Genomic DNA, 41,676 nt, shown 5'->3' with positions numbered 1-41,676 from the left:
CGCTCGTTCTTTCACCTTTAACTTCCGTTGGTTTGGTTTTTTGTTTATCTTTTTTGGGGGCGGTCGGTCTTTTGGGCGGCGGGGGGGGGGGGGGGGCCCCCCCCCCCCCCCCCCCGTCGGGTCAGCCGGCCGACGTCACCAGACGGCTGTCGCGCTCGGCCACCAGCGCCCGGATGTGCTCGTTGACGGCGTACCTGCGCAGGACGTCGGCGGAGACCGCCGCCGCGCCGCTGATCCTGCCGATGCAGCCGTCGTGGCCGCACGAGCAGTCGAACGGGGTGGTCATCTCCCACTCGGTGGACGGGTAGAAGAAGGTCAGGTCCTCACCGGCGGCGAGCGGACGCAGCGCCACGACGTTGCCCGTGCTCGCGTCGACGAAGACACTCGGCACGCACGAGTGGTTGAGGAAGCGGACCGCGTCCGCGTCCACGTGCCGGTCCTGGCCCACCTGGATGGTGAACTTCGTGGCCTCGCAGACGACGGCGGTCTCCTCCCAGGAGGCGACGACCGCTCCCGCGGGGAGCGCCACGGAGGCGGCGTAGCCCTTCTCGCCGGACGCGGTGATGACGACGTCCATCAGTTCCTTACGCGACATCTGCTGCTTCCTCTTCCTGGAGTTTGCGAACGATGAGTACGGCGTTGTGGCCGCCGAATCCGAAGGAGTTGCTCATGGCCACGTCGGTCTGCCACTCCTGGGCGACGCCCTGCACGAAGTTCATGTCGGGGTCTTCGGGGTCGTCGCAGTTCACCGTGGGCGGCACGACGCCGTGGCGGATCGCCTGGAGGCAGGCGATGAGCTCCACCGCACCGGTGCCCGAGATCAGGTGGCCCGTCATCGACTTGGTGGAGCTGACCGGGATCCGGGTGGCGTGGTCGCCGAACACCCCGCGGATGGCGCTGACCTCGGTGACGTCGTTGAGCTGGGTGCTGGTCCCGTGCGCGTTGATGTAGTCGACGTCCTCCGGCTGGAGACCGGCCGACTCCAGGGCGATGCGCATGGCCGTCTTGGTTCCGAGCGCGTCCGGGTGCGGTGCCGTGAGGTGGTACGCGTCGGTGGTCGCTCCGTAGCCCGCGAGTTCGCCCAGGATCTGCGCGCCGCGGGCCAGCGCGTGCTCGTACTCCTCCAGTACGACGATGCCCGCGCCGGCGCCCATCACGAAGCCGTCCCGGGCCCGGTCGAAGGGCCGGCAGGCGTGGTCCGGGTCGTCGTTGTTGGTGGACAGCGCCTGGCAGGCCGCCGCGGCGGCGATGTTCAGCGGGGTGACCGGCGCCTCCGCGCCGCCCGCCACCATCACGTCGGCGACCCCGAACTGGATCAGCCGGGCGGCCTCTCCGATGCAGGTGGCGCCGGAGGCACAGGCGGTGCTGAGGCTGGAGGAGGGGCCGCGCGCGCCGAGCCACATCGCGACCTCGCCGGCCGTGCTCTCCGAACCGCTGGTGGCGAAGAAGAACGGGCTGACCGCCCGTGGGCCGCGCTCGTGCAGCTTGATGGTGGTGTCGTAGGTCAGCTGGGCGGCACCCGCGGAGGAGCCGACGTAGACGCCGGTCCTGGGCGCGGTCTCCTCGTCCATCTCCAGTTTGGCCTCGCGCACCGCCTGCATGGCGGCGGCCAGGCCGTACTGGGCGCTGGGGTCCATCCGGCGGCTGACCTTGTGCGGCATGTAGTCGGCCGGCACGAACCCCTTGACCTCGGCGCCGATACGGACCGGCAGGTGGGAGGCGTCCCACCCCTCGATGGCGGAGATTCCGCTGCGGCCCGCCATCAGGGAGGCCCAGAACTCCTCCACCGTGTTGCCGACCGGAGTGATGACGCCGGTCCCGGTGACGACCACGCGCCGTAGGGGCCGGGTTGTGTGTGCGCGCACTAGAGTGAACTCCGATCTTCGAGGGCTTCGTTGCTGCTCAGCGCCAGCCGCTTGAGCTCGCGGGCGTCCGGCTTTCCGTTGCGGTTGAGCGGGAAGTGCGCGCGGACCAGCACGCGGTTGGGGTATTCGAAGGGCGAGAGCTCGGCGCAGATGCGTTCCCGCCAGAACAGCGGGGAGCGGAGCTCCGGGTCCGCGACGACGAAGACCAGGCGGCTGCCGAGCCGGTCGTCGGGCAGCGGGACGATCTTGACCGGCGCCCCGCAGGCCCCTGCCGTCCGCTCGATGACCTCCGGGTACAGCGTGTAACCCATGCGGTGCACGGCGAGCTTGCGGCCGAGTACGAAAAGGTTGCCGTGCGCGTCGAGCCGGCCGAGGTCACCCGTGCGGTACCACTCGTCGGTCACGGGGACCACGGTGCCGTCGTCGGCGAGGTAGCCGGAGAAGAGGTCGGGTGTGCGTACGGTGACCTCACCGATCCCGGAGTCCGGCGCGCCCCCGCCCTCGCCGGCCTCCACCTCCTCGTCGATGGTGAACTCCACGTCCAGGCCCGGGAGTACGGGTCCGCAGCCCACCGGGTTGCCGGGGGTGGCGAAGGCCACGTTGCCCAGCTCCGTACTGCCGTAGCCGTCGAGCAGCGGGAGTCCGAGGACCTGGGTGAAGCGCCGGCCGGCGGACTGGTCGAGAGGCGCGCCCCCCGTGCAGTACATCCGGACCTTGCGCAGGTCGGAGACCATCTCCGGGCGGCGTTCCACCAGGTTGAGGATGCTCAGGTGGACGGCCGGGGTGGCGTCGACGACGGTGGCCCCGAACGAGCCGGCCATCCGCACCGCGTGGTCGAGCCGCCAGTACGGCGCGACCAGCAGCGAGGCCCGCGCGAGCCAGGCGGTGAGCACCATCGACAGCCCGTACTGGTGCGAGAAGGGGAGCAGCGGGAGCAGCACGTCCTCGGGGCGGTGCCCCATCCGCTCGATCGAGCGGTCGAGGTTGCGCAGCATCGCCTCGCCGGACTTCGCTATGCCCTTGGGCTCTCCGGTCGATCCGGAGGACCAGGTGATCAGGGCGTCCGGCAGCGCGCGCCAGGCGGTGAAGGACAGCCCGGCCGGTTCGGTGGTGGTGAGGGGACCGGCCGCCGCGGTCAGCTCCTCGACGGTGACGCTGCCCAGCTCCGGCGTGGCGGAGCCGGCGGTCTCGGCGTCGGTGATCTCCAGGCGGGAGCGGGACTGAGCGGCGATGCGGCGGCTCACCGACTCCTGCTGCTGGTGGTCGAGGAGCACGATCGAGGCGCCGGCGTGCATCAGGGCGAGCAGTACGGTGACGTAGCCGGCCGAGTTGGCCGCCTTGAACGTGACCCGGTCGCCGGTGACCAGGCCGCGTCGGCGTAATTCCGCCGCGACGCCCAGTGCCCGGCGTTCGACGTCTTCATAGGTTTCTTCCGAATGTGACGTGAAGAGTTTTGGCATCACGGCATTCCAATTTTTCGAGTGGCGAAAACGGCCCATAGGGCTGTGAGGAGATGCGTGGCACATGGTGCGGGGCGTTACCGGCGCTCCCAGGAGTGCCATAGCGTCCGGCAGATCCAGACGAGGTCGCTCACGATGCCGAAGAACACGGTGATGATCTTTGCCATCCGACCCTCCGGTGATCGTTACCATCAAACCCGCAGGTGAAGGCGCTGTAGAACGATCCGACTCGTTCAGGTTAAAGTACGGTGTGGTGACTGTCAAGAAAATTGATTGACGCTGCACCGGTTACCGCGGGAAATCAAAGGGAAGTGGTGGTGGGCTCGTGGAAGGGAACAGTGAGGACCGTCGCGAAGGCGCCTCGCAAGGCAAGGGAGGCGGGGGCGGGAGCGTCGGTCCGGGGGAATTGCGGAAATTCCAGGAGACCGAGGAGGGCGGAATTTGGACTTCCGGTGAAAGGGACGGAAAGCCTCTGGTACTGGTCCATGGAATCCGGGTGTCCGCCAGCATGTGGCTGCCGCACGCCCGCCGGATCGGGCCGGGCTACCGGATCGTCGCCTGCGACCTCCCGGGGCACGGCGCCCTGCGTGGGCAGCGCTTCACCCTTCGGGGCGCGGTCGACCGGATCGGCGCGGCGGTCTCCTTCGCGGCGTCGGGCGGCCGGCCCGTCGTGCTCGCCGGGATGTCGCTCGGCGGCTATGTGTCGCTCGCGTACGCCGCCGAACACCCCGGCACCCTGGGCGGGTTGGTGCTGAACAACTGCACCGCGCAGCCGCGCGGCAGCACGGTCACCCTGTACCGGGCGGCCGGACGGCTGGCCGGGTGGGCGGGGGAGCGCTGGTCGGACCGGGTCGGCGCCGCTCTCCTGCGCAAGGCGCTGCCGCCGGAGAGCGCCGAGGCGGTGATCTCCGGCGGGCTGTCGATGGCCGGCTTCTCCGACTCGGCCCGGGAGATCCCCCGGCACGACTTCCTGGCCATGGCCGGGAGGCTGACCCTGCCGCTGCTGATCTCCAACGGGGTGGACGACCGGCTGTTCCGCTCCGACGAGGACGCGTTCCTGGCCGCCGCCCGCGCGGCGGGCGCACGGGCCGCGCTCGAACACCTGCCGGGCTCCCACCTTCAGTCCCTGACGGACCCGGACCGCTTCACCGACCTGCTGCGCAGGTCCTACCGCGAACTGGTCGGCTGAGGCGCGGGCCGCGGCGCCCGGCGGCGCCGCGGCCCGCCACCGCTCACTTGGCGTGCAGCACGATGTAGTCGGCCGCGTCCTGCACGGTCTTGAAGGTCTTGGCCTCGGCCTCGGGGATGCGGATGTCGAACCGCTCCTCGGTGGAGACGATGACCTCGACCATCGACAGCGAGTCCACGTCCAGTTCGTCGACGAAGGACTTGCCCGGCTGGATGTCCTCCAGCGGCGTGCCGGTCACCTCGTTGACTATCTCGGCGAGTCCGGTGAGCGCGTCGTTCAGGGAGATTGCCATGGTGGTGAACCTTTCTGACGGGATGGGGCAACTGATCTGCCGTGAGGTCCGGCGGGTGCCGGTTTCGGCATGCGGTGGTTCAGGGGCGGTACAGGGTGGTCTGTTCGCAGGTGCAGGCGATCACGCCGTCACCGAGCTCGAAGGTGACCTTCACCGTCACCTCGACGAAACCGTGCGGCCTGGACCGCGACGAGACGAGAGCCACGGAGGCGCGGATGCGCGAGCCGGCGGGCACCGGCGAGCGGAACCGCACCTTGTCGACGCGGTGGTTGATCGCCGCCGCCATGCCGGTGACCTCGTAGACCTCGGAGGTCAGCAGCGGCAGCAGCGAGAGCGTGAGGAAGCCGTGCGCCACGGTCGTGCCGAACGGGCCCTCGCGCGCGGCCTCCGGATCGGTGTGGATCCACTGGTGGTCGCCGGTGGCCTCGGCGAAGAGGTCGATACGGTCCTGGTTGACGGCGTGCCAGGGGCTGTGGCCGAGCAACTGTCCGGTGAGGCCCTCCAGTTCGCCGACGGCGATCTCGCGCACGGTCGCGATCACAGCGCCGTACCCGACAGGGCGGCCGCCCGCGCGGGCCGGTCACCGATGGCGTGCGCGCCGCCGTCGACGTGCAGGATCTCCCCGGTGGTCGCCGGCAGGAGGTCGGACAGGAGCGTGACACAGGCTCGGGCGACCGGCTCGAAGTCGGCCGGGTCCCAGCCCAGCGGTGCGCGCTCGCCCCACTCCGCGCCGAACGGCGCGTCGCCGGCTTCCAGGTCGGGGGAGATGTTCCGGGCGGCCAGGGTCAGCAGCGGACCGGCCGCCACCAGGTTGACCCGGATGCCCTGCGCGCCCAGGTGCGAGGCCAGGTAGCGGGTGCAGGACTCGAGTCCGGCCTTGGCGACGCCCATCCAGTCGTAGCCGGACCAGGCGGAGGTGGCGTCGAAGTCGAGTCCGACGACCGAGCCGCCCCGGCCCATCAGCGGGAGGGTGGCGACGGTGAGGGCCTGCAGGGAGTACGCCGAGACCTGGAAGGTGGTGGCGGCCTCCTGCCAGCTGGTGGTGAGGAAGTTGCCGTCGAGCGCGCCGGGCGGGGCGAAGGCGACCGAGTGCAGCACGCCGTCGATGTGATCGGTGTGTTCCGCCAGCCGGTCGCTGAGCGAGGCGAGTTGCTCCTCGTTCGTGACGTCGAGCTCGACGACGGCCGGGGTCTGGGGGAGCCGTCGGGCGATGCGCTGGACCAGGCTGAGCCTTCCGTATCCGGTGAGAATCACCCGCGCGCCGTGCTCCTGGGCCAGGCGGGCCGTGTGGAAGGCGATCGAGGAGTCGGTGATGACCCCGGTGATCAGCAGGGTCTTGCCGGTGAGCAGTCCCATCAGTTCCCCATTCCGATACCGCCGTCGACGGGTATGACGGCTCCAGTGATGTAGCCCGCTTCCCGGCTGGTCAGGAACCGGACCGCGTGGGCGATGTCCTCGGGTGTGCCGAGCCGTCCCAGGGGCACGGTCCGCTGGGCCTCCTCGCGCATCTCCTTGGTGAGGAAGCCCGTCATGTCGGTCTCCACCCAGCCGGGGGCGACCACGTTCACGGTGATGTCCCGTTTGCCGAGCTCTCTGGTCAGCGAGCGGGCGAAGCCGATCATCCCGGCCTTCGCGGCGGCGTAGTTGGTCTGGCCGGCCGAGCCGGTGAGGGCGGAGCTGGAGGAGATCAGGACGATCCGTCCGTGCCGCCGCCGGATCATGCCGCGCAGGGTGCGGCGCACCAGCCGGACCGCACCGATCAGATTGGTGTCGACCACGTCCAGGAAGTCCGGCTCGGTCATCTGCACCAGCAGGGCATCCCGGGTGATCCCGGCGTTGGCGACGAGGATCTCGACCGGCCCGAGGGCCTCCTCGACCTCGCCGACGGCGCGGTCCACCTCCTCGGTCGAGGTGACGTCGCACTTCACCGCCAGCAGCCGGTCGTCGGGCGGCGCGGAGTTCCGGCAGGTCACGGCGACCGGGTTGCCGGCGTCGGCGAGCGCCGTGGCCACCGCGAGACCGATGCCCCGGTTGCCGCCGCTCACGAGAGTGGTGCGTCCAGACATGGCGTAACAGACCTCCGAGTTGCTGAACAGAAGGCAAGCGCTTGCGAGGCGGTCCGTCGTGCGAGGTGAACGGACCGACATGTGCGGCCGACGGGAAACCGAAATCTGGGCGCCGAGGAGAGCGGCGGGATAAGTGGGGCGCCCGGCAATTCGAGGGCCCAGCAAAGCCGAGCCGGGGGGAGTGTGTCAAATGGCGTCTCTGGATTGATTGGTTCCGCCCCTGGATTGATCAATTCCGTTTATTCGCGGCGGGTGCGCCGGCCGTCCGAAGGATCTTCGGGGATAAGTCGGCCGATTCGGAACCTCTCTTCGGTGATGCTTGACTGGTTGCAGTCGTCCGCTCTAGATTGAACGAGCCGGATCGTTCTGAGGCCTGGCACGGGGGATAGGGGTGAAGTTTCACTGCCTTTAGGGCGATTTGAGCGCATCGTGGCGAGCGCACCTCCCGGCGGCATCCGCCGTTTTGGGTGATTAGCTGGCATATGCCCGATGCGTGAGTCGGGGGCTTTATGGAGCCTTCTCCCGCTTTGTTTAGGCCACCGCCTCTCGTGACAACCTTCCTTATCCCTTCTCGCACTCATCCCAGGCCTGGCCTCATTCCGGCGTCCTGGGTTTCCCTTTTCGTGCCATCGGTGAACTCCTTGAAGGGTGAATTATGAGCGTAGTCAGGAAGTGCTCGTCCTATACTCGGTCCAGGGAGGGGAAAGAGGCCGGCTACTACCCGTACTTCGTGAATTTCGGGGGCCGGAGCGACGGCGCGGCTCGCCTTGCCGACGGCAGCGAAGTAGTCATGTGCGGATCAAATGACTATCTCGGTCTGAGTACTGACCCCCGAGTAACCGCTGCCGCCGCCGAGGCCGCCTCGCAATACGGCGCGGGCTGCACCGGATCCCGCCTGCTCAACGGCAACCTCGACCTGCACGAGGAGCTGGAGCGGGAGCTCGCCGACTTCTTCGGCAAGGAAGCCGCCCTGCTGCTCACCACCGGCTACCAGGCCAACCTCGGTGCCATCGGCGGACTCTGCGGCCCCGCCGACACCGTGTACGTCGACAAGGAGGCGCACGCCTCCCTCATCGACGCCGCCCGGCTCAGCCGCGCCAAGCTCCAGTGGTTCCACCACAACGACACCGAGGACCTCGCGGCGAAGCTGGCCCAGCACTCCGGGCCCGGCGGCAAGCTGGTCGCCGTCGACGGCGTGTACAGCATGGAGGGCGACCTCTGCCCGCTGCCCGAACTCCTCGACGTCTGCGACCGGTTCGACGCCACCCTGCTGCTGGACGACGCACACGGCGCCGGTGTGCTGGCGGCCGGCCGCGGCACCGCCGAGCACTTCGGGCTCACCGACCGGGTGCCGCTGATCACCCTCACCTTCTCCAAGGCGTTCGGCTCCATCGGCGGTGTGGTGCTCGGTGACGAGGACGTCGTCGAGTACCTGCGCCACCACTCGCGCAGCCTGCTGTTCTCCGCCAGCGCCAGCCCCGCCAACACCGCTGCCGCGCTCGCCTCCCTGCGCATCGTGCGCGACGAGCCGTGGCGCTGCGAGGCGGTGCTGAAGAAGGCCGACCACATGCGCAGCGAGCTGCTGGCCCTCGGCTACCGGACCGGTGAGCCCGGTACCCCCGTGGTCTCCCTGGACACCCAGGACGAGATCCACACCCTGCTCGGCTGGCGACGGCTGATGGACACGGGCGTCTACGTCAACGCGGTCCTGCCCCCGGCCGCGTCGCCGAGGCTGCGCACCAGCTACACGGCCGTGCAGACCGAGGAACAACTCGACCGCGCGCTGGCCGGGTTCGCCCTCGCCCGGGACGTCCTCGGACCGGTCCTCACCCGCGGCGCGTGACCCGGGGCGCGACGCGCGACGCGCCTGCCCGGCCCCGTTGCTCCGGTGCCGTACCCCCCGCACCTCGTACCACCCAGTGACATCCAGTGAGGGAAACATGCCCACCGCACTCATCACCGGAGCGACCGCCGGACTAGGCAAGGCGTTCGCTCAGACCCTGGCCGCGGAAGGCACCGGCCTCGTCCTGGTCGCCCGGTCCGACCGCGACCTGAAGGAACTGGCCGGGGCGTTACGAGAGGAGCACGGGGTCGCCGTGGAGGTGCTCCCGGCGGACCTGTCCACCGACGACGGCTGCGCCGCGGTCGCCGCCCGGCTGGCGGTCGGGCCCGTCGCGGAGCGCACCGACCCGCCCCCCGTGGACCTGCTGGTCAACAACGCCGGCATCGGCCACGAACGCCCCTTCCTGGCCAACGGGATCGCGGCCGAGGAGCGGCTGCTCGACCTCAACGTACGGGCGGTGCTCAGGCTCACCGACGCGGCGCTGGGGACGATGACCGGGCGCGGGCACGGCTCGATCCTCAACGTCGCCAGCGTCGCCGGAGTCGGCCCCTCCTGGCTCAGCTCCACCTACCCGGCGAGCAAGGCCTGGGTCATCTCCTTCACCGAATCGCTGGCCTACTCCCGGCAGGTCCGTGACGCGGGCGTGCGGATGACCGCACTGCTGCCCGGCTACACCCGCACCGAGTTCCACCAGAGGGCCGGCATTCCCACGACGTTCCCGCCGTCCTACCTCTGGCTGAACTCGGCCGACGTGGTCCGCACCGGCCTCGCCGACCTGCGCCGCGGCCGGGTCGTCAGCATCCCCAGCCTCCGCTACAAGGCGGCGGCCTGGGCACTGCGGCACCTGCCGCGCGGACTCAGCCGCCAGGGCGCCTGGGACATCAGCGCCGACGCCCGGTCGTGAAGCAGGTCCTGGACGTGCATCCGGACACACCGTTCACAGGGGGAACCATGGGAAGTCAGGAGAGCGTCGTGCCGGCCACCCCGGCACAGCTGAAGCTCTACACACACGCGCGGGTGTTTCCCGGGGACGCCTCGTTCAACCTCGGCGGCACCTTCCACATCCAGGGAGAGGTCGACGTCCCCCGGCTGCGCCGGGTCATCGGCCGCCTGGGCATGGGGATCAAAGCGCTCAACACCTCGTTCGAGCGGCGTGCGGGCACGGTGTACGCGGTGCACCGGCCGCCCAACGTCACCGACCCGGCCGACCTGGTACGGGTGACCACCGTCGAGGGCGAGGCCAGAGGGGTGGCCACCCGCTCGCTCGCCGCCCGCGCCGACCGGCCGATCCCGCCGGAGGCGCCCCGCCAGTACGAGTTCGAGATCTTCTGCGGCGACGACGGGCTCTTCGTCGTGCTGTCCTACTCGCACCTGGTCTGCGACGCCTACAGCTTCTACATGTTCGTCGCGGAACTGGAGCGGCTGTACGTCGACCCCGACGCCGAACTGAACCCCGCCGCCCTGGACGACCCCGGCGCCCTGGTCCAGGGGCCGCCGCCCGCCTCGGCCGCGGCCCTGGAGTTCTTCCGCGGCCAGCTCGGCCACCTCACCACCTTCACCGACGACCGGATGCTCGGCCGCCGCACCCCGACCGGCGCGATGCCCGGCCACCAGCTGCACATCGTGCTCACCGACGAGCAGGGGGCCAGGGTCACCGACCGGATCGACGCGCTGGACTGCGGCGCGTTCGCCTTCTTCCTCAGCGCCTACCTGGTCACCCTCGCCCGGATCACCGGCCGCCGCCAGGTCATCACCGGTCTGCCGCTGGCCAACCGGCGCGGCATCCGGCAGCGCCAGGCGTCCGGCTACTTCGTCAACACCCTCCCGCTGGCCGTGGACCTCACCGCCTACGAGACCTTCGGCGACCTGTGCCGGGCCATGCAGGAGACCACCCACAGCATGCTCCGCCACCAGTCCTTCGACCTGACCGCGCACCTGGCCGAGGTGTGCCCCGGCGCGGTCGGCTCCTCGCTCAACTTCAGCAGCGCCTTCACCTACTACAAGATGCCGCTGGAGATACGTATCCCCGGCTGCCACGTCGAGTCGAAGGAGCTGCCGCGCAAGCTGGCCAAGTACCCGCTGATGATGAGCGTCGAGCACTTCGGCAACCGGTTCAACGTCAACGTCGAATGCTCCGAGGAGCAGTGGCAGACCGATCCGCGAGCCGTCATGGAGCACGTCCTGGAGACGGTCTCCCGCCGCAACGAGGACGTCGCGCTGCGGGACATCCCCGGCCTCTCGCCGGAGCGTGAGAAGGCCCTCTCCCAGCTCGTCAACGGCTCGCCCGAGAGCGTCGACCACCCGGCCCACCCCTCCCTCACCAGCTGGTTCGACGAAGTGGCCCGGACCCACCCGGACCGGGTGGCCGTCCAGGACACCGCGGAGGAGGTCACCTACGCCGAACTGGCCGACCGCTCCGACCGGGTGGCCCTCGAACTGCTGCACTCGGTCCAGGGCGAACGGGTCGGCGTCGCGATGCGGCGCGGCGCCGACCTGATCGCGGTGATCCTGGGCGTGCTCAAGGCGGGCAAGTCGTACGTCCCGCTGGACCCCGGCTCCCCGTCGGCCAGGATCGGCCTGATCCTCGACTCCTTCCCCGACGGGCTGCCCCTGGTCTGCGACGAGGACCGCTGGCCCGAGCTGGAGGCCCCGCGCCTGCACGCCGACCGGCTGCTGGCCGCCCGCCCGCCGGGCCCCGCGCCGGAACCCGTCAAGGACCCGGAGACCAGCGCGTACACCATCTTCACCTCGGGCTCCACCGGCCGCCCCAAGGGCGTCACCGTCACCCACCACAACGTCATCCGGCTGCTGCGCTCCACCGAGGAGCACTTCGACTTCGGCCCCGACGACGTGTGGAGCCTCTTCCACTCGTACGCCTTCGACTTCGCGGTGTGGGAGATGTTCGGGGCCCTGCTGTACGGCGGCCGGCTGGCCGTGGTGCCCACCGACGTCGCCCGCTCGCCCGAGCAGTTCCGCGACTTCCTCACCGACCACGCGGTCACCGTCCTCAACCAGACGCCGTCCGCCTTCGGCCAGTTGCTCAAGGTCCTGCGGCCCGCCGACGCCGTCTCGCTCAACGTGCGGTACGTCGTCCTGGGCGGCGAGGCGGTGCGGTACGCCGCCCTGCGGCCCTGGTACGAGACGATGGGCGAGCAGGCCCGGCTGGTGAACATGTACGGGATCACCGAGACCACCGTGCACGTCACCCACCACGCCATCACCCCCGCCGACGTCCTCATGGAACGGGCCTCGGTGATCGGCCGCCCGCTCGCCGACCTCTCGGTGGCGGTCGTCGACGAGGACGGCCACCACTGCCCACCGGGCGTACCCGGCGAACTCGTGGTCTCGGGGCCCGGCGTGAGCCGCGGCTACCTCGGCCTGCCCGGCCCCACCGCCGAGCGGTTCGTACGCCGGGACGGCCGGCCCGCCTACCGCACCGGCGACCTCGGCTCGGTGCGCCCCGACGGCACCCTGGTGCACCTGGGCCGGATCGACCGGCAGGTCCAGCTGCGCGGCTTCCGCATCGAACTCGGCGAGATCGACAGCGCGTTGCTGTCCCTGGCCGGAGTGCGCGAATGCACCGTACTGGCCGACCAGCGGGACCCGGCACGGCCCGCGCTGACCGCCTTCGTCACCGGCACCGGCATCCACGAGGCGGAGCTCAAGCGGAGCCTGCACGGCCGGCTGCCCGCCTACATGGTGCCGGGCCGGATCGTCGTCCTGGAACAGCTGCCGCTGACCGTCAACGGCAAGGTCGACGAGCAGGCACTGCCCTGGCCGCCGACGTTGGCCGAGGCCGCCGAGGCCGCCGAGGCCGCCGTCCCGCCGGGCGGGCAGGACGCTCCCCCCGGTGACGAGGGGGCCGCCCCGACCGCCCTCGAGCGGGTGCGGGCCGTGTGGCGGACGGTGCTGCCCGGTGTGGAGTTCGGCTCCGACGACAACTTCTTCGACATCGGCGGCTCCTCCATGCACGTGGCGGACGTCCACAGCCGGCTGTCCGCCCAACTGCCCGGTGCGGAACTCGAAATGATCGATCTCTTCACCTACACCACCGTGCGCAGGCTCGCCGCGCACCTCGACGGGCTCCTGGCCGCCGGACAGGACGCCGAGAAGGGAAGCTCCTCGTGAGTGAGTTCACTGCGGCGCCCCCCGGCGCCCCCGGGCCGGACCGCGCCGCACGCCGGGGCGCGGCCACCCCGATCGCGGTGATCGGCATGGCCGGCCGCTTCCCCGGCGCCACGGGCATCGCCGAGTTCTGGAACAACATCGTCAACGGAGTGGAGTCGGTACGGGAGCTGAGCCCCGCCGAACTGCGCGCGGCCGGCCTGGACGAGACCGCCGTCGCCGACCCCGCCCGGGTGGCCGTCGCCGCCGACCTGGCCGACGCGGACCTCTTCGACGCCCGCTTCTTCGGCATCACCGCACGGGACGCGGCCCTGACGGACCCGCAGCACCGGCTGCTCCTGACCTGCGCCTGGGAGGCCATGGAGGACGCCGGCCTGGTGCCGGGGCGCACCGGCGGCCGTACCGGTGTCTACGCGGCGGGCAGCATCAGCACCTACCTGCTCAGCCAGGTGCTCCAGTCCTCCGCGCACACCGGCGAGGAGCTGACCTACCCCGCGCTCCTGGGCAACGACAAGGACTTCCTCGCCACCCGCGTCTCCTACCGTCTCGACCTCACCGGCCCGAGCATGAGCGTGGGCACCGCCTGCTCGGGATCGCTGACCGCACTGCACCTGGCCTGTGCCGCCCTGGACCGCGGCGAGTGCGAGACGGCCCTGGTCGGCGGGGTCAGCATCACCTTCCCGCAGACGGCGGGCCACCTCCACCAGGAGGGCGGGATCCTCTCCCAGGAGGGCCACTGCCGCCCCTTCGACGCCCGCTCGGACGGCACCGTCAAGGGCAACGGCTGCGGTGTCGTCGTCCTCAAACCGCTGGCCGACGCCCTCGCCGACGGCGACCGCGTCTACGCCGTGGTGCGCGGCACCGCCGCCAACAACGACGGCTCCGACAAGATCGGCTACACCGCCCCCGGCCCGGCCGGACAGCAGGCGGTCGTCCGGCAGGCCCTGGCCGCCTCCGGGGTGCCGGCCGACACCATCGGTTACGTCGAGACGCACGGCACCGGCACCGCCCTCGGCGACCCGCTGGAGCTGCGCGCCCTCGCCGCCGCCCACCGGGCGGCGGACGGCCCGGCCCCCGGCTGCGCGATCGGCAGCGTCAAGGCCAACATCGGCCACCTCGACGCGGCGGCGGGCGTCGCCGGACTGATCAAGACGGCCCTGGCGCTCCACCACGGGGTCGTTCCGCCGCTGGTCGGCTACGAGAGCCCCAACCCGCACCTCGGGCTCGCCTCGTTGCCCTACGACGTGCCGACCGGAGAGGCGGTGCGCCGCCCGCTGCGGGCGGCGGCGGTCAGCTCCTTCGGCATCGGCGGCACCAACGTCCACTGCGTGCTCGAAGCCCCGCCGGAGCAGGCCCCCTCGGTGCGGCCGGACCCGGGCACGCCGCTTCCGGTGGTGCTCTCGGCGCTGGACCAGGAGGACCTGCGGGACGTGGCCCGCGCGCTCCGCGCCCACCTGGACGAGGCGGAGCCCGCCCTGCCCGACCTCGCGCGCACCCTGTTCGCCGGACGGCGCGCGATGCCCGCGCGGCACGCCTTCACCGCCTCCTCGACGGCGGACGTACGGGCCGGACTCGACGCCTTCCTCGGCACCGGCCCCGCGCTGCCCGCGGGCGAGGGCGCCGGGGAGGCGGAGAAGGCGGTGCGGGCCTGGAACGGGGGCGAGGAGCCCGGCGCATGGGCCTTCGGACCGGCCCGTACGGTCTCCCTGCCCGCCTACCCCTTCCGCCGCACCCGGCACTGGATCGAGGCCGACCGGCCCGCCACGGGGGACGCCGTCGCCGCCGGCCCGGAGCCGGTCCGGGGGCCGGACGAGATACGGGCCCAGGTCATCGCCCTCCTCGAACAGCGCCTCGGAGTCGCCGGGATCACTCCGGAGGACGACTTCTTCGAGCTGGGCGGCGACTCGCTGCTGGCCGTCGAGATCGGATCGGTGATGCGCAAGTCGCTCGGGGGCGACTTCGACTTCGAGCGGTTCGCCGGACTGAGCGTCATCGGGGAGATGACCGAGTACGCCGTCGCCACCGCGGCACCGCTCCCGTCCGCCCCGGCCGCCCCGCGGGTCCAGGACCTGGCGGCCCCCGCCGTCCCGGCCGGCACTCCGGTGGGCCGCGTGCTGCGGGTACGCGAAGGCGAGGGGCGCACCCTCTTCCTGGTGCACCCGGCGGGCGGCACCAACTTCGTGTACTTCCGCCTCGCCCTCCACTCGGGCACCTCCCGCCCCCTCGCCGCCGCCTCCTTCCCCGACCGCGAGGCCGGGCGGCCCGACACCCTGCGGGAACTGGCCGCGCTGTACGTGGCCCAGGTCCGCGCCGAACAGCCGCACGGGCCCTACCTGCTGGGCGGCTACTCCTTCGGCGGCAACGTGCTGTTCGAGATGGCCCTCCAGCTGCGCGCGGCGGGCGAGGAGGTCGGCCCGCTGCTGATGATCGACAGCCACCCGCCCGAGGCCTACGTCGGCGGACACGTCACCGAAACCGAGTTCGACGCGGCCGTACCGCTGCTGCTGGAGTCGGCGACCGAGAACGAGGAGCAGGCCGAACTCCTCGTCAAGGAAGGCTTCGTGGACGCCTGGCGGCACAACCACGACCTGCTCAAGGGCTACTACCCCGACCGCCGGTTCGACGGCGACGCCGTACTGATCCTGGCCCGCGACGAGGAGGACGGCGCGCTCCTGGACACCATGCGCATCCGCCGTGCCGACAAGGTCCGGTCATGGGGCGTGCACATCGCGGGGCGCATCGAGGTGCTCACCACGCCGGGCGACCACTTCACGATCTTCGAGGAGGGCACCCGGCTCAAGGAACTGGCCGTGGTCTTCGACGCGGCCCTGGACCGGCTGGCCGAGACCGCGGCGGCGAAGGACGGCACCCATGCGTGACTACGGTGTGTACGTCGCCGGCCAGGACCGGCCCTCCGAACAGCGCGTGTACCAGGTGCGCGCCTCGGAGATGCTCCGCGACCCGCTCGGAGCCGTCCGCCTCAAGCGCGGCCTGGAACGCGGCCGGCTCCCCGAGGAGGCGGCCCGTGCCGCCGCCGCGGACGGCCGGCTGATCGGCAGCACGGCGGTGGGCGACGCCCACGACATGGAGGCCGCGCTCAACGCCGCCGCCGGTGCCGTGGACGACTGGGCGGCGACCCCCCTCGCCACCCGGATCGCGCTGGTCGCCGCCTTCCACGACCTCGTACGGGAGAACGAGGACGCCCTCGTCGAGCTGCTGATCACCGAGGGCCACCCGCGGCGGCTCGCCCGCTGGGAGGTGGCCGGCATGCTCGCCACCACCAGCTCCCGCACCCGCGACTGGATCGCCGGGAACCTGGAGCACCACGCGTCCGTCGACGGACGCCGGATGACGCTGCGCCGGGTGGCGGACGGTGTGGTGTGCCTCAACCCGCCGCAGAACGCCGCGGTCGCCAACACCCTCCTCGGCGTCTGGGTGCTGGCCGCCGGCAACTCCCTGGTGGTGCGGGCCCCGCGCAGCGCCGCGTACGGGGTCATGCACGCCCTGCACACCCTGGTGGTGCCCGCTCTGGAGCGGGTGGGCGCCCCCGTCGGAGTGCTCAACGCGGTCTGTGTCCCGGCGGGACCCGCCCTGGAACAGTGGCTGGAGAGCCCCCTGGTCGACGACATCATGCACTTCGGGGACAGCGTCAAGGGCGTCGAGTTCGGCGCCCGCTGCGTGGCCGCGGGCAAGAAGCCGGTGCTGGAACTGGCCGGCAACGACACCGTGGTCGTATGGCGCGACGCCGACCTGGACCGGGCGGCGGAGGCGCTCGCCGAGGCGTTCTACGGCTCCGGCCAGATCTGCATGGTGCCCAACTGCGTGGTGGTGCACCCCGCCGTCGCGGACGAACTGCTGGAACGGCTGGCCGCCCGCGCCCGGACCATCCGTCCCGGATACCCCGAGCAGGACGACGCCCTGCTCTCCCCGGTGCTGCGCACCGACGCGTTCTTCGAGGCGCTCGAGGAGTCGCTGGCCTCCGGTGCCCGCCTGGTCTGCGGCGGCCGGCGGCTCGGCGTCGACGGCGAGCCGGACGACACGGCCGGCACCTTCCTGGAACCCACCGTGCTGCGCGTCGACGGGCTCAAAGGGGCCCGCGGCCTGCGGACCGTGCGCCACGAGACGTTCTTCCCGCTGCTGCCGGTCGTCGTGCCCGAACCGCCCCGGGCCGGGACCGACCCGGAGCCGGCGGACCGCGAACTCCTGGACGAGATCACCTCGTTCGTCAACACCAACGAGTACGGACTGCGCAACTCCCTGTGGGCGCGGGACCCCGCGGTGGTCGACCGGTTCGTCGCCCGGGTCCGCAACGGCGGCCTGCTCAAGGTCAACGACTCGCACATCGGCTTCCTGCCCCTGCTGCCCTCGCACGGCGGCACCGGCCTGACCGGCGGCCCCGGCGGCGAGGCCAACTACCCGGCGCTGCGCACCTCCCACCTCCAGGGCGTCAGCGTGGCCGTCGACGCACGGCCCGGCGACGCCGTCTCCACCGCCCCGGACCGCCCCCGAGACCTGGACGAAAGGCGCACCCCGTGATGCGATCCATGAACTCCGCGCGCGAAGCGTGCGAGAAACACCTCCCCGGCCTCACCGAAGCGCTCGCCGACGTGCCCCTGTCGACCCTGGAGGCCCCCGGCGGCCCCGGCCTCGACGCCTTCCGGCGCAGCGGCGGCCCGGGGCTGCTGATCCCCACGACGAGCGGCGGGGCCGGTGCGACGGCACTCGAAGCGGTCCGGGTCACCCGGGCGCTCGGCGCGCTCTCGCCGTCCCTCGGGGTGGCCAGTGCCATGCACCACTTCTCCACCGCGGGCCTGGTCGCCCTGGTCTCCTCCGCCCAGGCCCAGGGCCCGGAGTGGCTGCTCATCGAGGGCATCGCCAGGGACCGGCTGCTCGTGGCCTCGGGCTTCGCCGAGGGGCGCACCGGGTCGGGCATCCTCGACGCCTCGGTGACCGCACGTAAGGTCGACGACGGCTACCTGGTGAACGGAACGAAGAAGCCGTGCAGCCTGTCCCGTTCGATGGACCTCCTCACCGCGAGCGTCGCCCTGCGGCACGAGGACGGCAGTACGGCCCTCGGGGTCGCCCTGGTCCCGGCCGCCTCGCCCGGCATCACCCGGGAACCGTTCTGGGGAGCGCCGTTCCTGGCGGGCGCCGAGAGCGACCAGGTCATCCTGGAGGACGTCCACGTACCGCCGGAGCTGATGCTGCTGCCCCAGGTGGAGCTGGGCGCAGGCCTGGACACCCTGCAGACCGTCGGCTTCGTCTGGTTCGAGCTGCTGGTGGCGTCCGTGTACACCGGCGCGGTCGCCCGGCTGGCCGAGGCGGCGCTGCGCTCGGGCCGCGGCCCCGCCGCCGAACGGGCGACGCTGCTCACCGGCGCGGAGTCGGCCGCGGCCCTCGTCGAGAACGTGGCGCGCACGGTGGACGAGGGCCCCGTCGGCAACGAGGAGCTGGGCGCGGCGCTGACCGCCCGGTACGCGGTGCAGGAACTGCTGGTCGAGACCGCCGACCGGGCGGCCGAACTGCTCGGCGGCCTCGCCTTCGCGACCTCCCCGGACGTCGGCCAGCTCCTCGCGGTGAGCCGCGCGCTCGCCTTCCACCCGCCGTCCCGGATCTCCGCGGCGCAGGCGCTGCTGGACCACCACGCCGGCGAACCGCTGCGGATCGGGTGACGCGATGACCGCGAGCAGCACCGCCCTCGGCGCGACGGTCCAGGCGCCCGCCGGGGAAGCCCCGCTCCCCCTGGCCGAGCGCTACCGGGCCCACCTCAGCACCGGACGCGCCACCCTGGGCGAACTCCTGGGCGGCGACGCGGAGGTGTCGTCCTCCGGGGCCCGCCTGCGCACGGCCGCCGGCCGTGACTACCTCAACTGCGGCGGCTACGGGGTCTTCCTGACGGGGGCCTGCCACCCCCGCGTGGTCGCCGCCGTCGAGCACCAGATCCGCACCCTCCCGCTCTCCTCCCGGATGCTGCTGGAGCCCAGGGCCGCCGACGCCGCCGAGGCACTGGCCCGGGTCACGCCGCCCGGACTGGAGCGCGTCCACTTCACCAACTCCGGTGCGGAGGCGGTCGAGTGCGCCCTCAAACTGGCCCGCGCACACGGCCACCGCCGGATCGTCTCCGCCCGGGGCGGGTACCACGGCAAGACCCTGGGCGCGCTGTCGGCCACCGGACAGCCGCTGTACCAGGACCCGTTCCTGCCGCTGCTGGACCGCGTGCACATCCCGTACGGGGACGCCGAAGCCCTCGCCGAGGTGCTCGGGGACGACGGCTCCGACGCGGTGGTGCTGCTGGAGCCGGTGCAGAGCGAGGCGGGCGTGATCCTGCCGCCGGACGGCTACCTCACCGAGGTGGCCGCACTCTGCGCCCGGACCGGAGCCTTCTTCGTCCTGGACGAGGTGATGACCGGACTCGGCAGGACCGGCCTGTGGTGGGGCGCCCAACGCGAGGGCGTGGTGCCCGACGTACTGCTGGTCGGCAAGGCGCTCAGCGGGGGAGTGGTCCCCGTGGCGGCGGCCGTCGCCACCGAACGCGCCTACCGGCCCTTCGACCGCGACCCCTTCCTGCACACCTCGACCTACTCGGCCGCCCCGATCGCGATGGCCGCCGCCGAGGCGGCCGTCACCGTGATCGAACAGGAGGGGCTGGTGGACCGTGCCGCCGCACTCGGCACGGAACTGCTGGCCCTGGTGCGCACGGCTCTTCACACGAACTGCCCGCACCTGGTACGCGAGGTGCGCGGCCGGGGGCTGCTCATCGGCGTGGAGTTCCGGGACGCGGGCCTGGCGGGGGAGTTCCTGCTGGAGATGCTCGACCGGGGCGTGCTGCTGAACCACTCCCTCAACGCCCACGCGGTGGTCCGCCTCACCCCGCCCGCCGTGCTCACGGCGGCGGAGGTGCGGCAGCTGGGCACGGCGGTCGAGGGAGCCGCCCGTGCCCTGGCCGACCGTTTCAACGAGAACCCGGGAGGACCCGAATGCGCGCGGTAGAGATGGAGATCGGATCGGAGACGGTCGGACCGCGGGAGGCCTACGCCCTGGTCCGGGACTTCGCCCGGTACCCGGAGCTGGTCGAGTCCGTACGGTCGGTCACCGTGCACCCGCCGGCCCCCGGCGGGGAGACGCACAGCGACTGGGAGGTCGACTTCCGCAGCGGGGTGCTGACCTGGTCCGAGGCGGACGTCTTCGACGACGAGGGGCTGACGGTCTCCTTCCGCCAGACCGAGGGGGACTTCGAGGAGTTCACCGGTCAGTGGGAGGTCACGGGCGACGGGTCCGGCGGGTGCCGGGTGCGGTTCACGGCCAAGTTCGACTTCGGCCTGCCCAGCCTCGCCGGCATCATCGACCCGGTCGCCGAGCGCGTCCTCCAGGAGAGCGTCGCCCGCATCCTCACCACCCTGCTCGGCCTGCCGGCCGCGGCTGCCCCGGCCCAGGGGCGGGCCGCCTGATGGACGCGGCGAACAGGTTCGAGTCGCCCGTCACCTACCGGCTGCTGCGCGCCGAGTACTTCGTCGCGCTGGTGGGCTGCTCGGTCCTGTTCCTGATGCACCTGGACGAGGTGCGCTGGCCGGTGGCGCTCGGGATGTTCCTGTACATCGACCTGATCGGCTACCTGCCGGGGGCCCTCGCCCACCGCCGGGCCCGCGGCGGACCGGTGCCGCGCGTCTACTACGTCCTCTACAACACCATGCACAGCTGGCTGACCGCGGGCGCGGTGGTCGCGCTGTGGATCTGGCTGGTCGGGCCCGAGTGGGCGCTGCTGGCGGTGCCGATCCACCTGTGCGGGGACCGGGGCCTGCTCGGCAACTTCCTCAAGCCCTTCTCCGTACCCTTCGAGCCGCAGCGGCTCCCCGCCTTCGAGGCGTTCGAGGCGGAGACGAGGGAACCCGGCCGTGCGACGTCCACGACCGGAGCCGTGGGCGGTGGTCGCGGATGACCGTCGACCCCGTGGCGGCCGCCACGGACCCCGCCGAACTGCTGCGCGCCCACGCGGACCACCCGAGCGCCTTCCTCGCGCTCAACTCCCGGACCCGGCACTACTCGGGGCGCGGCGCCGAGGGCCTCATCGCCTACCGGAGGGCGGGGCGGTTCGTGGCGCAGTTCGGCGGCCCGTTCGCCGCCCCCGGCCAACGGGCCGCGCTGCTCGACGAGTTCCTCGGCTCCCTGCGCGCGAGCGGCGGGCGTGCCCGGCTGACCGCCGTGCAACTGCGGGCGCAGGACGTGCGGCTGTACGAGGACCGCGGCTTCACGGTGAACCGGATCGGCAGTTCGTACAGCATCGACCTGACCCGCTTCACCCTGTCGGGCAAGCCGCTCGCGAAGGTCAGGCAGAACGTCTCCCGGGCCCGCCGGGAGGGGTGCACGGTGACCGAGGTCTCCGGGAGCGAGCACTCCCTGCGATCCGGCCTGGACGCCCTCGACGCCGCCTGGCTGCGCGCCAAGGGCCGCCACGTCAAGGAACTCCGCTTCCTGATCGGTGAACGCGGCGGCCCCGGCGCCCCGCTGCGCCGCACCTTCGTGGCCCGCCGCGACGGGCGCACGCTGGGCTACATCACCTACTCCCCGGCCTGGGGCAGCCGGCCGGGCTGGCTCTACGACCTCACCCGACGGGAGCCCGACGCCCCCTGCGGCACCGTGGAGCTGATCAACCTCACGGCCGTCCAGCGCTTCCAGGAGGAGGGGGCGCAGTGGCTGCACCTCGGCCTCACCCCCTTCGCCTCCCTCGACACGGAGCCCGAACCCGCCTCCGCCTCCCCGGTGCTGACCAGAGCCGTCCGGCTGCTCGGCACGCACGGCGGCGCGGTCTACCCGGCGCGCAGCCAGGAGGCGTTCAAACGGAAGTGGGCGCCGCACTCGGTGGACCCGGAGTACGCCGCCTTCCAGGGCGGAGTGCGCCCGTTGGCCGTCTGGCGTCTGCTCCGCCTCACCGGCGCCGTGTGAACCCCCTTCGATCCCCGCAACCATGGAGGAACCGATATGACACAGTCGACGGACACCACCGTCCCCGTCCCCGTAGAGGCCGACTGGGACCGCGCGCCCAGCGTGCTGGAGGGGGCCAAGACCCTGGAGCTGACGCCGGAGCGGTGCGGACTGCCGTACTGGTTCGAGCACGTGGCGTCCGGCATGCTGGGCCGGCTCGCGGACGGCACCGTCACCTCCGAGCCGCCCACCGCCGCGGTGACCGAGCCCGGACCGCTGCGGGACGCGCTGCTGGCCGAGTTCTCCTTCCGCCACCTGGCGGAGGAGAAGGCCGCCCGCGCCCTGTCCTTCCTGGTCTTCCACGCCCCCGACACCGCCTGTCTGGAGTTCTTCTCCACCCAGCTGGTCGACGAGGCCCGGCACGCCCGCGCCTTCCGCGACCACCTGCTGCGGCTGGGCGTGCCCGCGGCCGAACTGGCGGCGACCGTGGAGAAGGCGGCGGGGGCCGCGAGCGCGGCGGTGCTCGATCCGCTGGAGGAGTTCGGCCTGCGGGTGCTGCGCGACAACGGTGACTTCTACGGCGGCGTACTCGTCCTGACGGTGCTGGTGGAGGGTGTGCTGGCACCCGCCGCCGAACTGAGCGAGCGCAAGTGGCGGCCGCTGGACCCCGCCGCGGCGCTGGTGGAGCGCGGCGCCAACATGGACGAGATCCGTCACCTGGCGGTCGGCAGTGCGGTCGTGCGTCGGCACCTGACGGAGCGTCCGGAGGAGAACGCGCGACTGCTGGAGATCATCCAGGAGGGCCGCCGGCTGTGGGCCGGACTGCCGATGGTCGACCTGCTGTTCACCCGGGAGTCGCTGTTCCAGCAGGGGCTGGCCGAGCACGCGGAGCTGATCGGCGACTACGAGATCTGGCCGGGCCGCCGGCTGGTGGACACCGGCGTCCAGGAGCGGATGGAGGCCGCCGACCGCTGGTCGCGTGAGACGCAGGACCAGCGACTGGAGTACATGCTGCTCGGTGAGGCCGTCGACCCCACCTGATCGGACACCGGTCATGGCTCCATGGAACCCGATGGCCACCCGGACCGCGAGCGACGGCACGAGCCTGTGGACAACCTTATCCACAGGGGGTCGCGGGATCCGGCGGACCGCGGGACCGTCGAGCCATGAACCAGCACCACGCATCCACGGGCCCGGCCGACGGCCGGCAGATCACCCTGCGCGGCCCCGCCGAACTCGCCGACGCCCTGCCCTATCTGATGGGGTTCCATCCCGACGACAGCGTCGTGATGGTGGCCCTGCACGGGGGCAGGGGCCGGTTCGGCGGCCGGCTCCGGCTCGGAATTCCGCAGGCTCCCGATGACTGGGGGCCGGTCGCCGAGCACCTGGCCCAGAGCCTGATCTCGGGCAGCGAGCGCCGTGCCGGGCGGCCCGACGCGATCTTGATCTTCCTCTGCCAGGACTCGCCGGACGGCGAGAGCGGCCGCCTGACCATGGAGCGCCTGCGGCCGTTCGCCCAGAGTCTGCGTACGGCGTGCGGAGCGCTCGACGTGCCCGTGCTCGAAGCGCTCTGCATCTCGGACGGCCGCTACTGGTCCTACTGCTGCCCCGACCCCCGGTGCTGCCCGCCCCAGGGAAACCCCCTGGCCATGCCGGGTACGACGGTGATGGCCGCCGCGGCTGCCTATGCCGGGATCCAGGTCCGGGGGACGCTGCGCGAGATGGAGGCGCGGCTCGCTCCCTGGCAGGCACCGGACGACGCCTACGCACAGTTGCAGGCGCTGGACCGGGCCGCGCCGTCGCTGGTGCCCCGCATCCTGGACGAGGGGACCAAGGCCCAGGTGGCGAAGGAGACCCTCGCGCTCGCACACACCCTCATGGGCCGCCTCGACAGGGCGCAGCCCGCTCCGGAGGCCGTCTGCGACTTCGGGGACGACCAGCTCATCGACGAGGACGAGGCCGCCGCCGTCATCCTCGGCCTCCAGGACCGGGAGACCCGGGACAGGGCCGCGGCCTGGATGGAAGGCCCCGACGGCCACCGCGCGCTGAGGCTGTGGCGGACGCTCGCCCGCCGCTGCGTCGGGCCGTACGGCGAGCACGCGGCGGCCCCCCTGACCCTGGCGGGCTGGGTCTCCTGGTCCACCGGTGACGAGCCCGGCGCACGGGTCGCTCTGACGATGGCGCTCCGCGCGGACCCGGAGTACACGTTCGCCCAGTTGCTGCACCGGGCGTGCAACGAGGGGCTGGACCCGGAGGCGCTGCGCCGCTGCCTGCGGGGTGACGGTGAGGGTGAGGGGCCCGGGGCGGCGGGTGCCGAGGAGGCCGGGGAGGTGACGGGGGCCGTGTCAGCCGGGCGGCCGGCTCCGCACGTCCGTGGAGCCGGGCCGGCGGCGAACCGGGCACGGCGGCGCGGGAGCGGGCGCCGGCCGACGGGCACCGGGAGCAGGAAGCGGACGCGCGGCGCCGTCCGGCCGGGGCCCGCCAGGGCCCGGTCGGCGGTGGCCGCACGCCGGGTGCGGGACATCCGGCGGTACGGCAGGCGGGGCACCGGCACACGCCGCTGAGGGCGGCAGGCCCGGCCCCGGGACGCGCCGGGCGGGCCCGCCGCGGACCGCTTGGACGGGAGCGGACGGGAACAGACGGGTACGGACGGGAGCGGACGGGTGCGGCCGTGCCCGGCCAGGTCCGGCCGTGCCCGGGATCTCCCCGGTCACCGGAGCACCGAAGGGAGTGTTTATCGTCAGGCAGACGACTATGATCACGGCATGCCGCCCTACGACCCGTCGACCTTCCCGTCCTTCGCCGTCACCGTGGACCTGGTCGTGCTCACGGTCCGCCGCCACGCGCTCTGCGCACTGGTGGTCCGCCGCGGGGAAACCCCGTTCCAGGGCCGGTGGGCGCTGCCCGGCGGCTTCGTCAGGGCCGACGAGGACCTCGCATCCGCGGCGGCGCGCGAGCTCGTCGAGGAGACGGGGCTGTGCGCCCACGACCCGGCGAAGCCGGCCGTGGGCAACGGCGCGCACCTCGAACAGCTGGCCACCTACGGCGACCCGGCGCGCGACCCCCGGATGCGGGTCGTCAGCGTCGCGCACCTGGCCCTCGCCCCGGATCTGCCCGCGCCCCGTGCGGGCGGGGACGCCCACAGCGCCCGCTGGGCCCCCGTCGAGGATCTCCTGCGCCCCGGCACCGGGCGGGAGGGCGAGCAGGCGACGCCGCTCGCCTTCGACCACGCGCGGATCCTCGCCGACGGGGTGGAGCGCGCTCGCTCCAAGATCGAGTATTCCTCGCTGGCCACGGCGTTCTGCCCACCGGAGTTCACGGTCGGTGAGCTGCGCCGGGTGTACGAGGCGGTGTGGGGCGTGGTGCTCGACCCCCGCAACTTCCACCGCAAGGTCACCGGAACGCCCGGTTTCCTGGTGCCCTCCGGCGGCACCACCACGCGGCAGGGCGGCAGGCCGGCCCAGTTGTTCCGGGCCGGCGCGGCCACGGTGCTCAATCCGCCGATGCTGCGGCCGGAGGTCTGAGGGCGGGTCCCGCGGCGGCGGCCTGGGGGATGCGGAACACCCGCGGGCCCACTGCTGCACGAAAAGTCGGAAATGTCGCGTTATGTTGCTGCGGTACCCCTCTGCCGCCGAGCGGTCTCACCTTCCGCGAGAGAACGCGAGAGAAGCGATGCTCCAGGCCATCGGACTCACCAGCACCCCCCGCCGCGACGCTCCGCCCGCCGTGGACGACCTGACCTTCGAGGCCCCGCCCGGCCGCGTCACCGCCCTGCTGGGCGCCCCCGGCGCGGGCAAGACCGCGGCCCTGCGGCTGATGCTCGAACTCGATTCCGGCCGGGGCGTCGCCTACTTCCGCGGCAGGCCGCTGCACCGCATCCCCCACCCCGCGCGCGAGGTGGGCGTGCTGCTCGGTGACGTACCGGGCCACCCCTCCCGTACGGCCCGCGGTCAGCTCCGGATGCTCTGCGCGGCCGCCGGAACGCCCGCGACCAGGGCCGACGAGGTGCTCGAGGTCGTGGGCCTGGCGGGGCTCGGGGACCAGCGCCTGGGCACCCTCTCGGTGGGGATGGACCGCCGGCTCGGCCTTGCCTCCGCCCTGCTCGGGGATCCGCACACCCTCGTCCTGGACGAACCCGCCGAGGGCCTGTCCCCGCGCGAGAACAGCTGGCTGTACGGGCTGCTGCGCGCCCACGCGGCGCAGGGCGGCACGGTCCTGTACGCCACCGCCGACCCCAAGGAGGCCGCCCGTACGGCCGACCGCGTCGTCACCGTCGACGGCGGCCGCCTCGTCGCGGACCAGGAGGTCGCCGCGTTCGCCCGTACCCGGCTCCGCCCCCGCGTCGCCGTCCGGACCCCGCACGCGGCCCGGCTCGCCGCGGTCGTGAGCCGGGAGGCGCGGGCCGCACAGCGCTCCATCGAGGTGGTCCCCGAGGCCAACGGCCGGCTGACCGTCTACGGCAGCACCTGCGCCGAGGTCGGGGACACCGCGTTCCGGCACGGCGTCCCGGTGCACCAACTCGCCGACGAGATCGGGGACGCCGGCCCGGCCGCCCCGCCGTCGGACGGCTACGAGGCGTGCCGTCCCTCCGCGGTGGCCCTCTCCGAACTGCCCCCGCCGATCCGGGCACGCCCCGCACGCGGGCCGCTGCGCCCGCTCCGGTACGAGCTGCGGCGCTCCCTCGGTGTCAGGACGACGACCATGATCATGGCGTCCGTGCTGCTGGTCTCCGCCGCGCTCTCCGTCCTGCTGGCCCGCACCGGCGGCACCCCCCTGCCGCGCACGCTCGCCGCCTGGCCCGAGCTGCTGCCGCTGCCTCCCGCCGCCCTGGGCGCGGGCATCCTGGGCGCACTCTCCTTCGGCGACGAGTTCCGCTACCCGGCGCTCGCCACCGGGCGCGGCACCGTGCCCCGCCGGATCGGCCTGCTGCTGGCCAAGCTGACGGTGACCGCGGGTCTCGCCCTCCTGCTGGCGGTCCTCGCCGTGGGCTGCGGCGCGCAGAGCCTCCGGCTCCTCTACGGGCCGGAGTTGATCACCGTTCCGCCCAACGTCGTCGCGCTCGGAGCGAGTTGGGCGGGCCTGGCGGTGGGCTGCGCCTGGGCGGGGCTGCTCGCGGCGGGCGTCTTCCGGGTGGCCGGGGCGGGCATCGCCGCCGTACTGGCTGTCCCGGTGCTGGTGGTTCCGCTGGTGCAGAAGGTGTTCGAGGCCCCGTCCGCGCGTTCGGTCACGGGGCTGCCGGGCAGGCTGCGCGAACTGGCCTGGTGGCAGCTGCCGCAGGAGGCGGACCGCTGGGTCCTGGCCGTCGCGCGGGTGGTGGCGCAGCCCGTGGGCGCCGCGCTCGCACTGTCGTTGTCGGCCCTGGTCTGCGCATATCTGTTCACCAGCCTTCGCGGAAAGGTGCGTTGGTGATCACCGCGCCCCGGCGTCGAGGAGAGGAGCCCGTAACTCCCTAGGAAATGCCTGGTTCATACGGATATAGCGTCAATTGCGGCGCGGGCGCCGATCACCCTTTCGTGTGCTTTTCACCAAAGACCTCAAGGGGCGGACGAGCCGCGCCGACAAAGGATGCGTGAGTACCCTTGCGCACACCATGATGACCGCCGCCCGCTCCGCCGATTCCGGCCTGGCCGGCTCGGGCGAACTCGATCGCCATCCCTACACGGAGGCGCCGGCCGGCGAGCGCGCCGCGGCCCGGCCCTGGGGCGGGTCCGATTCCGAGTTGGGGCGGGCGAGCCGGCGGGGAGCGGCCAGCCGAGGGCGCGGCCTGCACGGCCAACTCGTCCAGCAGCTGGGCCAGATGATCGTCTCCGGCGACCTCGGCGCGGACCGCCCCCTCGTTCCCGAGGAGATCGGCCAGCGGTTCGAGGTCTCCCGCACCGTCGTACGCGAGTCCCTGCGCGTCCTCGAGGCCAAGGGGCTCGTCAGCGCGCGCCCCAACGTGGGGACGCGGGTCCGCCCGGTCAGCGACTGGAACCTGCTGGATCCCGACATCATCGAATGGCGCGCCTTCGGCCCGCAGCGCGACGATCAGCGCCGTGAACTGGCCGAGCTCCGCTGGACCATCGAGCCGCTCGCCGCCCGCCTCGCCGCCGGGCACGGCCGTGAGGATCTTCAGCAGCGCCTCGGCGACATGGTGGAGATCATGGGGCACGCGATGGGGCAGGGGGACACGATCACCTTCTCCCGCGCCGACGCCGAGTTCCACGCCCTGCTGATCCAGGCCGCGGGCAACCGGATGCTCGAACACCTCTCCGGCATCGTCTCGGCCGCCCTGCACGTCTCCGGCGGCCCGGTCACCGGCTGCGACCGGCCGGGCGAGGCCTCGCTCGGCCACCACGCGCGCATCGTCGACGCCCTGGCCGCGGGCGACTCCTCGGGGGCCGAGACGGCCATGCGCCAGCTGCTCGTCGTCCACCCCGACGTGGAACGTGTGGTTCCCGCCCCGCGCGAGCACTGACCGGTCCGCGGCCGGGGTGGCCAGGCCCTGTGCCGCCGGACCGCACGGGTCCGGCGGCACAATTGTGAGGGGAAGTCTGATCTGTCACGGTTCGTCGCCGATGGGGTGTGACTCGGGCCACGCGGATTGGGCGTAACACTCCTCGAAGCAGCGCGATGACTTAAGAGGTGACCGCCGCGGAAGGAATACAGCAGCCCTTGGGTGCGCTGTTCAGTTCTGAGGCCAAACCCGCGCCGTCGACGACATCCCCAGTCGGCGGTCGTCGGTTCCAGCCCGCTCCAGGGCCGGGCCGGAAGCCGTTTCCATCGTTCCGAGAGGTTGTTCGTGTCGGCCAGCACATCCCGTACGCTCCCGCCGGAGATCGCCGAGTCCGAGTCTGTGATGGCGCTCATCGAGCGGGGAAAGGCTGATGGGCAGATCGCCGGCGATGACGTGCGTCGGGCCTTCGAGGCTGACCAGATTCCGCCAACCCAGTGGAAGAATGTTCTGCGCAGCCTCAACCAGATCCTCGAGGAAGAGGGTGTGACGCTGATGGTCAGTGCCGCGGAGTCGCCGAAGCGCGCCCGCAAGAGCGTCGCAGCGAAGAGCCCGGTCAAGCGCACCGCCACCAAGTCCGTCGCGGCGAAGACCACCGTGACGAGAACCGCCGCGGCCCCCGCCGCCCCGGCGGCCGAGAGTGCGGACGCGGTGGCCGGCGACGCCGTCGCTGCCGCCCCCGCGAAGAAGGCGGCAGCCAAGAAGACGGCTGCCAAGAAGACCGCCGTGAAGAAGACGGCGGCCAAGAAGACAGCGGCGAAGAAGTCCGGCAAGCAGGACGACGAGCTGCTCGACGGTGACGAGGCCGTCGAAGAGGTCAAGGCCGGCAAGGGCGAGGAAGAGGAGGGCGAGGGCGAGAACAAGGGCTTCGTCCTCTCCGACGACGACGAGGACGACGCGCCTGCCCAGCAGGTCGCCGTCGCCGGCGCCACCGCCGACCCGGTCAAGGACTACCTCAAGCAGATCGGCAAGGTCCCCCTCCTCAACGCCGAGCAGGAGGTCGAGCTGGCCAAGCGCATCGAGGCGGGTCTCTTCGCCGAGGACAAGCTGGCCAACGCCGACAAGCTCGCGCCGAAGCTCAAGCGCGAGCTGGAGATCATCGCCGAGGACGGCCGGCGGGCCAAGAACCACCTCCTGGAGGCCAACCTCCGCCTGGTGGTCTCCCTGGCCAAGCGCTACACCGGTCGCGGCATGCTCTTCCTGGACCTGATCCAGGAGGGCAACCTCGGTCTGATCCGCGCGGTCGAGAAGTTCGACTACACCAAGGGCTACAAGTTCTCCACGTACGCCACCTGGTGGATCCGTCAGGCGATCACCCGCGCCATGGCCGACCAGGCCCGCACCATCCGTATCCCGGTGCACATGGTCGAGGTCATCAACAAGCTCGCGCGCGTCCAGCGCCAGATGCTCCAGGACCTGGGCCGTGAGCCCACCCCGGAGGAGCTGGCCAAGGAGCTCGACATGACCCCCGAGAAGGTCATCGAGGTCCAGAAGTACGGTCGCGAGCCGATCTCGCTGCACACCCCGCTCGGCGAGGACGGCGACAGCGAGTTCGGTGACCTGATCGAGGACTCCGAGGCCGTCGTCCCGGCGGACGCGGTCAGCTTCACCCTCCTCCAGGAGCAGCTGCACTCGGTGCTCGACACGCTCTCCGAGCGTGAGGCCGGTGTGGTCTCGATGCGCTTCGGCCTCACCGACGGCCAGCCGAAGACACTGGACGAGATCGGCAAGGTCTACGGCGTGACGCGTGAGCGCATCCGTCAGATCGAGTCGAAGACGATGTCGAAGCTCCGTCACCCGTCGCGTTCGCAGGTCCTGCGCGACTACCTCGACTAAGAGCGAGGGTTTCACCGGGGGAACGGGAGTTCCACCGGCCGAGGGCCCGGTTCCCTCCAGGGGAACCGGGCCCTTTGGCGTGTCCGCGGGTGCGGAGGCGGACAGGCTGGATCACGCTGGGTGGACCGTTGCCACCTCAGTGTCAGGAGCCTTCATGCCCCGTCCCGTCGTCCGTGCCCTGACCGGGGCCCTCGCCCTGACCACCGCTGCCGCCGTGCTGCCGCTCGCCTCGCCGGGCCCGGCGGCCGCGGACAGCATCGTCGTCGGAGGACAGCCCGCCCCCGTGGCGGACAGCCCCTGGGCGGTGGCCCTGTCGAGCCGTGACCGGTTCGGAGGGGCGCGCTCGGGGCAGTTCTGCGGCGGCGTCGCCGTGGCGCCCACGAAGGTCCTGACGGTTGCCCACTGTCTGAGTGAAGAGGCGCTCGGCGGACCGGTGAGCCGGGTGAAGGACCTCCGCGTCATCGCCGGGAGGGACCGGCTCGGCGACAGGACCGGCCAGGAGATCCCGGTCCGGGGGGTCTGGGTCAATCCGGCGTACGACCCCGCCACCAACGCCGGGGACCTCGCGGTGCTGACCCTGTCCCGGGCCCTGCCGAAGGGCGGCGTCATCCCCATGGCCCGCGCCGGGGACGAGGCGTACCGGGCCGGGACGGCCGCGGCCGTCTACGGGTGGGGGGACACGACCGGACGCGGCACGTACGCCTCCGTGCTGCGCTCCGCGCGCGTCCAGGTCCTGCCGGACCGTGAGTGCGCCCAGGCCTACCCGGGCGGCCAGGAGGGCACGTACGACGCCTCAGGGATGCTCTGTGCGGGCGACCCGGCGGGTGGGCGGGACGCGTGCCAGGGCGACAGCGGCGGGCCGCTGGTGGCCCGTGGGCGGCTCATCGGCCTGGTCTCCTGGGGGAGCGGCTGCGGGCGCGTCGGCAGCCCCGGGGTCTACACCCGGGTCTCGGCCGCCCTGGGCTGGGCCGAGGGCCGCGTCTGAGCGGCCGAGCGGGCAGCCGGGAGCTGCGGACGTACGAGAACGGGCGGCGCCCCTGGAGGGGGGTGCCGCCCGTCGGCCGGTCCTGGACCGGCCCCTGGCTCGTCGTGGATGCGAGGTGTCAGTGTTGTTCCTCGTCGGCAGCAGTCGCCTGCACGGCGGTGAGCCGATCCGTCTCATCCTGTATTTCCGCGGCGATCTTCTTGAGTTCCGGCTCGAACTTGCGCCCGTGGTGGGCGCAGAAGAGCAGTTCACCGCCGCTGATCAGGACGACGCGCAGATAGGCCTGGGCGCCGCAACGGTCACAGCGGTCTGCTGCGGTCAGCGGGCTCGCGGGGGTCAGAACAGTAGTCACGTCGCCTCTTCTCTAGCTCGACGAGCTGTCGTACCAGGGTCAACATCCAACCAGGCCGAAAACGTTCCCGCTCGTGGCTTTTCTTCGAAACTTCTTCTCGGGATGGCTGTCAGTTGCCGGTTGGCGGCGAATGTGCCGTATGCGGAGCGCTACGGTTTCGCATTGCTTGTCTCGGGGGTCGGTCCCTCCGGCCGGCTTGCCGGTTTGTTCATGAGGACGTGCCCGGAGCCTAAATGGTTCATGCCTCGAAGGGAACGTGATGTGCACGTCACTCCGACGAATGATCGAACATCCATGCGAGCCCGGATGAGGCTCGACTAGCATAAGGATTCCCCGAGGGTGGCGTTACAACCGCTCTACCAGGCCTCTGTAGGCTCTCAGCGGCAACCGAAGCCGACCGTGATACCCACCAAGGGCCCAGATGAAATTCAGCGAGGAGCGAACCGCGTGACCGCCGAAACGTCCGTGCCGTCCACCGCGATGCTGACCGCAGCAGGCGGCGACCGGGACAGCTCCAACTACACCGCGCGGCACCTTCTCGTCCTCGAAGGACTTGAGGCGGTCCGCAAGCGCCCCGGGATGTACATCGGGTCCACCGACAGCCGCGGGCTCATGCACTGCCTCTGGGAGATCATCGACAACTCCGTCGACGAGGCCCTGGGCGGTCACTGCGACCAGATCGAGGTCATCCTCCACGACGACGCCTCCGTGGAGGTCCGGGACAACGGCCGTGGCATCCCCGTGGACGTCGAGCCCAAGACCGGCCTCTCCGGCATCGAGGTCGTCATGACCAAGCTGCACGCCGGAGGCAAGTTCGGCGGCGGCTCCTACGCGGCCTCCGGCGGTCTCCACGGCGTCGGCGCCTCCGTGGTCAACGCCCTCTCCGCCCGCCTGGACGTCGAGGTCGACCGCAACAGCGCCACCCACTCCATCAGCTTCCGGCGCGGCGTCCCTGGCATGTTCACCGAGCAGGGCCCCGACAGCCCCTTCGACCCGGCCAACGGCCTGCGCAAGGGCAAGCGGGTCCCCAAGACCCGTACCGGTACCCGGGTCAGGTACTGGGCGGACCGGCAGATCTTCCTCAAGGACGCCAAGCTCAACCTGGAGACGCTCCACCAGCGGGCCCGCCAGACGGCCTTCCTCGTCCCCGGCCTCACGATCGTCGTCCGCGACGAGCGGGGGATCGACGGCGAGGGCAAGACCGAGGAGACGTTCCGCTTCGACGGCGGCATCAGCGAGTTCTGCGAGTACCTGGCGCAGGACAGGGCCGTCTGCGACGTCCAGCGGCTGACCGGCACGGGTACGTTCAAGGAGACCGTCCCGGTCCTCGACGAGCGCGGTCACATGACCGCGACCGAGGTCACCCGGGAGCTGGGTGTCGACATCGCGCTGCGCTGGGGGACCGGCTACGACACCACCGTCCGCTCGTTCGTCAACATCATCGCCACCCCCAAGGGCGGCACCCACGTCAGCGGCTTCGAGCGCTCCCTCACCAAGACGGTGAACGAGGCGCTCCGCTCCGCGAAGATGCTGCGGGTCGCCGAGGACGACGTCGTCAAGGACGACGCCCTCGAAGGGCTCACCGCCGTCGTCACCGTACGGCTGGCGGAGCCGCAGTTCGAGGGGCAGACCAAGGAGGTGCTCGGCACCTCGGCGGCCAACCGGATCGTCGCGGCCGTGGTCGCCAAGGAGCTGAAGGCGTTCCTGACCTCCACCAAGCGGGACGCCAAGGCCCAGGCCCGCGCGGTGCTGGAGAAGGCCGTCGCGGCCGCCCGTACGCGGATCGCGGCCCGTCAGCACAAGGACGCCCAGCGCCGCAAGACCGCGCTGGAGTCCTCCTCGCTGCCGGCCAAGCTCGCCGACTGCCGCAGCGACGACGTCGAGCGCAGCGAGCTCTTCATCGTCGAGGGCGACTCGGCGCTCGGCACCGCCAAGCTGGCGCGGAACAGCGAGTTCCAGGCGCTCCTGCCGATCCGGGGCAAGATCCTCAACGTCCAGAAGTCGTCCGTCTCGGACATGCTCAAGAACGCCGAGTGCGGCGCCATCATCCAGGTCATAGGAGCCGGGTCCGGGCGGACCTTCGACATCGACGCCGCCCGCTACGGCAAGGTCATCATGATGACCGACGCCGATGTGGACGGCTCCCACATCCGCACCCTGCTGCTGACCCTCTTCCAGCGCTACATGCGCCCGATGGTCGAGGCCGGCCGGGTCTTCGCGGCCGTGCCCCCGCTGCACCGGATCGAGCTGGTCCAGCCCAAGAAGGGCCAGGACAAGTACGTGTACACGTACTCGGACAACGAGCTGCGCCAGACGCTGCTGGAGTTCCAGCGCAAGAACGTCCGGATCAAGGAGTCCATCCAGCGCTACAAGGGCCTGGGCGAGATGGACGCCGACCAGCTGGCCGAGACCACGATGGACCCGCGCCACCGCACGCTGCGCCGGATCAACATCGGGGACCTGGAATCCTCCGAGCAGGTCTTCGACCTCCTGATGGGCAACGAGGTCGCCCCCCGCAAGGAGTTCATCACCAGCTCGGCGGCGACCCTGGACCGCTCGCGCATCGACGCCTAGGGCTCCGGTACCGAGGCCTCGAGCCCCCGCTTCCCGGCTCCACCGGGGAGCGGGGGATTTCGTCAGGAGCGCAATCTTCTTGCGCTTCTTGCGCTAATCTTGCGTTCATGACGCGACGACTTGCTCAAGTGGCCCAGAAGGTGGGAGTCAGCGAGGCGACGGTCAGCCGGGTGCTGAACGGCAAGCCGGGCGTCTCCGACGCCACCCGGCAGGCCGTCCTCTCCGCGCTGGACGTCCTCGGCTACGAGCGGCCCACCCAGCTGCGGGGCGAGCGGGCCCGGCTGGTCGGGCTCGTCCTGCCCGAGCTGCAGAACCCGATCTTCCCGGCCTTCGCCGAAGTGGTCGGCGGCGCCCTCGCGCAGCAGGGGCTCACCCCGGTCCTGTGCACCCAGACCAAGGGCGGCGTCTCGGAGGCCGACTACGTCGAGCTCCTCCTCCAGCAGCAGGTCTCCGGGGTGGTCTTCGCGGGCGGCCTCTACCACCAGGAGGACGCCCCGCACGACCACTACAAGGTGCTCGCCGACCGCAAGATCCCCGTCGTCCTGATCAACGCGGCCATCGACCGCCTCGGCTTCCCGGGCGTCTCCTGCGACGACTCCGTCGCCGTCGAGCAGGCCTGGCGCCACCTCGTCTCGCTCGGCCACGAGCGCATCGGCCTGGTCCTCGGCCCCTCCGACCACGTGCCCTCGCAGCGCAAGCTCGCCGCCGCCAGGGTGCTCGCCGAGGAGGCCGGCACGAGCATCCCCGACGAGTGGGTGGCGCGGGCGATGTTCTCGCTGGAGGGCGGGCAGGCCGCCGCCATGCGCCTGCTTGAGCGGGGCGTCACCGGCATCATCTGCGCCAGCGACCCGCTCGCCCTGGGCGCGGTCCGGGCCGCCCGCCGCCGGGGGCTCTCGGTGCCCCACGACGTATCGATCGTGGGGTACGACGACTCGGCGTTCATGAACTGCACCGAGCCCCCGCTGACCACCGTCCGCCAGCCCATCGAGGCCATGGGGCGCGCGGCCGTGGAGCTGCTCTCGGTGCAGATCGGCGGGCGGACCGTGCCCTCGGACGAGCTGCTCTTCGAGCCCGAACTGGTGGTGCGCGGGTCCACCGCCCAGCCGCCGCGCGAGAGCTCCCTCTGATCCGTGGCCGACGTGCGCTGCCCCGGCCTCCTGGCCCTCAGGGGGCGGGCAGCGGCTGCGGCGGCCGGGGGCCGGTGTACTGCCCGCTCGGCCGGATCCGCAGCGGACGCTCCCCGTACTCCTCCAGCGCGTGCGCGATCCACCCCGCCGTGCGGGAGACCGCGAACACCGTCTCGCCCGCCTCCGCCGCCATCCCGCAGGAGACGGAGAGGACGGCGAGCGCCAGGTCGATGTTGGCGTGCAGCGGTGCGTGGCGGGCCGTCGTACTGACCACCTCCCGGGCCGCCGCCAGCGCCCCGGCCGCCTGCGGCACGTCCTCCAGCAGGGCGAACAGGGTCCGGGCCCGGGGGTCCTCGCCCCGGTAGAGCCGGTGGCCCAGGCCCGGCACCCGGCGCCGGGTCCGCAGGTGGTCGGCGACCACGGGGACCGCGCTGCCCCGGTCCACCGCCTCCTGGAGCATCCGGTGGGCCAGCCCGCTGGCGGCGCCGTGCAGCGGCCCCTCCAGGACCCCGAGGCCCGCGGAGACCACGGCGTACGGATGGGCGTGGGCCGAGGCGGCGACCCGGGCGGCGAGGGTGGAGGCCGCCAGGTCGTGGTCGATCAGGAGGGCCAGGGCCGCGTCCAGGACGGCGAGGGCCGGGGCGTCGGCCGGCCGCGCGGTCAGCCGGGGCCACAGCTGCCGGGCCAGGGGGCCCTGATCGGCCTCCGGTGCGCCGAGCACGGGCAACGCGCCCACCAACGTCGGGATCAGGCTCCGCGCACTGCTCAGCACCGCCCCGGGCGAGAGGTCGAACCGCAGCGGGTCGGTCGCCGCCGCGGCGGTCACCGCCACCCGCAGCCGGTCCGTCGCGCCGCTGTGCGGGGGCAGCGCGTCGACCGTCCGGCGGGCCGCCGCCAGGGTCCCGGCGGGCGCGGTGAAGCGCGCCCCGGACCGGAGCTCACCGGTCCACAGCCACTCCGCCACCTCCTCGTAGCTGTGGCGCAGGGCCAGCTCCGTCGCGTCGACCCCGCGGAAGTAGTACCGGTCCTGCTCGATGAGGGTGATGCCGGTACGGAACACGAGGTCGCCCCCGGCCGGTGACGGCTCGCGCCGCCCCGAGCGCCGGGCCAGTGCCCGCACCTCGTCGGCGTCGAACGTGCTGCCCCGGCCCCCGGCCGCCCGCACGCTGCTGAGCTGGCCCCGGCTCACGTACGCGTACACCGTCTCCGGCTTCACCCCCAGCAGCTCGGCCGCCTCGCGCGTGGTCAGCCGGGGCGGAGCGGGGACGCCGGGCTCTGGTTGATCCGTCATGGGAACCACCGTATCCACTCCCTATACGCATTGATTCAATCAATATTGACAGATCAGAAGTCAAGCATGGACAGTCGAATCAATGTTGCATGCACGGATGGAGAGAGCAGCCATGACCACCACTCCCGCCGTCCCCCGCGGCCTCGCCGGCGTCGTCGTCACCGACACCGCCCTCGGCGACGTACGCGGACGCGAGGGCTTCTACCACTACCGCCAGTTCTCCGCGATCGAACTCGCGCGGACCCGCGGCTTCGAGGACGTCTGGTATCTGATGTTCCACGGCGAGCTACCCGACCGGGCGGCAGCCGCCGACTTCGCGGCCCGTACGGCGAGCCTGCGCACGCTCCCCGCCGAGGTGCGGCAGGCGCTGCCCGCCATCGCCCGCGCGGGCGCCGTCTCCGGACCGCTCGCCGGACTCCGTACGGCCCTGTCGCTGCTCGGCGCCACCGCCGGATACCGCCCGGTCTACGACCTCGACGCCGACCGCCGCCGCGCCGACGCACTGGCCGCCTGCGCCGCCGTACCCACGATCCTCACCGCGCTCCAGCGCCTGGGCCAGGGCCTCGAACCCGTCGAACCCCGTACGGACCTGCCCTACGCCGCCAACTACCTCTACATGCTCACCGGCAGCGAGCCGGAGCCCGACCGGGTCCGGGCGGTCGAGCAGTATCTGATCTCCACCATCGACCACGGCTTCAACGCCTCCACGTTCACCGCCCGCGTCGTCGCCTCCACCGGCGCCGACCTGGCCGCCTGCCTGGTCGCCGCCGTCGGCGCGCTCTCCGGACCGCTGCACGGCGGAGCCCCCAGCCGGGCGCTGGACACCCTGGACGCCATCGGCACCCCGGACCGCATCGACGGCTGGATCCGCGAACAGGTCCTCTCCGGCCGCCGCATCATGGGCTTCGGCCACCCCGTCTACCGCACCGAGGACCCGCGCTCCCGGATGCTCAAGTCGATCGCGCAGGGCTTCGGCGGGCCGCTCGTCGACTTCGCCGTGGAGGTCGAGCGCCAGGTGGAGGCCATCCTCGCCGAGCTCAAGCCGGGGCGGGAGCTGCACACCAACGTGGAGTTCTACGCCGGGGTCGTCATGGAGCTCTGCGGGCTGCCGCGCGCGATGTTCACGCCCACCTTCTGCGCCGCGCGGGTGATCGGGTGGAGCGCCAATATCCTGGAGCAGGCGGAGGACTCGAAGATCATCCGCCCCGCGGCCCGCTACGTCGGCACACCCCCGCCGCAGCCGGTCCCCGCGCCCTGACCGCCCATCCGAGGAAGGCCCCCGTTGACCCCGCCCCGCACCCAGCAGATCCCGGTCGTCGTCCTGGCGGGCTTCCTCGGATCAGGCAAGACCACGCTCCTGAACCACCTCCTCCGCAACCGCGCGGGCACCCGGATCGGCGTGATCGTCAACGACTTCGGGTCCATCGAGATCGACGCCATGACCGTCGCCGGACAGGTCGGCTCGACGGTCTCCCTGGGCAACGGCTGCCTGTGCTGCGCGGTCGACGCGAGCGAACTCGACACCTTCCTGGAGACGCTCACCCGCCCCTCCGCCCGGCTGGACGTGATCGTCATCGAGGCGAGCGGCCTCGCCGAACCCCAGGAGCTCGTACGGATGCTGCTCGCCAGCGACAACCCGCACATCCTGTACGGGGGCCTGGTCGAGGTCGTCGACGCCGCCGAGTTCGACGGGGTCCGGGCCCGCCACCCGGAGATCGACCGCCATCTGGCCGTCGCCGACCTCGTCGTCCTGAACAAGACCGACCGGGTGGGCAAGGGCGAGCAGGAGCGGCTGCGTGAGACGGTCGCGGAGCTGAGCGGGCCCGCCGCGGTCATCACCGCCGTGCACGGGCGGATCGACCCCGAGCTGCTCTTCGACCCCGCGCTGCGGCCCGACGGCGAGGAGAAGGTCCGCCAGCTCACCTTCGAGGACCTGCTGCGCGAGGAGGCGGGCGACGGGCACGGGGACCACGCCGGCCACCTCCACGCGGCCTACGAGAGCGTCGACTTCACCTCGGACACCCCGATGGACCCGCGCCGCTTCATGGCGTTCCTGGACTCCCGGCCCGAAGGCCTCTACCGCGTCAAGGGGTTCGCCGACTTCGGGCCGGGGGACCGGGACAACAAGTACGCGCTGCACGCGGTCGGCCGGTTCCTGCGCTTCGTGCCGCGGCCGTGGGCGCGGGGCGAACAGCGGCTCACCCAGCTCGTCATGATCGGGGCCGGGATCGACGCGGACGCGCTGCGGGAGGGGCTCACCGCCTGCCGGGCCGAGCCCACCGAGGACCCGGCGCAGACCTGGGGCGAGGGCCTCGACACCCCGGACGCCGAACGCGGCATGTGGGGCGTGCTCCGGTACGTCCGGGAGACGGAGCCCGTGCCCGTACGGGAAGCCGGCCCCGACCCCGTACGCGCGGGGGAAGCGGCCGCGGAGGCGTAACGCCGCCCGGCCGCTCCCCACCGTACGAGGAGAGCCCCTACAGCGGTGGCCCCGCGATCACGGCCACCGGCTGGAGCAGCGGCGTGCCCGAACCGTCGCGGCGCGGGTCCGGCTCCGGCAGCTTCGCCGGGGTGCCGTTCTTCTGGGCGGCCAGGGCCGGAGTGGCGCCCGCCCAGGCGAAGACCAGGACGTCCTCGCCCTTCAGGAACCGCTGGCAGCGCACCCCACCGGTCGCCCGGCCCTTGCGCGGATACTGGTCGAACGGGGTGAGCTTCGACGTCAGCACCGAGTCGTCCAGCGTCCCGTGCGAACCGGCCACCGTGAACACGATCGCCTCCGCCGCCGGATCGACCGCCGTGAACGACAGCACCTCCGCCCCGGCCGTCAGCTTGACCCCCGCCATGCCCCCGGCGGCCCGCCCCTGCGGACGCACCGAGGCCGCCGGATAGCGCAGGAGCTGGGCGTCGGAGGTGATGAAGACCAGGTCCTCCTCGCCCGTACGCAGCTCGGTCGCGCCCACGATGCGGTCACCGTCCTTGAGGGTGATGACCTCCAGCTCGTCCTTGTTGGCCGGATAGTCCGGCACGACGCGCTTCACCACGCCCTGGAGCGTGCCGATCGCCAGCCCCGGCGAGGCCTCGTCCAGCGTGGTGAGGCAGATGAGCTCCTCGTCCGCCTCCAGGTTGAGGAACTCCGAAATCATCGCCCCGCCCGACAGGTTGGGCTTGGCATGGGTGTCCGGCAGCTGCGGCAGGTCGATCACCGAGAGCCGCAGCAGCCGCCCGGTGGAGGTCACCGCCCCCACATCGCCGCGGGCCGTCGCCGCGACCGCCGAGACGATCACGTCGTGCTTGGTCCGGCGGGCGTCCTCGGAGACCTCGACCGGCTCCGCGTTGGCCGTCCGGGCCAGCAGACCCGTCGAGGAGAGCAGCACCCGGCACGGGTCGTCGGCGACCTCCAGCGGCACGGACGCGATCTGCGAACCGGCCGACTCCAGCAGCACCGTGCGCCGGTCCGTGCCGAACTTCTTCGCCACGGCGGCCAGCTCCGAGGAGACCAGCTTGCGCAGCTCCGCGTCCGACTCCAGGATCGCCGTCAGCGCGTCGATCTCGCTGGTGAGCTTGGAGCGCTCGCTCTCCAGCTCGATCCGGTCGAAGCGGGTGAGCCGGCGCAGCGGGGTGTCCAGGATGTACTGCGTCTGGATCTCGCTCAGCGAGAAGTGCGCCATCAGGCGCTCCTTCGCCTGCGCCGAGTTGTCGCTGTCCCGGATGATCCGGATGACCTCGTCGATGTCGAGGAGGGCGACGATCAGCCCTTCGACCAGGTGCAGCCGGTCGCGGCGCTTGGTGCGGCGGAACTCGCTGCGCCGGCGCACCACCTCGAAGCGGTGGTCGAGATAGACCTCCAGCAGCTCCTTGAGGCCCAGGGTGAGCGGCTGTCCGTCGACCAGGGCCACGTTGTTGATACCGAAGGACTCCTCCATCGGCGTCAGCTTGTAGAGCTGCTCCAGCACCGCTTCGGGCACGAAGCCGTTCTTCACCTCGATGACCAGGCGCAGGCCGTGCGCCCGGTCGGTGAGGTCCTTGACGTCCGCGATGCCCTGGAGCTTCTTCGCCGAGACCAGGTCCTTGATCTTGGCGATCACCTTCTCCGGGCCGACGGCGAAGGGCAGTTCGGTGACGACGAGGCCCTTGCGGCGCGCCGTCACATTCTCCACGGCGACGGTGGCGCGGATCTTGAACGTGCCGCGGCCCGCCGTGTACGCGTCCTTGATGCCGCCCAGACCGACGATGCGGCCGCCGGTGGGCAGGTCGGGGCCGGGGACGAAACGCATCAGCGTCTCGATGTCGGCGCCCGGGTGCTTGATCAGGTGGCGGGCGGCGGCGATGACCTCGCCCAGGTTGTGCGGGGGCATGTTGGTCGCCATGCCGACCGCGATCCCCGAGACCCCGTTGACCAGGAGGTTGGGGTAGGCGGCCGGGAGGACGACCGGCTCGCGCTCCTGGCCGTCGTAGTTCGACTGGAAGTCGACGGTGTTCTCGTCGATCGCCTCGGTCATCAGCGACGTGGCGTCGGCCATCCGGCACTCGGTGTACCGCATGGCGGCCGGCGGGTCGTCGTTGCCGAGGGAACCGAAGTTGCCGTGGCCGTCGACCAGGGGCAGCCGCATCGAGAAGGGCTGCGCCATCCGCACCAGGGCGTCGTAGATCGACGCGTCACCGTGGGGGTGCAGCTTGCCCATGACCTCGCCGACGACGCGCGCGCACTTCACATAGCCGCGGTCGGGGCGCAGTCCCATCTCGTTCATCTGGGACACGATGCGCCGGTGCACCGGCTTCATGCCGTCGCGGGCGTCGGGCAGGGCCCTGGAGTAGATCACCGAGTACGCGTACTCGAGGAAGGAGCCCTGCATTTCGTCGACGACGTCGATGTCGAGGATCTTCTCCTCGAAGTCGTCCGGCGGCGGGGTCTTCGTGCTACGGCGGGCCATCGCGGCTGCGACTCCTTCACGGATTCTGTTCGGACAACCTGAGCTTGTTCGGGGCGACACGAGCTGACAAGTCGAGCTACTGACGCGGACCATTGTGGACCGCCGCACTGACAACGCCGACCTCGACCCGTCCGAAGCGGTCCTGAGGAGGGCCGCCCGCGGCGCCCGGGACACCATCGACGGAAACATCGGCTGAGCGGGAACTTCGCCAGGTGCCGGTGCGCTTGCTTAGAGTGGCAGGTCTGGCAGGAAGTCCAGTATCGCGATCGAAGGGACGTACATGCCCATGGGTCACACGGCCACAGCACAGGCCGGCTCCGGCGGCTTG

The 41,676-nt window shown here is 72.0% G+C and carries 32 protein-coding genes; 22 read left to right on the top strand and 10 right to left on the bottom strand.

Features of this window, described 5'->3' with window-relative positions; genetic code table 11:
* Positions 1-121: 121 nt before the first annotated feature.
* From AB0917_RS17415 to AB0917_RS17405, 3 genes are read right to left on the bottom strand one after another with little or no spacing between them, the layout of a single operon-like run.
* Positions 122-595, bottom strand: coding sequence for an SET domain-containing protein-lysine N-methyltransferase (locus AB0917_RS17415; protein WP_366820410.1), 474 nt, complete (start codon positions 593-595; stop codon positions 122-124).
* Complete coding sequence (fabF, locus tag AB0917_RS17410) at positions 585-1,832, bottom strand: beta-ketoacyl-ACP synthase II (protein WP_366820409.1); 1,248 nt, start codon at positions 1,830-1,832, stop codon at positions 585-587. Before fabF ends, AB0917_RS17415 begins: the two co-directional genes overlap by 11 nt.
* A 32-nt stretch (positions 1,833-1,864) precedes the next feature.
* The gene (locus tag AB0917_RS17405; protein WP_366820408.1) at positions 1,865-3,325 is read right to left on the bottom strand and encodes a class I adenylate-forming enzyme family protein; all 1,461 of its coding nucleotides are present in this window, start codon (positions 3,323-3,325) and stop codon (positions 1,865-1,867) included.
* Positions 3,326-3,764: 439 nt separating this feature from the next.
* Here AB0917_RS17405 and AB0917_RS17400 point away from each other — a divergent pair, with 439 nt between their 5' ends.
* A complete protein-coding gene (locus AB0917_RS17400) occupies positions 3,765-4,514 on the top strand; it encodes an alpha/beta fold hydrolase (protein ID WP_366820412.1) in 750 nt (249 codons plus the stop codon).
* A 43-nt stretch (positions 4,515-4,557) separates the two neighbouring features.
* On the opposite strand, the gene AB0917_RS17395 is transcribed toward AB0917_RS17400, so the two are convergent.
* The 4 genes from AB0917_RS17395 to fabG all read right to left on the bottom strand — a co-directional run bounded on the left by AB0917_RS17395 (position 4,558) and on the right by fabG (position 6,872).
* Positions 4,558-4,806: an acyl carrier protein gene (locus AB0917_RS17395; protein WP_366820407.1), complete on the bottom strand. Its 249-nt coding sequence runs from the start codon at positions 4,804-4,806 to the stop codon at positions 4,558-4,560.
* A 79-nt stretch (positions 4,807-4,885) separates the two neighbouring features.
* Complete coding sequence (locus AB0917_RS17390; protein WP_366820406.1) at positions 4,886-5,335, bottom strand: MaoC family dehydratase; 450 nt, start codon at positions 5,333-5,335, stop codon at positions 4,886-4,888.
* 8 nt (positions 5,336-5,343) lie between these two features.
* The gene (gene fabI / locus AB0917_RS17385) at positions 5,344-6,165 is read right to left on the bottom strand and encodes an enoyl-ACP reductase FabI (protein WP_366820411.1); all 822 of its coding nucleotides are present in this window, start codon (positions 6,163-6,165) and stop codon (positions 5,344-5,346) included.
* On the bottom strand, positions 6,162-6,872 hold the full coding sequence (gene fabG, locus AB0917_RS17380) for a 3-oxoacyl-ACP reductase FabG (protein ID WP_366820405.1): 711 nt from the start codon (positions 6,870-6,872) through the stop codon (positions 6,162-6,164). Before fabG ends, fabI begins: the two co-directional genes overlap by 4 nt.
* Before the next feature lie 790 nt (positions 6,873-7,662).
* Between fabG and AB0917_RS17375 the strand changes: the two genes are divergently transcribed.
* From AB0917_RS17375 to AB0917_RS17295, 17 genes are all read left to right on the top strand, one after another.
* Positions 7,663-8,715, top strand: coding sequence for a pyridoxal phosphate-dependent aminotransferase family protein (locus AB0917_RS17375; protein WP_366820404.1), 1,053 nt, complete (start codon positions 7,663-7,665; stop codon positions 8,713-8,715).
* Between the two features lie 97 nt (positions 8,716-8,812).
* Positions 8,813-9,619, top strand: a complete 807-nt coding sequence (locus tag AB0917_RS17370; RefSeq protein ID WP_366820403.1) for an SDR family NAD(P)-dependent oxidoreductase — start codon at positions 8,813-8,815, stop codon at positions 9,617-9,619.
* Between the two features lie 47 nt (positions 9,620-9,666).
* Complete coding sequence (locus tag AB0917_RS17365) at positions 9,667-12,843, top strand: amino acid adenylation domain-containing protein (RefSeq protein WP_366820402.1); 3,177 nt, start codon at positions 9,667-9,669, stop codon at positions 12,841-12,843.
* Positions 12,840-15,719, top strand: coding sequence for a beta-ketoacyl synthase N-terminal-like domain-containing protein (locus AB0917_RS17360; protein ID WP_366820401.1), 2,880 nt, complete (start codon positions 12,840-12,842; stop codon positions 15,717-15,719). Before AB0917_RS17365 ends, AB0917_RS17360 begins: the two co-directional genes overlap by 4 nt.
* Positions 15,712-17,376, top strand: coding sequence for an aldehyde dehydrogenase (locus AB0917_RS17355; protein ID WP_366820400.1), 1,665 nt, complete (start codon positions 15,712-15,714; stop codon positions 17,374-17,376). The genes AB0917_RS17360 and AB0917_RS17355 overlap by 8 nt, the downstream gene beginning before the upstream one ends.
* An 8-nt stretch (positions 17,377-17,384) precedes the next feature.
* On the top strand, positions 17,385-18,512 hold the full coding sequence (locus AB0917_RS17350; protein ID WP_366820399.1) for an acyl-CoA dehydrogenase family protein: 1,128 nt from the start codon (positions 17,385-17,387) through the stop codon (positions 18,510-18,512).
* A 4-nt stretch (positions 18,513-18,516) separates the two neighbouring features.
* Positions 18,517-19,830 carry an aminotransferase class III-fold pyridoxal phosphate-dependent enzyme gene (locus AB0917_RS17345; protein WP_366820398.1) on the top strand — a complete coding sequence of 438 codons (1,314 nt, stop codon included), beginning with the start codon at positions 18,517-18,519 and terminating at the stop codon, positions 19,828-19,830.
* A complete protein-coding gene (locus tag AB0917_RS17340) occupies positions 19,818-20,288 on the top strand; it encodes an SRPBCC family protein (RefSeq protein ID WP_366820397.1) in 471 nt (156 codons plus the stop codon). The genes AB0917_RS17345 and AB0917_RS17340 overlap by 13 nt, the downstream gene beginning before the upstream one ends.
* Entirely contained in the window at positions 20,288-20,776 is a 489-nt protein-coding gene (locus AB0917_RS17335) for a hypothetical protein (RefSeq protein WP_366820395.1), read from the top strand. The genes AB0917_RS17340 and AB0917_RS17335 overlap by 1 nt, the downstream gene beginning before the upstream one ends.
* On the top strand, positions 20,773-21,780 hold the full coding sequence (locus AB0917_RS17330) for a DUF2156 domain-containing protein (protein WP_366820394.1): 1,008 nt from the start codon (positions 20,773-20,775) through the stop codon (positions 21,778-21,780). The genes AB0917_RS17335 and AB0917_RS17330 overlap by 4 nt, the downstream gene beginning before the upstream one ends.
* A 36-nt stretch (positions 21,781-21,816) precedes the next feature.
* The gene (locus AB0917_RS17325) at positions 21,817-22,800 is read left to right on the top strand and encodes a VlmB-like protein (protein ID WP_366820393.1); all 984 of its coding nucleotides are present in this window, start codon (positions 21,817-21,819) and stop codon (positions 22,798-22,800) included.
* Positions 22,801-22,925: 125 nt separating this feature from the next.
* Positions 22,926-24,323, top strand: coding sequence for a DUF4192 domain-containing protein (locus AB0917_RS17320; protein WP_366820392.1), 1,398 nt, complete (start codon positions 22,926-22,928; stop codon positions 24,321-24,323).
* A gap of 201 nt (positions 24,324-24,524) precedes the next feature.
* Positions 24,525-25,283 (top strand): NUDIX domain-containing protein, encoded by a 759-nt coding sequence (locus AB0917_RS17315; RefSeq protein WP_366820390.1) that lies wholly within the window; start codon positions 24,525-24,527, stop codon positions 25,281-25,283.
* Positions 25,284-25,431: 148 nt separating this feature from the next.
* Complete coding sequence (locus AB0917_RS17310; RefSeq protein WP_366820389.1) at positions 25,432-27,168, top strand: ATP-binding cassette domain-containing protein; 1,737 nt, start codon at positions 25,432-25,434, stop codon at positions 27,166-27,168.
* Between the two features lie 160 nt (positions 27,169-27,328).
* Positions 27,329-28,216, top strand: a complete 888-nt coding sequence (locus AB0917_RS17305; protein ID WP_366820388.1) for a FadR/GntR family transcriptional regulator — start codon at positions 27,329-27,331, stop codon at positions 28,214-28,216.
* Positions 28,217-28,540: 324 nt separating this feature from the next.
* The gene (locus AB0917_RS17300; RefSeq protein WP_366820387.1) at positions 28,541-30,088 is read left to right on the top strand and encodes an RNA polymerase sigma factor; all 1,548 of its coding nucleotides are present in this window, start codon (positions 28,541-28,543) and stop codon (positions 30,086-30,088) included.
* Positions 30,089-30,242: 154 nt separating this feature from the next.
* A complete protein-coding gene (locus AB0917_RS17295) occupies positions 30,243-31,073 on the top strand; it encodes a serine protease (protein WP_366820385.1) in 831 nt (276 codons plus the stop codon).
* A gap of 118 nt (positions 31,074-31,191) precedes the next feature.
* Here the strand turns inward: AB0917_RS17295 and AB0917_RS17290 are convergent, their stop codons facing one another.
* Positions 31,192-31,425: a hypothetical protein gene (locus AB0917_RS17290; RefSeq protein ID WP_073803639.1), complete on the bottom strand. Its 234-nt coding sequence runs from the start codon at positions 31,423-31,425 to the stop codon at positions 31,192-31,194.
* Positions 31,426-31,872: 447 nt separating this feature from the next.
* On the opposite strand from AB0917_RS17290, the gene AB0917_RS17285 reads away from it, so the two are divergent.
* Both AB0917_RS17285 and AB0917_RS17280 read left to right on the top strand, forming a co-directional pair.
* Entirely contained in the window at positions 31,873-33,999 is a 2,127-nt protein-coding gene (locus tag AB0917_RS17285; RefSeq protein ID WP_366820384.1) for a DNA topoisomerase IV subunit B, read from the top strand.
* 107 nt (positions 34,000-34,106) lie between these two features.
* The gene (locus tag AB0917_RS17280) at positions 34,107-35,126 is read left to right on the top strand and encodes a LacI family DNA-binding transcriptional regulator (protein ID WP_366820383.1); all 1,020 of its coding nucleotides are present in this window, start codon (positions 34,107-34,109) and stop codon (positions 35,124-35,126) included.
* A 37-nt stretch (positions 35,127-35,163) separates the two neighbouring features.
* Here the strand turns inward: AB0917_RS17280 and AB0917_RS17275 are convergent, their stop codons facing one another.
* On the bottom strand, positions 35,164-36,417 hold the full coding sequence (locus AB0917_RS17275; protein WP_366820382.1) for a citrate synthase: 1,254 nt from the start codon (positions 36,415-36,417) through the stop codon (positions 35,164-35,166).
* A gap of 112 nt (positions 36,418-36,529) precedes the next feature.
* Between AB0917_RS17275 and AB0917_RS17270 the strand changes: the two genes are divergently transcribed.
* Positions 36,530-37,675 (top strand): citrate synthase, encoded by a 1,146-nt coding sequence (locus AB0917_RS17270; RefSeq protein WP_366820381.1) that lies wholly within the window; start codon positions 36,530-36,532, stop codon positions 37,673-37,675.
* 24 nt (positions 37,676-37,699) lie between these two features.
* Positions 37,700-38,857 (top strand): GTP-binding protein, encoded by a 1,158-nt coding sequence (locus tag AB0917_RS17265; RefSeq protein WP_366820380.1) that lies wholly within the window; start codon positions 37,700-37,702, stop codon positions 38,855-38,857.
* A 37-nt stretch (positions 38,858-38,894) separates the two neighbouring features.
* Here AB0917_RS17265 and AB0917_RS17260 read toward each other — a convergent pair whose 3' ends face one another.
* On the bottom strand, positions 38,895-41,348 hold the full coding sequence (locus AB0917_RS17260; protein ID WP_366820379.1) for a DNA topoisomerase IV subunit A: 2,454 nt from the start codon (positions 41,346-41,348) through the stop codon (positions 38,895-38,897).
* Between the last annotated feature and the right edge of the window lie 328 nt (positions 41,349-41,676).

Source organism: Streptomyces sp. NPDC007346, assembly GCF_040703535.1.
GTDB lineage: Bacteria > Actinomycetota > Actinomycetes > Streptomycetales > Streptomycetaceae > Streptomyces.
This window is presented reverse-complemented; position numbering and strand designations above follow the sequence as displayed.

Excerpts from the sequence above, each read along its gene's own strand:
- AB0917_RS17415 (WP_366820410.1), bottom strand. The coding sequence starts at position 595 with ATGTCGCGTAAGGAACTGATGGACGTCGTCATCACCGCGTCCGGCGAG.
- AB0917_RS17405 (WP_366820408.1), bottom strand. The coding sequence starts at position 3,325 with ATGCCAAAACTCTTCACGTCACATTCGGAAGAAACCTATGAAGACGTC.
- AB0917_RS17395 (WP_366820407.1), bottom strand. The coding sequence starts at position 4,806 with ATGGCAATCTCCCTGAACGACGCGCTCACCGGACTCGCCGAGATAGTC.
- fabG (WP_366820405.1), bottom strand. The coding sequence starts at position 6,872 with ATGTCTGGACGCACCACTCTCGTGAGCGGCGGCAACCGGGGCATCGGT.
- AB0917_RS17375 (WP_366820404.1), top strand. The coding sequence starts at position 7,663 with ATGTGCGGATCAAATGACTATCTCGGTCTGAGTACTGACCCCCGAGTA.
- AB0917_RS17370 (WP_366820403.1), top strand. The coding sequence starts at position 8,813 with ATGCCCACCGCACTCATCACCGGAGCGACCGCCGGACTAGGCAAGGCG.
- AB0917_RS17365 (WP_366820402.1), top strand. The coding sequence starts at position 9,667 with ATGGGAAGTCAGGAGAGCGTCGTGCCGGCCACCCCGGCACAGCTGAAG.
- AB0917_RS17355 (WP_366820400.1), top strand. The coding sequence starts at position 15,712 with ATGCGTGACTACGGTGTGTACGTCGCCGGCCAGGACCGGCCCTCCGAA.
- AB0917_RS17350 (WP_366820399.1), top strand. The coding sequence starts at position 17,385 with ATGAACTCCGCGCGCGAAGCGTGCGAGAAACACCTCCCCGGCCTCACC.
- AB0917_RS17345 (WP_366820398.1), top strand. The coding sequence starts at position 18,517 with ATGACCGCGAGCAGCACCGCCCTCGGCGCGACGGTCCAGGCGCCCGCC.
- AB0917_RS17340 (WP_366820397.1), top strand. The coding sequence starts at position 19,818 with ATGCGCGCGGTAGAGATGGAGATCGGATCGGAGACGGTCGGACCGCGG.
- AB0917_RS17335 (WP_366820395.1), top strand. The coding sequence starts at position 20,288 with ATGGACGCGGCGAACAGGTTCGAGTCGCCCGTCACCTACCGGCTGCTG.
- AB0917_RS17330 (WP_366820394.1), top strand. The coding sequence starts at position 20,773 with ATGACCGTCGACCCCGTGGCGGCCGCCACGGACCCCGCCGAACTGCTG.
- AB0917_RS17325 (WP_366820393.1), top strand. The coding sequence starts at position 21,817 with ATGACACAGTCGACGGACACCACCGTCCCCGTCCCCGTAGAGGCCGAC.
- AB0917_RS17320 (WP_366820392.1), top strand. The coding sequence starts at position 22,926 with ATGAACCAGCACCACGCATCCACGGGCCCGGCCGACGGCCGGCAGATC.
- AB0917_RS17315 (WP_366820390.1), top strand. The coding sequence starts at position 24,525 with ATGCCGCCCTACGACCCGTCGACCTTCCCGTCCTTCGCCGTCACCGTG.
- AB0917_RS17310 (WP_366820389.1), top strand. The coding sequence starts at position 25,432 with ATGCTCCAGGCCATCGGACTCACCAGCACCCCCCGCCGCGACGCTCCG.
- AB0917_RS17295 (WP_366820385.1), top strand. The coding sequence starts at position 30,243 with ATGCCCCGTCCCGTCGTCCGTGCCCTGACCGGGGCCCTCGCCCTGACC.
- AB0917_RS17280 (WP_366820383.1), top strand. The coding sequence starts at position 34,107 with ATGACGCGACGACTTGCTCAAGTGGCCCAGAAGGTGGGAGTCAGCGAG.
- AB0917_RS17275 (WP_366820382.1), bottom strand. The coding sequence starts at position 36,417 with ATGACGGATCAACCAGAGCCCGGCGTCCCCGCTCCGCCCCGGCTGACC.
- AB0917_RS17270 (WP_366820381.1), top strand. The coding sequence starts at position 36,530 with ATGACCACCACTCCCGCCGTCCCCCGCGGCCTCGCCGGCGTCGTCGTC.
- AB0917_RS17260 (WP_366820379.1), bottom strand. The coding sequence starts at position 41,348 with ATGGCCCGCCGTAGCACGAAGACCCCGCCGCCGGACGACTTCGAGGAG.